The organism is Streptomyces sp. NPDC047043 (assembly GCF_040644055.1).
Classification (GTDB): Bacteria; Actinomycetota; Actinomycetes; order Streptomycetales; family Streptomycetaceae; genus Streptomyces.
Map to the genome: position 1 here is coordinate 1 of NZ_JBEYVO010000055.1, position 47,269 is coordinate 47,269.

A 47,269-nucleotide genomic window follows, 5' to 3' on the forward strand; every position below is an offset into this window, starting at 1 on the left:
CCCGGGGGGGCGCCTCTAACCCCCCCCTTCGGGGTCCCGGGGTTGTTGTGGGGCCGGGGGGGGGCCCCAACCAAACACCGTCGCACGCCCCCCGCCACTTTCCAGATCGGATCGTGTGGAGGTATCACTCCTGCGCCCCGCGGTGTCAGCCCGTCAGGCTGATACCGCGGACGCGACCCGGACGCCCGAACTCGACGAGGACGGAGACGGAGCGGAGGAAGACTGACCCCGGCCCGCTGTGCCGACCGCCCCCACTGTGACTTCGATCGTCAGGTGGCCAGAGGTCCATGCGTCCTCACTGGTCAAGAAGCTGTGACGATGTAGTTGGCCAATCGAGAGTTGGTTGACGGCGCTGATGCGCCGGTGGCCGGTGTCTCTGGGCCGTCCGGAGGGTGCACTGCTGGGGCGCGGCCCGTCTACTTGTCGACCAGACTCATGTGCATCTCGTTGTAGCGGTCGCCGCGGACGCCGATGCGGGCCGCCAGCGCGTCCAGGTCCGCCCGTTCGTCGGCAGACAGGGCGAGCTGTGTGGCGGCGGCGTTCTCCTCCACCCGTGCGATGCGGCGTGTGCCGGGGATCGGCACGATCGACGGGTGCTGGGCGAGCAGCCAGGCCAGGGCCACCTGTCCGGGGGTGGCGTTCTTCGCGTGGGCCAGGGCGGCTGCGTGGTCGATCAGTGCCTGGTTGGCGGCGAGGTTGTCCTGGTCGAACCGTGGAATGGTGGTGCGGATGTCGCCGTCGGTGAACACGGTCGTGGTGTCGACGGTGCCGGTGAGGAAGCCCTTGCCGAGCGGGCTGAAGGGGACGAATCCGATGCCGAGTTCGGCGAGCGTGGGCAGGACTTCGGGTTCGGGGTCGCGGGTCCACAGAGAGTATTCGCTTTGTACCGCCGTCACGGGGTGGACGGCGTGCGCACGGCGGATCGTCGCGGCACCCGCCTCCGACAGGCCGAAGTGCCGCACCTTGCCGGCCTGTACCAGCTCTGCGACGGCGCCCGCGACGTCCTCGATCGGCACGTCGGGGTCGACCCGGTGCTGGTAGAAGAGGTCGATCGTGTCCGTGCGCAGCCGGCGCAGCGAGGCGTCGGCCACCCGCTTGATCTGCTCCGGCCGGCTGTCGAGACCGACGGACTTGCCGTCTTCGATGCGCCAGCCGAACTTGGTCGCGATGACGGCCTGGTCGCGCACAGGGGCGAGTGCTTCGCCCACGAGCTCTTCGTTGGCGTAGGGGCCGTAGACCTCGGCGGTGTCGAAGAAGGTGACGCCGCGGTCGACGGCGCCACGGATCACGGCGATCATGTCCTGCCGATCGCCGGGATTGGGGCCGTAGCTCTGGGACATGCCCATGCAGCCCAGGCCGATCGCCGAGACCTCAAGGCCCTGGCCGAGGATACGGGTGTGCATTGTGTGTCTCCTTGCGGTGAGCGAGGTCAGAAGGCCGGGGGCAGGGTTCAGTGGCTGCTGGTGCGGTCCGAGTCTGCGGTTGCGGAGGCGTCTTCGATGACGGCCCAGGCGGCCAGCAGCTGCAGTGCATCGTGGGCCGGGGAGTCGGGTCCGGTGCTGCAGGCGGTCAGGGTCAGGCCGGGCTGTGCGGGCAGCTCCATGGCGTCGAAGTCGAGGGTGATCTCGCCGACGACCGGGTGACGGAAGCCTTTGCGGCCGGTGTGGTGCAGGCGCACGCAGTGCTTGGCCCACGCGGTGCGGAACTCCACGCTGCGGGTGCCGAGTTCGCCGATCAGCCCGGTCAGGTCACTGTCGCCGGGAGCCCGCCCGGCCTCGGTGCGCAGCAGGGAGACGGTCGTGTTCACGGACCGCTCCCAGTCGGCGAAAAAGTCCGGGCCGGGCGGGGCCAGGAACTGGAAGCGGGCGATGTTGACCGGGCGCGGTGCGCCCTCAATGAACAGCGGAGAGTACAGGGCACGGCCGAGTCGGTTGACGGCGAGGATGTCGAGGCGACCGTTGCGGATGAAGGCCGGGGAGTCGGTCACGGAGTCAAGGACGCGCAGGACACTGTCCGGCAGCGGGCCGCGGGTGCGCCTGGTGCGGCGTCGAGTGACGGCGTGGGCGAGGTCGTAGAGGTGGGCGCGTTCGGCCTCGTCGAGCTGCAGGGCACCCGCGATGGCGTCGAGGACTTCCTCGGAGGCTCCGGCGAGGTGGCCGCGTTCGAGGCGGACGTAGTAGTCGACGCTGACGCCGGCGAGCATCGCGACTTCCTCGCGGCGCAGCCCGGGCACGCGCCGGTTGCCGCCGTAGGCGGGCAGCCCGGCCTGCTGCGGGGTGACCTTGGCGCGGCGAGAGGCCAGGAATTCGCGGATGTCGCTCTCGGTGCTCACGCCCTCCAGGCTATGGGGGCTGGCGCAGGCGAGGGGGGCTCTGTCAGTACCTGGCACGGCCGTGCCTTCCGCCCGCGCGGGACTGCGGTTGCCTCGGTGGTGGCCGCTGCTGCGGCTCCCGGGCGGACCACCTCGGACGAGAGCTTCAGGGTGCCAGGACGGGCACCTGATTCCAGGACGGCAGGGCCCGGCCACACACCGTCTATGAGCGAAGGAGTCGGCCTATGGCGAAGCGGTCCGCACCCTAGGAGCTGGTCGGCGTCGCGCCCAAGCTCGTCGAGGTCACCAACGGTGTCCTCTTCGGCGACGTCGGGGAGCGGTCCGGCCTCGCCCCGCGGGATCGCAGCCTGGTCACCGTGAGCGTGCTCGCCGCGCTGTACCGCGGCAAGCAGTGCAGGCTCACGCCAGAGCCTGGTGGCCGTGGGCCTCCAGCCAGTCGATCAGCAGCTTCCGCTCCCTGACCGCTGCGGCCTGCTGTGGCCCACCGCGGGACGGCCGCGTGAACGCCTCCAGGGCGCGGTTGGCCGCCCAGAGCCTGAGCTGGCTGACCGTGACCCGGTCCAGCTCCCCTCTCTGACGCCAGCGGGCCAGGGCAGGCTCGGCGTCCGGCCGGCATTGCGCGAAGAACTGATCGACAAGACCTTTGGCCACGCAGTCGAGGGTCGTCATGCTGCCCTCCCGTGCCGGTATCACCCCAGGGTGCTCTCCGGCCGCCTCAGGGGGTAGGGCCGACCGACCCCCCGCGGGACGGCACCTCGGTGCGTGCAACCGCCGCGATCTGGCCATTTCCTGGCTGAGTCCTGCTGCTTCACATGATCTCCGGCCGCTGAGCTGGTTGGATCACCCGGTGCCTCACACGGAGGCACGTGCCACCCCGTTGCCCCGGATGAGCGACGCGGTCCGGCGTGCTCGCATGGCTCTGGCAGGAGCGCACGAGGAAGTTGTCAGCATGACCACGCCAGCGTCGCCCTCCTGGGCGATCGACGTTGTCGACACGCTCGGCACCGTCTTGGTGCGGGTGGCCGGTGAACTCGACATACGCACCGCGCCCGAACTCGCCGCGGTGCTGGCGCCCCTGCGCTCCCGCCCCTGTGAACTCGACTTCGCCCAGGTCTCGTTCGCCGACTCCAGCGGCCTCAACCTGCTCCTGCGCCACCGCCTCCAAGCCCAGGCGGCACACGGCAGCCTGCGACTCGTCGCCGCCTCACCCCCGGTACGACGCCTGCTCGATGTCGCCGGCGTGACCCAGCTGCTGCTCGAGGCTCCAGGCCTGCCGGACATCCCGCACGAGGGCTGAGGCCCGACGAGGCGATCACGCCGTCGCGGCGACCGCGAGCGCGAAAACGATCAGCGCGGACGCGGCGACCAGTATCGAGGCCCGAAACAGGGAGCTGCCTGCGCGGCCTGGCCCCGCAGTATGCCTCCGATCTTGGACGGATTGGAAACATCTGCAGCCGTCGTGCCGCACAACCGGAGAGTCCAGCCAGTACGCGCCCAGCAGCTGAGGCATCGGGCCGGGGGTCGGCTTATCCGCCATGCATGACCCAACGACAGCAGCAGCTGCCGGACACGGCCACGAACACCGCCTTCACGAAACCGCTCCCGGCCCTCCAGCCGGCGAGACCTCACTCGGCAGCCGAGGATCGCGTCTGCCGGCACCGCCGACCGGCCAGGATTGGTCATTTTCAAGGCCAGGGTCACCGGCCGTGACGTCCACACCGTCGACGGTACGCCGTGCAGCAGGCCCGGGTCATCGGCGTGCCTTCGGGCGATGTCAGCCCACGGAGACCGCCGTCCCGGCGTATGCCAGCGCCGCCACGGCCAGTACGACGGCGGGCAGCGCCCGCACCGGCGGGTCGCCGTGCCGCAGGTGGACCACCGCCGCGGCGGCCATCAGCAGCGCCAGCCCGATCGCGGCCGCCGCTCCGAGCGGACCCGCAGCCAGTCCGAGCAGCAGCCCGGCGGCCCCGGCGACCTCCAGGGCGCCGATGACGCGGTATTGGCCGGGTGACATGCCGAGGTGAGCCGCCGCCTGGCGCATGACCGGCGCCGCGGCGATCTTCGCCAGGCCCAGGGGCAAAAGGACGACGGACAGGGCGACGGCGAGGGTGATCTGCGCGGCTCTCATGCCGACCGGTTCCGGCGTTCGGCGCCCAACCGGGCGAAGTGGTCGATGAGGCCGGGCTCGTCCACCGCGGCCGGGTTGACGACCTGCTCGATGGGGGCGCCCTGGAGGAGGCGCTTGACCGGGACCTCGAGCTTCTTGCCGGTGCGGGTGTGCGGGATGCCCGGCACCTCGATGATCTCGTCGGGTACGTGGCGTGGTGAGGCGCCGGTGCGGACGGCCTCGCGGATGCGGTCGCGCAGGGCGTCGTCCAGGGTCGTACCGGCGGCGGGGACCACGAACAGCGGCATCCAGTAGCCGCCGTCCGGTTCCTCCGCGCCGATGACCAGGGCCTCGGCGATCTCCGGGAGGCGTTCGACGACATCGTGGATGTCTGCGCTGCCCAGCCGTACGCCGTTGCGGTTCAGCGTGGAGTCGGAGCGGCCGTGCACGATCACCGAGCCGTGGCCCGTGAGCGTGATCCAGTCCCCGTGCCGCCACACTCCGGGGTAGGAGGAGAAGTAGGCGTCGTGATAGCGGCTGCCGTCGGGGTCGTTCCAGAAGTACAGCGGCATCGACGGCATGGGGCGGGTGACGACCAGCTCGCCGACCTGGTCCACCACCGGCATGCCCTCGGCGTCGTACGCAGCCAGCGCCACGCCCAGGTGCGGGGCCGACAACTCCCCTGCCCAGACGGGGGTGTTGGGCGCGCTGCCCGCGAAGCCGGAGACCACGTCCGTGCCGCCGCTGATGGAGGCCAGCAGCACGCGGTCGCCGACGTGGTCGCGAACCCACGGATAGGCGGAGGCCGGCAGGGCGGAGCCGGTACAGCCGACCACCCTGATCGACGACAGGTCGTGCGCGGAGGGGTCGATGCCGAACTTGGCCATGCCCAGCAGGTACTGGGGGCTGGTGCCGAAGACGGTCACCCGGTGACGGGCGGCCAGCTCCCACAGCACGTCGAGCTTGGCGAAGGGGGCCGGGCTGCCGTCGTACGTACACGTCGTGGCACCGGTCAGCAGCGTGGAGACGACCAGGTTCCACATCATCCAGTGGGTGGTGGTGTACCACAGGAGCCGGTCGCCGGGGCCGAGGTCGGAGTGCAGGGCGAGGGTCTTGAGGTGTTCCAGCAGGACACCGCCGTGGCCGTGCACGATGCCCTTGGGCAGGCCGGTGGTACCGGAGGAGAACACGACCCACAGAGGGTGGTCGAACGGCACCGCGGTGAAGGCGAGTTCCTCGGTGCGGGTAGCCGCGTCCTCCCACGGAACCACCAGGGACGGGTAGTTGCCCTCGGGCCAGGGCAGGCCGACATGGTCGACCAGCAGCGTCGCCTTCAATGTCGGCAGGGCCCCGGCCAGTTCGAGGACGGCCTTGCGACGGTCGTGGGTGGCGCCGTTGAACAGGTAGCCGTCGGCCGCGATCAGCACGGTGGGTTCGAGCTGGCCGAACCGGTCGGCGGCGGCCTTCGGCGCGTAGTCCTGACCGCACACCGACCACACGGCGCCCAGGCTCGCCGCGGCGAGGAACGCGACGATGGCGTGCGGGGTGTTGGGCAGGTAGCCGACGACCCGGTCACCCTGGCCGACACCCAGGTCGCGCAGGGTCGCGGCGACGGACGCGACCAGCAGGCGCAACCGCTCGCCGGTCAGCTGGTAGCCCGAGCCGTTCTCGTCCAGTGCGATGATCGCGGGCCGGTCGTCGGCGAGGTTGCGCAGGGCGTGGTGGGCGTAGTTGAGGGTGGCGCCGGTGAACCAGCGGGCGCCGGGCATCCGTTCCTCGGCCAGCACCTGCTCGTACGGGGTGTCCGCGTCGAGGTCGAAGTACTCCCACACCGCACCCCAGAAGCCCTCCAGGTCGGTGACCGACCACTGGTGCAGGGCGGCGTAGTCGGTGCCGTCCATCCCGGCGTGGCGGGCGAAGTCCATGATGTGGCTGTCGGTGACGGCCCGTGGATCGGGCGTGGTGAAGGGGTCCGGGTACGGCCTGGTCATTGTGGGGCGCTCCTCAGCAGGCTCTGCTCGGCGGTCCGGGGGGAAGGTTGGGGGCTGCGCGTGGTGTGCAGGAGGCGTGCCCAGGCCGCGGTATCGGTGAAGTCGCGGCCGCCGACCGGGACGACGTCCTGGACGACGCGGTCGGGGCGCAGCAGGACGGAGTCCGCCCGGCCGGCGCGCAGCCAGGCGGACAGAGTGCCGTCGTCGCCGACGTCGGCCACGGAGACCGTCTGGATGCCGAGGCCTTGGGCGAGCGCGATGAGCGAAGGCGAGGGATCGGCCGTGGTCAGGATCGTGAAGGAGTCGCCGAGCAGTTCGTCGAGACGGGTAGGCCGGCCGTCGACGTGCACCCAGGGCTGCGGACACATCGTGCCCGCCAGGCTTCGGCGGATGCCGCGCCGCACGAGCGGTCCCGCGGTCAGGGGCGGGCTGAGGTCGCGGCCGGCCCGTTCGGTCAGGCCAGGTATGCGGCATGCCGCGGACAGCACCCTGCGGCGGATCGCGGCGGCGCCGTCCTGGCCGCCGGTCATGGCCCATCCCATGATGACCGCGAGCCGGACCACATGCCGGGCGTGCGGCCTGCGTTCACGCTCGTAGGTGTCCAACAGCCGTTCGTCCGCGCCCTGTCGGAGTACGCGGGCGAGTTTCCAGGTGAGGTTGTGGGCGTCTCGCAGCCCCGAGCACAGTCCCTGTCCGACGAACGGTGGGGTGAGGTGCGCGGCGTCGCCGAGGAGGAAGACCCGTCCGCTGCGCCAGCGGTCGGCGACGCGTGCCCGGAAGGTGTACTGCGTCTCGCGGACGACCTCGAAGTCCCCGTCGTACGAGGGCGGCAGCCACGGGGCAACCAGCTCGCGGACCGTCTCCTGCCCGTCCCGGAGCCGGAACTCCCAGCGGTAGCGGCTCTCGTTCACCCGCATGAAGGTCCCCGGCCGCTCCGGGTCGCAGACCTGGTCGACGCCCTCCCAGCAACGGACGGGACCTGTCGTCTCGGCGTCGATGACCGTCCAGCGTTCCTCGAAGTGCAAGTCCTCCCAGACGCCGCCGATCGCCTCGCGGGTGAGGCTGCCCGCGCCGTCGCAGCCGAGGACCGCCTCGGCCCACAGCTCGTGATCGCCGGTGTCGTCGCGGTAGGTCACCCGGACGGGGCCGGCGGTGTCCGGGCCGACGCCGGTGACCTCCACGCCACCGCGCAGTTCGCATTCCGTGCGCTTGGCCAGGGCGTCGCGCAGCACCCGTTCCAGCTCGGGCTGGTCGAACATGCTGGACTGCGGATAGCCGTGGTGGCCGTGCTGGGAGCGCCGGAACTCGGCCATCACCCGGTGCCGGGCGTCCAGCAGCCGCAGCCCGTTGGCCGGGCGGGAGATCGCGGTGAACTCCTCGCCGACGCCCGCGGCCTGAAGGATCCGATGGATCTCGTCGTCGTTGGCTACGGCGCGCGGGAGGGGATAGATGTCCCGGTGGCGTTCAAGGACAACACTGCGGATCCCGCGCCGGGCCAGGAGGAGGGCGGCGGTCACGCCCACCGGCCCGGCCCCGACGATCACGACGGGCACACGTGCGGCTTCGTCGACGGTCATGTGCGGCTCACCTCGGGTGTCAGTTCGCGGCCGCGACGGGCGTGCGCTGCTCGCCGAGGTCGATGTGGCCGTCCGGGGTCGCGATCGTCGCCGTGATCACGTCGCCCGTGTGCAGGTAGTGCGGGTTCTTCGCCTGGCTCTTGAAGAAGGCCTTCCACTTCACCGCGGGCGGCAGCAGCGAGCCGATCTTCTCGACGGCCTTCGGCGGCGCCTTCAGGGCCGTGCCGCCGGGAGTACCGGTGAGCAGCAGGTCGCCGGCGTCCAGGGTCTGGAAGCGGGCCAGCAGGGTCAGCGCCTGCGCCGGACGCACGATCATGTCGGCCAGGGTGCGGTCCTGGCGCAGCTCGCCGTTGACGCTCAACCTCAGCCGCAGATCGAGGAGACGGGCGAAGTCCGCCGGCTCCAGGAGCGTGAGGTGGGGCCCGGTGGGCGTGAAGGTGGGGTACGACTTGCTCTCGTAGAACTGCGTCTTCGTCAGCTGTACCTCGCGGGCGCTGATGTCGTTGGTGATCACCAGCCCGGCGACGTACGACGGCAGGTCCCGCTCCTCGACCACGGTATTGATGGGCAGCGGTGCGCCCATGACGAGCCCGAGTTCGATCTCGTAGTCCAGGAACTTCACGTGCGCGGGGCGGACGACGGCTTCGCCGGGACCGCTGACCGAGCCCGACGCCTTACGGAAGAAAGCAGGCGGGATGTCGCCGGTGAAACCCGAATCGCGGGCGTGGCTCCGGTAGTTGACCATCTGGGCGACCACCCGGCAGGGCGTGGTGACCGGCGAGAGTGCAACCAGATCGGCGACCGGCGTGCCCGGCTCGCCGGAGACGGCGGCCTCCTGGACGGCGGCGCGGTCGGCCAGCAGCTCGGCGGTGGTCACGGCCTTGGTCTCGACAGGGACGGCTCGGTCGCCTCGGACGACCCACCAGCCGTCGGCGGTGCGCAGGACATTGGTGCTCATGTCAGTACCTTTGTGAAGGGAATCGCGTGCGGTGGTTCAGGAGTTGGCGGCCTTGAGCAGGCCGAACAGTCGCGCCGGGTCCATCTCGTTGTCGCCGCGCAGCGCCTCGATGACATCGCGGACCCGCTGCGGCGAGGGGCTCGCGCCGAGGAAGTCGCGGGTGGCGGGTGGGCCCCACTGGGCCAGACCGCTGGTCGACATCGGTGCCCAGCCCGGCTCCACGTCGCAGGAGAACAGGTCGCCGTCGGCGAAGTGCTCCAGCATGAAGTGGTCGGGATCGCGCCAGTAGTCGAAGAGCTGGCTGCCCTGGATGTGCCGGCCGATGCCCCAACTGCGCTTGTAGCCGCGCTCCTTGAGGTACTCGCCGCCGGCCGCGATCGAGTCCAGGTCGGTGACCTGGTAGGCGGAGTGGACGTAGCCGTTGCCCGGGCCCAGGTGCATGGCCAGCGTGTGATGGTCGACGGCCAGGCCGCCCTGGTCGCAGCGGACGAACGCCATCGTCGGGCCGCGCCCGCGCTGTCCGTCCAGGAACAGGAAGTCGGACACGATCATGCCGAGGGTGTCCAGGTACCAGTCCAGCGCCCGGCCGAACACCCGTGTCTCCAGCACCACATGCCCAAGACGCTGGATGCGGGAGGGCTCGCGCGGCGGCCGCTGGGTGGCGTTCGTACGAGGGTGATCGGTGCCGAAGTTCAGCAGCAGCGACTGCTGTTCCGGCAGCGCCTGGAGCTGTTCGCCGCAGTGCACCACCCGCACCGGGAAGCCCGAGGGGTCGAGCAGGTCGACCGCCTGGCCGCCGCCGGGAACGTCGGCTTCCCGTACGGACGATCCGGTGGTGCGGGCCAGCCGGTCCAGGTCGGTCCGCTCGGCGGCACGGAACGCCGGGCCGATGAAGCGGGAGGTGCGCCCCTTGCGGATCACCATGCAGGGTGATCCGGCGAAGGTGCCGCGCAGCCACAGTTCCCGCTCGGTGCGCGCTGCGATGCCGAACCCGAAGTCCCGGGCGAAGACCTCGGCGCGGTCCAGGTCGGGCTTCTCGAACTCCAGCCAGGCCAGGTCGGCCACCTTGATCACGGGATTCCGGGAGCGACCAGGGTGTTCGCCGCGCAGGGCGCCCTGCTCGCTGTGGAGGTCCTGGTGGGCCGTGATGACGTCGGCCCCGTTGACGCGGATTTCAGACATGGTGCCCTCCGAGCAACATTGCCGTAATGAGGAAATCATCAACTGTGACAGTTCTGTCGTCAAGATGTTCGCGGCAGGAAATGATGAATTCATCAGGACTGCGATCGTTATCGTCCCGAGGGTTAGACTCTGCGCATGTCTACGTCAGCCCTGCCCAGCAACCGGTTCGAGCGGCGTCGCGCGGAGACCCGCAGGGCTCTTGTGCGAGCGGCCCGGCAGATACTCGCCGAGAGCGGCGACACCAGCGCGAGCATCCAGGCGATCGCCGAGCGCGCCGACGTGGGCTTCGGCTCCTTCTACAACCACTTCGACTCCAAGGCGGAGTTGTTCGAGACGGCAGTGGTGGACGCCCTGGAGGAGTTCGGCCAGGCCTTCGACGAGCGTCTGACGGGGATCGACGACCCGGCGGAGCTGGTCGCGGCCGGCTTCCGGCTCAGCGCCCGCATGGCCGACTCGCACCCGGAGCTGATGCAGGTTCTGCGCCGCCGCGGCCTCGGCCACATCCACTCGGACAACGGCCTGGCCCGCCGGGCGCTGCGTGATGTCCAGGTCGGCATCGCCTCCGGCCGATTCACCACCCTCGACCCCGTGGTCGCCCTGTCCGCACTGGGCGGAACCCTGCTGTCTCTGGTGGAGCTGCGATTCGCCCGCCCCGAGGTGGACGGCGACGAGGCCGCCGTGAACCTCGCCGAGATGGTCCTGCGCATGCTGGGCCTGTCGATGGACGACGCCCACGAGGTCGCACGGCGCCCCCTGCCCGACCTCGACTGACTTCAAGCGGACGACGAGTCCGGGCGGAAGGTGACCGATCGGCCCGTGAAGCGGGCATCGATCCCGTCCTCGGTCGTGGTGACCGACCGCAGGTGGAGCCCCTCGGGAACGTTCTGCAGCGGGATGGGCTCGTCCAGAGCCCTGTTGAGTAGTGATTTCAGCGGGGGAAGCAGTTCACCCTGCTCTGCCCGTACGCCGGTGAAGGCGATGCGGTTGCCGCTCGCCGCCGAGACGGCCGCGCTCACGGTCACGTCACCGACCAGCGGCAGACTTGCGGTCGCGTTGACCCGGCCCAACTCGTCGCCTTGCGACACTTCCACGCCGAGCGCGCTCGACACGTCCGCGTACGACAGGTGGGCGGTCGCCTGAACGCTGCGGGCGTGCGCCTCGTCGGCGCCCCCCGAGGCCTTCAGTCCGTCCATCCCGACCGTCAGCTTCGTCACCGGCAGGGGCCGGGTCGTGCCGTTCGCGGGGATGTCGTGGGCGGTGAGGTCGACGTGGTCAAGGCGGCCCTCGGCGAGCTGGGTCAGTACGGGAAAGCCGCTGACGTGCACTGATGGGCGATCGGCGGTTCCCATTCCATCCTGGAAAGCCTTGGCCGTGCGGCTCTCCGCGCGAGCTGCGGCGATCCGGTCGACTGTGACGGCGCCGATCAGCAAGGCCGCCAGGGACGCGGCGACGATGATCAGGCGTCGCCTGGCCCGGGCCGGGGGGCTCACGTACACGGAGCCGTCGCCGTAGTAGGGCTCGCCGACGTACTCCTCGTCGCGGTGGGACTGGTACATGGTTCTCCGTACGTTGTTGGGCGGCCCGGGAGGGCCGGGTGTGGCTTGGGGAAGTGCGCCTACGCGGCGTCGCCCTCGGGCCGGACGAGTCCGTGGACACACGTGGCGGCGCTGTCCGCGTCCACGCCCATCGCGATCAGGGCGGCGGTCGCGGTGCCGGTGCCGTCGTCGCTCCAGGCCCCGCTGTTCACGCAGTCCAGAAGCCCTAGCAGGTGTCCCTCCAGTGCCCGGGTCAGCACCGCCGACGGAATGCCGGTCTGGAAAACGCCCTGCCGCTGGCCCCGGGAGATGATCGCCTCCGCCGTGTCGCGTGCGGGGGCGAGGACTTCGGTGACCCGTTCGGGGCCGAGGTCCTGGGGGGCGAGGCGGAGCAGGATGCGGTAGCGGTCGCCGACGGGCCAGACGGCGAGGACGAAGCGGGCCAGCTCCGTGGCGGCATCCGTCACGGGTGCGCGCGGGACCGCGAGTGCCTGCCGCAACGCTTGCGCGGCGTCCTCCACCAGTCCCTCCATGAGCGCGGCCCGGCCGTTGAAGTGGCCGTAGACCGTGCGTCGTACGACGCCTGCCGCCTCGGCGATGTCACTGAGGCTGCTGTCGGGGTCGCGGCCGAGCTGCTGTCGGGCCGCTTCGAGGATGCGGGCCCGTGTGAGCAGGGTTCGGCTGCGTTCCGGGGTGGCTGTGACGGGTGCGTGGGTCATGTCGGACCTCCGGTAGACGAGGGAGGGCGACTCGATAGTTGCACAACGACGGGCAATAAACTAGTCTGCACATCGACGGGCAATTAACTGCCCCTGGTGCCGGCCCCCTCGTGGTCTCGCTCGCACCGCTCCCTTTGATCCACCCACCGAAGCCACCGCTTCACCTCCTGCCGAGGAGCCTGACGATGCCGCTCTTTGCGAAGACACCCGTCGAGAAGATGACCGAGCCCTATCCACGCCGCTGGTGGGCGCTGCTGGTGCTCTGTCTGAGCCTGCTGATCGTGGTCATGGCGAACACGTCGCTGATCGTGGCCGCCCCAGACATGACCAAGGACCTGGGGCTGAGCAGCAGTGACCTCCAGTGGGTCATCGACGGCTACACCGTCCCCTATGCCGCGCTGATGCTTGTGCTCGGTGCGATAGGCGACAAGTACAGCCGTCGGGGCGCCCTCGTCCTGGGCCTGCTGATCTTCATCGGCGGTTCGGTGATGGGCGGCCTGGTGGACGAGACGAACCTCGTCATCGTCGCCCGCGCGATCATGGGCGTCGGTGCCGCCGTCGTCATGCCCGCCACCCTCTCCCTGCTGGTCGCGATCTTCCCGAGGGCCGAGCGAGCCAAGGCGATCACCGCCTGGTCCGCGACCTCCGGTCTCGCCATCGCCGCCGGCCCGCTGGCCGCCGGCTGGCTGCTGGAGAACCACGCCTGGGGCTCGACCTTCCTGATGAACGTGCCCATCGCCGTCCTCGGCGTCGTCGGCGCGCTGCTGCTGGTGCCGCCGTCGAAGGCGGAGGGCATGGGCCGGATCGACTACGTCGGCGGTCTACTGTCGATCGTGTCGGTCGGCTGCTTGGTCTACGCGACCATCGAGGGCCCGCACTTCGGTTGGGGCGCCGGCCCGACCACCGCGGCCGTGGTAGCCGGTGTGGGCCTGCTGGCCTTCGTCGCCTGGGAGTTGAAGCACCCGAACCCGATGCTGAACGTGCGCAAGTTCACCGAGCGGCCCTTCAGCGGCTCGATGCTCGCGGTGCTGTTCTTCTTCTTCGGAACCTTCGGCTCGATCTACTACTCCACCCAGTTCCTGCAGTTCGTCCTCGGCTACGACGCCCTGGAGACCGGCATCCGCCTGCTGCCGCTGGCCGGCGCGGTCTTCGTCGGCGCCGCGGTCACCGGAAAGCTCGCCCCGAAGCTGGGCGTGAAGCTGGTGGTCGGCACCGGCATGGTCATCGGCACGGCAGGCGTCTTCCTGCTCACGCAGATCGAGTCGGGCTCGACGTACACCGACTTCCTGGCACCCCTGCTGCTGCTCGGCTTCGCCATCGGCCTGAGCCTGTCCCCTGCCACCGACACCATCATGGGCTCCTTCCCGGAGGACGAGCTGGGCGTCGGCGGCGGCGCCAACGACACCGCGCTGGAACTGGGCTGCGCCCTGGGCATCGCCATCCTCGGCTCGCTGCTGGCCACGTCCTACAAGGACAAGCTGACCGACATGGTCGGCGGCCACCTCCCGGCCGCGGCCATGGACACCGCCAAGGACTCCGTCGGCGGCGGCATCGCGGTCGCCGAGCAGGTCGCCAAGAACCCCCAGGGCGGCGCCGAGCAGGCCCAGACCCTGCTGGGAGCGGTGCACGAGTCCTTCGCCCACGCCATCGCCCACACCAGTCTCATCGGCGGCATCATCATGGCCGCCGGAACCCTGATCGTCATCGCCGTCCTGCCTGGCCGCAAGCACACCACCAAGCACGGTGCGGAAGAGGTGGCGCAGACGACCGAGGAACAGACCGAGACCGTGGGCGCCTGAGCCCCGTACATCGGAGGCCGGAACCCCGATTCCGGCCTCCTCCGCCCCCAGGACGGGCCGTGCCTTGAGCGGCGCACGGCCCCGGGACGGTGCCGGGAGGGGACGCCCGGCACCGTCCTCTTTTGCTGTCCACACCCGGGACGTTGACACACCCACGAGCGCCGCAGAAGGCTCCGGATGGTGAGCTCCAGAAGGACGCGCGGGGGCGTCCCCTGCCGGATCCCGAGCTGCGGCACAAGGTGCGGGCACTCCTGGGGCGGGACGTGGGCGAGTTCGTCGAACGGGAGATCGCGCCTGAGTCCCCGGACTTGTTGCGCGACCAGATCAGCGTCGAGATCGGCTACGCGTTGCCCCAGGACCCCTTCCTGTCCGGCGGGCGCGGCAGGGGTTTCGGGCCGCGCTCCACGGTGGCACGGCGTGTGGGAACCGGCTCATCCGGCAGACGGACCACGGGCCTACCGTTCCTAATCAGTGAGCAGGAGTGTGTCTTGGACTCACTGCCAGTCACTGCGCGCATCCCGAACGGTTTTGGATGTGCTGGTTGCCCGCGTTCTTTGATTGCTCCCAGTCCGGGCGGGTGGCTCGTGACCACGGTCCGTGACGGGGCGGCGGGTTTCCTCACGCCCTTGGTCATCCGATATGGCCTGGAGGGTCCGATGCCCGTGCACATCGCTCTGGTGTGCACGGGGCGGTGGCGTCCGTCGCCGGATCGGGTGTCCGAGGGCGCGTCGTCCAATCGCGATGCTCGCGGCATCGTGACGGGTGGTGGTGCGGCGGGGCGCGGTCATGGGCTTGTGCCAGTGCTGCGCGCCCCACTGGGAAGTGTAGGCCGGATCGACGGCGACGATGGCGATGCCAAATACGGCGGCCATCGACACGAGCCGTGCCTTGAGTCTGCCGGTAGGGATGCCGGAGATGAGTTGCCTAAACCGCTTGTTGCGACCGTGCTTCTCGCGGGTTTTCTCGATGGCAAAGTCGAGGTCTTCGATCGCGATCGCGGCGACGCCGCACTGCCTGGCCCAGTGCAGCAACTGGCTGATGGCGTGCCGGATCTGCGCATCACGATGATGGGCGGTGCCGGTGAGATCGTAGGGGAACCGCTTGGGTTGGCCGGTCGGGTTGCCGTGCACGTCCAACTGCCATGCGGCGAAGTGGTCGGCGTTGGTGTCCACGCCGACCACGCCGCCTGCCCGTGCCGCCTCCAGCGGGATCGTCCGCACGACAGGCCGGGTCCATGACGCGTCCAGGTACCAGCGGCCACGGGCCACGTTCAGATGGATGCGGTAGGCCACCGCACGGTTCGTCTCCACGCGGTCGGCCCATTCTTCGCCACGATGGGCGAAAGCGACCTTCGCGGCGAGGACGTACCGGCCGTGCTTGGCATTGGCGTGTTCCGCCAGCGGTGCGGGCAGCTTGACGCTGACCTCGCCGTCGGGGGTGACGCGGATCGTTTCGTTTCCGTATCGCTTCCCCGACTCACCGTCAGCCGCGAGGAACCAGCGCGCCGCCTCCCAGCGTTCCCGCCACCGGGGCTCGGTGAGCTTGGCGTCCTGCAGGTTGTGCCTAGTGTTCAGCAGCTGCCGGCCGCCGCGTACCACGTGCACGACACCGGCCTCATGATCGGCCCGCACGCCGGCGTGTCGGTCCCTAAGCATCACCAGGCGTCGGGACTTGACGAACCACTCGTGCTTGGAGCGGTAGCCGCCGGGGGCGCGCTTGCTGCCCTTCTCCCCGATCGGCAGGGACAGACGGTGCCGCAGCGTGCGGATGCCTGCATCGAGACAGTCCAGGTGTGCGGTCTGACCGCGCCGGGACAGCGCCCACTGATCGTGGGTGGCCTTCGTGATGCTGCCGGCCCAGCGGGACGACGACTGGACGGTCACCTCGCGCTTGCGGGCGGCCCACGTGTCGGTGGAGTGTTCCAGTCCGTCAGCACAGCGGGCCGCCAGATCACGGGATGCCAGCGACCCAAGGTGCTCGCCGAGCAGCCGCAGGAGCCTGTCATCCTCGGCGGTAAGGCCCTTGAGGCGGTCGCGTATCGACACACCCGACGGACCGAGCGCGACAAACGGCGAGCGGATCGCGCGCAGCGGCTTTTTGGACTCACCCATCGGCAGCCGCCGCTGCCAGGGCCTTCCTCGCCCGGTTCTTCGCCGACCGGCGACCATACAGGCGGGCACAGAACGAGGTCAGTATCTCGATCATGTCCCGCACGAGGTCGTCTTCGACTTCGCCGTCATCCAGCACCACCAAGCTGCGCCCGGTCGCGGACAGCGCGGCTTCGATCAGCTCCACGTTCATCCGGCCGAGCCGGTCCTTGTGCTCCACCACCACGGTTGTCACGTCCGGGTCGGCGAGCAGCCGCCTGGCCTTTGTTCGACCGCCGTTCATGCCCGAGGCGATCTCGGACTCGATCCGCACCACACGGTGGCCGCCGGCGGCAGCCCATTGGGCGAGCCGGGCAACCTGACGTTCAAGATCAGACTTCTGATCGTGCGACGACACGCGGGCATAGAGGCCCACACCACCCGTCACGGCCGGTAAGGACCTCGCCTCAATGTTCACCAGAATCGTGCGCGGTCCAACCCGCTCGGCCGGGACCGGCAACGTCCCCTCACGGAACCAGCGATAGGCGGTATGCGGGTGCACACCGTTCGCTTTCGCCCACTCCTTGAGGTTCATACAGTGACCCTAACACCCACTCAGAGGCCCTCATACACACTAAAGTTGACTCAAACACGAGCAGTTCGTAACCCCTTCTGAGCGGCAGAGAACTCCAGACGGTGGCCACCGCGGAGGAACTCACGGAAGCTCCCCGACCGAGGCAGCCCTTGGCTGTCCGTACCGGCGGTGACGTGGTGGGACTCGGGGGCAACTGGCGTCTGCTGCCCGTGGAGTTCGGGGACGCCGTGACCGCTCTGACGTGCTGCGACCGATCGGCAACGGCGGGCGCGCGCTGTGCGAATGGATGCGGACCCGGGCGAGCGAAGGACGGCCCGTACTCGCGCGTGGCCATGAACTCGCCTGTGCCTGTCGAGCTGATCAAGGACCCTGAGTTCAACGCACATCTGGACGACCTCGACCACGGCAAAGCGGCTCTCGCCGTCACGACCTCAAGGATCCTGCCGCATGTGTTCCAAGGCATGCAGGCCGGCCCCGACGAGATGCGCCGTGCAGCCAAGTCCTCCGCGTACGAGGCACGCATCATCGAAGACCTTGTCCAGCCGCTCGGGGACCGGCAGCCACTGGTCGTGGCAGCCCTGGAATCGGTGGGCTGGCTCTCCGCCCTCCGCTGGGAACTGGTCGACACCTGCGCGTATGCCGGCAACGGCGGATTCACCCTGATCGGGCAGCGCCTCCAAGGAAGCCATCCTGACTGGGAGCCCTTCAAACGCTCATTCCCCGGCACCCTCGACCCGGACCGCATCTACGTGGAAGGCCTGTCTTCCTCGCAGCCGCTGCCGTTGTGGCCCGTCGCGCGGGTCGAGGTCTGCGAGGACTGCGACGCAGGCGAGATCTTCCTGTTCCACAAGTTCGACAAGGCGAGCGGGGACATCACGCTGCGCTGCGGCAGAGACCACAAGGTCCCCCGGGACGAAACCTGAAGGTTGTCACCCTGGCCCCGGTCGCCGCTGAGGCCCGGTGTCAGCGACGTCTCACTGGCCGTCGGTCGTCGAGGCCGGTGTCGTCGCCGTGTCGTCGGCCGGTGTCCCGTTGTCCGACGACGTGTCCTGAGCCTCCTCGGTGACGACGACCACCGTGTAGCCCGCCTCGACCTCGCTCCCCGCGCTCGGGGTGCTCGACGTGACCACGGACTCGGAGGCCTGGGGGTACCCGGAGGCGACGGTCACCTGGAGGCCGAGTCCGCCCAGCTCGTTCTGGACCTCGGCAAGGGTCTTACCGACGATGTCCGTCGGGATCTGCACGGTCTGCACCGACTTGGCGAGCTGGACGTCGACCGAGGTACCGGGCTTGACCTCCTCTCCCGCGGTGGCGCTCTGTTGGATGACGGTTCCGGCTTCGGCGCTGCTCTCCACCTCGGTCGTGTCGCCCAGTTCGAGGTCGTGCTCGGCGAGCAGCTTGCGGGCCTCGCTCAGGGTGCTGCCGGTGAGGTCGGGAACCGTGGCCTGCTCCGCCTCCTTGGCCACCGTGAGGGTGATCTCGGTCCCCTTCTCGACGCTCTTTCCGCCGGCCGGGTCCTGCTCCAGGACGGTTCCGGCGTCCTCGGTGGAGAACTCGTGCCGGACCTTCACCTTGAAGCCCTTGTCCTTCAATATCCGGGACGCGTCGTCCTCGTCCTTATCCGTGACGTCCGGCACCTCGGCCTTCGGAGCACCGGTGGAGACCGTGACCGACACCGCGTCCCCCTTGTCGAGCCGACCGTCGAGCGGGGTCTGCTCGCAGACGTGGCCCTTGGGCTGGTCCGCGCAGGGTTTCTTCTCGGTGACGGTGAGGGTGAGCCCGACGTTGTCCGTCGTACGACGGGCCTCCTCCACGGTCTGCCCGACGAGATCGGGTACGTCCGCCTTGCCGTCGTCGGCCGTGCCGCGCCCGAGGATGAACCAACCGAGCACGAGCGCCACGACGACGACCGCGACGCCCACGGCGATCAGCACGGCACGTCCTCTGCGACGGCCGCTGTGCTCCTCATCTCCACCGTCGACATCCTCGTCGCCACCGTCGGGCGCCTCATCCGGGACGGCCCGCGTCCCAAGGCATGCCTCGATGTCGGCGAGCATCGCCTCTGCGGACTGGTAACGGTACGCACGGTCCTTCGTCAGTGCCCGCAGGACGATCGCGTCAACCTGCGGGCCGACCTCCGAGTTGTAGAGGCTCGGCGGTCGCGGTTCCTCCTGGACGTGCTGATACATCACCGCCATCGGCGAATCACCGGTGAACGGCGTGCGCAGGGTGAGGAGTTCGTGCAGCAGACAGCCCACCGAGTAGAGGTCGGAGCGGGCGTCGACGTCCTGTCCCATCGCCTGTTCCGGGGAGAGGTACTGCGCGGTGCCGATCACGATGGAGGTCTGTGTCATGCCGACGTCCCGCGCGTCACGGGCGATGCCGAAGTCCATGACCTTGACCTGACCGGACCAGGTCACCATGACGTTGGCGGGCTTGATGTCGCGGTGCACAATGCCGTGCTGGTGGGAATGGGCGAGCGCCGCCAGGATGCCGGCCGTCACCTCCAGGGCACGTCCGACGGTCAGCGGCGGTCCGGAGTACAGGGCCTCGCGCAGCGTCACGCCGTCGACGTACTCCATCACGAGGTACGGCAACTGCGCCCCGTATGCCAGGTGTTCGCCCGTGTCGTAGACAGCGGCGATGGCCGGGTGATTGAGCGAGGCGGTGGACTGGGCCTCTCGCCGGAACCGCTCCTGGAGTGCTGGATCATGGGCCAGGTCGGTGCGCAGCGTCTTCACTGCGACGCTGCGGTCGAGCCGGAGATCGTGCGCGAGATGCACCTCGGCCATCCCTCCGGAGCCGAGCAGCAGCCGCAGTTCGTACCTGTCGCCGAGGACAGCCACCGGCGCGGGGTGGGAGAAGGCCAGATCGTCTGGTCCGCCGAAGTTCATGCGCAAGATAATTGCACATCTAAGGGTAACTAAAGAACCGGGGGCGGACACTCAAAGACCCCGGCGCTTCGCACCGGGGCACGTCGAACTGTGTGGGGGCGAACTCACGCCTCGGCGGCGGCCACCTCATCGACGACGATCCGCGCCCGCTTCTCCGCCACACCGGCCGCGATGAGCGTGGTGATGGCCACCCGGGTGCCGTTGTCCTCCAGCGCCCCGGTGTTGACCTCTTCCAGCAGGGAGACCGTCATCGCCTCCAGACCGGCACTCAGCACCGGGGCCGGCAGGTGGGAGTGGAAGACGCCCTCCCGCTGCCCTCGCTCCACGATGGCCGTGACCCTGACCCGGGCGGGCTCCAGGATCCCGGCGACACGCTCCATGCCGAGGTCCCGTCGGGCCAGCGCCAGGAGCATCCGGTAGCGATCGCCCACGGGCCACAGCGACAACGAGAAGTGGGCGAGCGCCCGATCGGCCGGTTCCGTCGTGCCCGCTCCGATCGCAACGGCGGCCTGGAGCGCCTCTGCGGCCTCCTCGGCCAGCGCGTCCAGCAGTGCCGCCCGCCCGGGGAAGTGCCCGAACAGAGTGCGTCGTACGACACCGGCGGCGCGCGCCAGCTCCTCCAGGGTGATGTCGGGATTCCGCCCCAGCTCCTGACGCGCGGTGGCCAGGATGCGGGCCCTGTTGGACCGTGCGTTGCGTCGCTGTGGCACACGGCCGACGGGCTGGGACACGGCGGAACCTCGAAGAAGCCAGGGAGGAGAATGGACTTCTCCATTCTGGCACGCGGGTCCCGACCGACCCGCGGCCGCATCCGGGGTCGGTCGGGACCTGGTCAGGCGGGCAGCTCCTTGATGTCGGACGGCTCCTGCGGCTCGATGCCGTTGAAGCGGTGCCGGAAGTCACTGGAGGCGGGGTACGCGGCGCGGCGCGAACGCATGATGGACCCCAGCGGACGGTGGGCCTCCAGGGCGTGCCAGGGGCTGAAGGACAGGACGTCGTCGGCATAGCGCCGGCGGGCGTCGCTGTAGGCGTTCTGGGCGGGCAGGTGCAGCACGGCTACGGTCTGGTGCGGTGACAGCTCCTCGGGCCACAGGACCGAGGCGTCCTCCACCGGCATCCGGTCGATGTCCGTGCACAGCTGGGCGCGGAGGTCGTACTCGGCGCTGTTGTGCGCGAAGAAGTCGATGACGAGGTCGCGCAGGGCCGACTCGCCGGCCTTCTTGTCGACGTGGCTGCCGGTGAGGGCCTTGACGTTCGCCGAGCGGGGCGCGGCGGACATCTTCGCGACGTGGTCGCCGTAGCGCAGCGCGGCCATGGAGTGGAAGGTCTCGCCGAGGATGTGGTCGTTCGCGGCGGCAAGGGTTTCGACGGCGGGAGGGAGCGGGCGTCCGACCCGGGTGAGGGCCTTGGCGGCCACGCGGGCGGCCGCGCCGGTCAGCTGGAGCTGCTGGTCGCTCTGGCGGGGCTGTTTCTCCAGCAGGTCCTGGAGTTTGGCGTACTCGGCGATGTTGCCGAAGGGCAGGGTGGGGTGGTTGACGAGGAGGAAGTCCTGGGTGGTGAAGCCGTCGTCGAGGACGCGGGACCCTGGGGCGCCGATGACCTTTATCGCGAGGCCGCGCTGGACGGGCACCTGGTCGGAGCGCAGGTCGCCGGGGGCGGAAGAGAAGCGGACGATCACTGGGTAGGTGGCCGGTTCGGCGAAGAGGCCCTGGGCGAGGTGAGTGGGGAGGTCGGGCTGGATGCGTAGCTCGCCGGCGAGGACGCCGTGGCTCTTGGCGTGGGCGTCGCGCAGGCCGTGGCGGTGTTTGTCGGCGACCTGCTGGTTGGCCTTGCCCATGGCCGCGACGACGTGGCGGACGAGTTCGTCCTCGTTCGGAAAGGGCTGTTCGAGGTCGGGGCTGTAGCGGACGTACGAGGTCATGGGTGCCTCCGCGTGAGGTGGGGGTCAGTTGCTGCCGAGCCAGCGGATGGCGGACAGGCTGGGCATGAAGAAGTACTCGCCGCCGAGCAGGGTGTTGAAGGACTGGATGTTCTGCACCCGGCGGGGCGGGGTGCCCGGCACGGTGAAGTAGGCGCCCTTGTCCTGGAGCGAGATCATCGGGTCCTTCTCCTTGCCCAGGCCCATGAAGTTGCCGGAGCCGACCCATTCGCTCTGCAGGAACTCGACGTTGTCGATGGCCCGCGCGCCGAGGGCGATGAAGTCCAGGCCGCGCGGTGTGCCGTCGTCCTTGAGGCGGTCCGGGGGCAGCGGGGTGCCGTAGGAGGTGCCGCGCCGGATGATCCGGCGGATGTTGACGTCGCTGAGGACCGTGAGCTTGGTGTCGCGCGGGTTCATCCGGCGGATGTGGGAGCCGAGCGGGGTGCGCAGTCCGCGCGGGTCGGCGGAGTAGTCGAAGTCGTTGATCCGGTTCGGATCCTCGCCGATCGCGGGCGTGTCGCGTTCGGGGGTCAGGGCGAGGGGTGCGCCGCTGCGCCAGCGGCCGACGAGCTTGGCGGCCAGCAGTTCCCGTTCGGCCTCGGTGGAGGCGTTGTCGTGCAGCCACCTGTTGAAGGCGGCGACGTGGGAGTGGTACTTGCGGAAGACGACGTACGTGCCGTTGCGGCCCAGGACGTCCGGAGCCGGTACGGGCAGCCGTACACCGGTCTCGCTCGGGTAGCCGAGGACGAACTCACCGGCCTTGATGGGCCGTCCGTCACCCGGCAGAGGTTCGGCGCCGCTGCCCTCGACCACCGGCTGGCTGAAGCCGTCCCGGTAGCCGAAGACGTTGAACCCGTCGGCCGCGAAGTCCTGGTGCGACAGCAGCCGCACACCCGGGACCTCGCCCAGTTCCTTCTCGTAGGCGGCGACTTCGGCCCGCCAGTCGTCCTCGTTCGCGGCGTAGACCGTGACGGCCACGTGCACGCGCGGGGTGCCGAAGGGGAACTCCCAGCGGTCCGGCGCGTTCACGCCGGTGTCGCGCAGCCGCTCGGCGCGGGCGGCCATGCCGGCGCGGAAGTTGGCCGGGAAGGAGGCCAGTGAGGTGTCCGGCAGACCCAGCGCGACCAGTCCCTGGTAGCTGAGGGCGAGGGCCAGCCAGGACGGCCGCGGTTCGTCCCAGCGTGCCGCCGAGGTCACCCGCGGGGCAATCCGGCGCAGCAGCTCCCTGCCCGCGGCCGGTTCGGTGATCTCCAGGATCGCGTGGGTGCCGAAGTAGGGCTCCGGCCGGGCCCGCAGCAGGGACGCCTGGATGTCGTCGAGGTCCAGGGTGGGCGGGCGGCGCAGCCGCCGGAACAGCGGGGAAGGCATGGTGCGCCTGCCTTCAGTTGAGGTCCGACAGGAAACGCTGCACGGCGGCCTCCTGCCGCTTGAGGCGGTGGCCTTCCGCGACGGTGAGGTTGGGGTGGGCGACGAACCACGCCTCGGCCGGGATCTGGTACTTGACGATGAAGTCCTTCACGTCCGGCGAGGTGATGCCGGGCCAGCCCTCGACGTTGCTGAACAGGTAGTCCATGAACTCGGGGATCTTGGTGGCGAAGTCGTCGATGTAGGGGTCCCACTCGCCGTCGAAGGCGGTCGCGAACAGCAGTTTCGTGTCGTTGTCGAGGAACACGAACCGCATGTTGTGCAGGGTGCCGACCTGACCGGCGCCCGCCAGGTTCCCGCCGACCAGGCCGAAGAACTTCCGCAGCCGCGCGGCGCCGTTCGGCTTCAGCGGCAGGATCGTCGTCAGCTCGGACACCTCGCCGCTCTTGGCGCCGATCCGGCCGGCGGTGGTGACGGCGTGTTCGGCCATCTCCTCCTTGTCGGCGAGGATCTCGGCGGCCTTGAGCTTGAGAGCGATCTTGGCGTCCGAGAGCGCAGCGTCCACCTTCTCGCGGACGGTCTCGGGGAACTGCTGGAACTTCGCGTGCAGGGCGTTTTCGCTCATGGCACCTCTCCTTGGCGTCGGGTGGCAATACTTCAGATATCGCCACAAATAGGCCTTCGGGAGATGGTGCGCAAGCGAGAAGAGATCCACTTTCTGACCATCTCCGCATAACTGATTACATCATCAGTTCACCGCTCCGGCTTGTCAACGCGCCACTCGCATGACGCACGCCACTATGAGACAGATTGACTCACAACACATCTGTGGGTCACCCTGTCTCACAGATGGTGCACCCCGACGCACCCATCACTCGAAGGAGCTCCCGATGGCGGATCACTTCTCCGGACCGCGCATCCTCTTCGACCCCGCGTCCGACATCGCCGACGTCTTCGCGTTCCCCAGTCCGGACCGACCCGGATGCCTGGTGCTCGTCCTCGACGTCTTCCCGGCCGCCGCACCCACGGCGCTGTTCTCCGACGCGATCACCCACCGCTTCCGGGTCCGGCCGCTTGCCCGCGCGGCCGAGCGGGCCGGGTTCACCGTCGGCGAGACCGAGTACGGCCTGGACTTCACCTTCGCCGCGCCCGGCCAGATCCCCGGCAGTGACGAGCCGGTCCAGATAGGCACCTGCACGACGCCGAGCGGCGAGCAGTTCCTCTTCCAGGTCGGCGACGAGAAGCCCACCGAAGCCGAAGGGCTGAGGATCTTCACCGGACCGCGACTCGACCCGTTCTTCATCGACCTCGCGGGCGTTCTGGCCGCCGACGCCACCCAGAAGCTGGCCTTCAGGCCCGGCGCGGACAACGTCCTCGACGGGATGAACGTGCTGAGCATCGTCGTCGAGGTCGACCCCGAGGTGGTGTTCGGTCTGGACTGCGGTCCGCTGCTCGGCGTAGTGGGCGAGACCGTGACCTCCGGCGGCCGCCCGGTCCGGCTGGAGCGCATGGGGCGGCCCGAGATCAAAAACGTCGTCCTGGCGAGCAAGAGCTACGACCCCGTCAACAGCGACCTGGAGATCCGCGACCTCTACAACGAGGAGGACGCCTTCGGCGTACGACCGGACTATGCCGGGGCCTACCGGGCACGGTTCGACGCCAATCTCGCCTTCTTCGACCGCCTCGACGGCGAGCTCGTCTGGCCGCCAGACGAACGGGGCGCCCACCCGCTGACGGAACTCCTCCTGGCCGACTTCCTCGTCGTCGACGTCTCAAAGCCGTTCTCCGAGGACAGTTGCCTGGAGATCGAGACCGCTCTGCTCGCCGGGCGACCCCACACGACGTGCGGCGGCCGGGCCCCCAACGACGACATCGTGGACACCCTCTACACCCTCCTGGTCAACGGCGTCGACGGCCCGCGCATCAGCGACGGCGTCGACCATGCGACCCGGCCGGCCACGCACGAGTTCCCGTACCTTGTGGCGCCCAACCCGAACCCGCCGGACCTCATGACGGTGATGACCGCCCTGCTCGCCCCGCCGGAGCCGGAGGGGGAAGCGGCATGACGGACCTGCCCGAACGCACCTTTGTGCGCACCGACCGGGAACCGGTCACGACCGACGGCACCCTGGCCCTGGTGAACTTGTCGGCCCAGATCGACGGCGTGGCGGCGCCCGTACGTCGGGCGGGCTCCACCGCGCCGGTCGCCGTCGCACAACAGGCGGTCCTGGTCGACCTCCTGACTCTGCGCGGACACCTCTTGGGCCGCGTCGCCGACTACGAGCGGGCCGCGCAGCTCTCCGAACAGATGGTGTGGAACGCACCCGACGACAGTGCCGCCCTGCTGGCCCGGGCCCGGACCCGGGCGACCCTGCACCGGTTTGCCGAGGCCATGGCCGACCTTGACTCGGCGGGTCGGGCCGGCGCGGCGCAGGCCACCCTGGACGCGGAACGGGCGGCGATCCTGCAGGCGGTCGGTTGTCATGCCGAAGCCCAGGTCCTGCTGCGGAGCGCGGCCCCCCACCAGTCCGACTTCACGATGCTGTCTGCGCTGGCCGTCTTCCAGGCGGAGCGGGACGAGACCGCCGAGGCGGAGCACGCGTTCGACGGGGCACGTGCTGCTCACCGGGGCGTCTCGCCCTTCCCGCTCGCCCAACTGGACTTCCGGCGCGGGCTGATGTGGCTACGCAAAGGCGATCTGCCCGCGGCTCGGTTCTGGTTGGACACGGCCCGGCGCCGGGTGCCGGCCTACGCCCCGGCGACCGGCCATCTCGCCGAGGTCGACCTCCTCCTGGGCGACCCCGAGACCTCTGTCGCCCGCCTGCGCCCGCTGGTGGAGACGAGCGACGATCCCGAGTACGCCGCACACCTCGCACTCGCCCTGCGAGTGGCCGGCCGCCACCAGGAGGCGCAGCCGTGGCGGGATCAAGCGGCAGAACGCTACGAGGAACTGGTGACGCGTCACCCGGAGGCGTATGCCGATCATGCCGCCGACTTCTGGCTCATGGTCGGAGGCGATGTCGACCGGGGGCTCCAACTGGCCCTCCAGACCCTGGTGATCCGCCAGACGAGCCGTTCTTGTGCCCTGGTCCGGCGTGCCCGCGAGGCAAGCGACCGGCCGATGGACGACATCACCAGGCCGCGACACCCAGCGGCTAGCATGTGAGGCAAGTTGTCTCACATGAAGGGTGCCGTATGCCGGAGGAGCGAGCCGATCCACGTCAGGTACGCAGTCGAGAGGCCATGGTGGCCGCGGCCACCACGCTGCTCACCGAGGGCGGCCTGGAGGCCGTCACGCACCAAGCGGTGGCCGCCCGCGCCGGGGTCGGCCGGGCCACGGTCTACCGACACTGGCCCGAGCTGCTCGGTCTCCGTCTTGCAGCACTGGAGGCCGGCATGCCGCCCCTGTCACCGGCGCCCGCGGACGTACGGGCGGCGTCCGGTGCCGAGCCGCGCGCCGAGCTGGTCCACTATCTGCGCCAGCTCGGCGAGCGGCTCGACGACGCCCAGGCCGGGGCCGTTCTCGCTGCGGTGCTGGGCGCGGCGCAGTACGACGACGGGATGCAGCACCTCCGTCAGACCCTCCTGACGCAGATCGTCGACGCCCTGCGCCCCGCCGTCACCACGGCCGTCGTCCGGGGCCGCCTGCGCGACGACGTCACGGCCGAGACGTTCGCCATGACCACTGTCGGCCCGCTTGTCTACCAGCGTTTTCTCGTGGGTGCCCAGCTCGGTCACGACACGGTGGACGCGGTGGTGGATGCAGCCCTGCGGGCGTGGGCGCCGTAGATATCCCGGTGCGACCGAAACCCCCGGTGGAAAGGCCGGGGCCGTTTCACCCGCTGCCCTCCGGTCGGCTGACCTGTACAGCACTCAGCCGGCTCCACTACGTTGACGATCAGAATCGGGCTCGTCGACGCGTTGGTGGCTGGGAGGCGCGTCTCCTCGACGTGTCTGACGGAGACATCAATGTCGTACCGCTCCCTGCTGCGCGTGGCAGGCGTCGGCTTCTTCCCCCTGGGCTTCCTCGCCCGCCTGCCTTATGCGGCCTCAGCACTCTCCACCCTCATCTTGCTCCAGGCGGCGACTCACAGTTACGCCTTCGCCGGACTGGCCGGTGCGGCCCAGAGCATCACCACCGCCATGAGCGGCCCACCGCTCGGCGGTCTGGCCGATCGCTACGGTCACCGGTCCGTCGGAGCCGCCGCAGCGATCGCCAACTTCGCCGCCTGGGCCACGTTGCTGGTGGCAAGTCACGGCACGCGGGAAGGCATGCTCGTGGCGGCGGCACTCGTGGGCCTGAGCCAGCCCCAGGTTGCCCCTCTCGTCCGCGTGTACTGGTCTCGTCTGATGCGCTCGCGCAACGAACATCAACTGCTGTCCGCGGCTTTGTCCTACGAAGCCTCTGCCGACGAGATCAGTTTCGTTGCCGGACCCGCGCTCGTCGGGCTGCTCACATCGGTCAGCCCCTTCGCGCCCGCAGTGGCGATCATGATTTTGACCGCGGCCTGCACTTTCCCCTTCGCCCTGCGCCAGGCCGACCGCACTTCGCGGCAGCCTTCGTCTGTGCGAAGCGGGAAGCCGCACCTGCCGCGTCGTCCACTAGCGGTCATGGTCCTGGCGATGGTCGCGATGGGAGCGATTTTCGGTGCGGTCCAGACCGCAGTCACCGTGTACGCCGATGAGATCGGTGACCCCGCTGCCTCGGGGCTTCTGTATGCCGAGTTCGGCATCGGAAGCGCCCTGTCCGGTTTCGCTTGCGCCTGGCTTCCGCAGCGATTCTCCCCGCGCCTGCGCTATGTCTCGTTCGCCGCCGCACTCTTCGCGGGCATGCTGGTGCTCTTCCTCGGCGCCCGGACGGCCTCCTTCCCGGTCGCCATGGCGCTGGCGAGCTTCACCGTCGCCCCCTACATGATCAGTCTGTACGCGTTGACCGAACGGCTCGCCCCTGCTGAGCGGACGGCGGTCGCCATAACCTTGCTGTGCGCCGGCGGCCCCCTCGGGACCGCCGGCGCACAGGCCGTGTCCGGCGGCCTCGCCGGCACTCACGGCGTCCACGGTGCCCTCCTGGTGGCTCTCACCGTGGCAGCGGGCGCATTCCTGCTCGCGCTCGTGGCCTTCCTGGCCGACCGGGGACGCAACGTCTGGATCGTCGACCGTGCCCCCGATTCTCAGGCCTTGTCAGCCCCTTCAGCCCGGCCGGTGCAGGAACTGGAGGGGTCGTGAGGGGGTAGTGGGGCTCGTAGGGCTCGGATTGCGGTTCTTCGTCCTCGGCAGAGAGCTCGCTCATGGCTGCTCCTGCGACGGTTCGGGGCGCTCAGCTCACGGTGGCCTCGTGCTTCTTCTCTCCTGCCGCAGTGAGCTGGTCCCCCTGCTCTGCCGCGCGGGCGGGCAGTTTCGCCCCTTCGATGTCGACGTCGGGGGTGATGCGGTCGAGCCAGCCGGGCAGCCCCCAAGAGCGTCGGCCGAGCAGGGCCATGGCCGCCGGGACCAGGGTCATGCGGACCACGAACGCGTCGACGAAGACACCGAAGGCCAGGGCGAAGCCGATGGACTTGATGATCGGGTCGTGGTTGAAGACGAAGCCTCCGAACACCGCGACCATGATCAGTGCGGCGGCGCTGACGACCCGCCCGCTGCGGGCGAAGCCCTGCGTGATGGCCGCGGCGGCGTCGCCGGTGTGTTCGTAGTGCTCGCGCATCCTGCTGACGAGGAACACCTCGTAGTCCATGGCGAGCCCGAACAGCACCCCGATGAGGAGGACCGGCAGGAAGCTGGTGACGGGCCCGGCAGAGGGGATGTCGAGGAGCCCGTTGAGGTTGCCGCTCTGGAAGACCCAGACCGTGGCGCCGAGGGACGCGGCGACGGACAGCAGGAAGCCGAGGGCTGCCTTCACCGGAACCAGCAGGGATCGGAAGGCGATGGTCAGCAGGATGAGGGCCAGGATCACGATGATGGCGATGAACAGCGGCAGCGCGTCGGACAGTTTGCCCGCCACGTCGATCGCCGCGGCTGTCTGTCCTGCGATGTAGAGGGTGCCGCCGGCCTTCTCGACGGTCGTCGCGTTGTCCCGCAGCCGGTGCACCAGGTCGGTGGTGGCCTGGGCGTCGGGGCCGGTCTTGGGTACGACGGTGATGACGGCGAGGGTCGCGTCGGCGTTGGTGACCGGCGCGCCGGCGACGGCCACCCCGCGGTTGTCGGCCAGGGTCTTCCGCAGCTGCGTCACGGTCGCCGTGCGGTCCGCGGACGGGACGCCGTCGAGGTCGACGACGGCTGTCAGGGTGGCGTTGAAGCCGGGCCCGAAGCCCTCGGTGAGGAGGTTGTAGCTCTTGTGCTGGGTGCTGTCGACCGGCTGCGAGGCGTTGCTCGGCAGGCCGAGGCGCAGGTCGCGTGCGGGGACGGCGAGCGCGAGCAGGCCGACCACTCCGGCCAGGAGGACGAGCAGGGGCTTGCGGGTGACTGCACGTGCCCAGGCCAGGCCCCAGGCGCCGGGGCCGCGTTCGCTCGTACGGGTACGGCGGCTGCGTGGGCGCAGCCGCTCGCCGAAGAAGCCGAGGGCGGCGGGTACGAGGCTGACGGCGACCAGGACCGCCAGCGCCACGGTGGCCGCGGCGGCCAGGCCCATCACGGTCAGGAACGGGATGCCGGTGACCGCGAGCGCGGCCAGCGCGATGATGACGGTCGCGCCGGCGAAGACGACCGCGCCTCCGGCGGTGGCCACGGAACGCGCGATGGAGTCCTCGACGTCCTGTTCGGGGTCGGCGAGTTGCTCGCGGTGGCGGGAGATGATGAACAGGGCGTAGTCGATGCCCACGGCCAGCCCGATCATCAGGGCGAGGACGGTGGCGGTGGACGTCATCTCGACGTACCGGGTCATGAACTCGACGCCCAGGACACCGATCGCCACCCCCACCAGGGCGGTGAGCAGCGGCAGTCCGGCCGCTATGAGAGAGCCGAGCGCCAGGGCGAGGACGACGAGGGCGATCACCACGCCCACCACCTCGGCCGGGCCGCCGACCTCGGTCTTGGCCTCCATCGCCGAGCCCCCGAACTCGACCTCGAGACCGGCGTTCCGGGCCTGGTTCATCGCCTCCGACAGTGCGTCCTTGGACTTCTCCGACACGTCGCTGGCCTGCTCGCGGAAGCGGACGTCCGCGTAACCGATGCGCAGGGACTGGGAGACCGTCTTGGCCTTGAGCGGGTCGGAGACATCCACGACACCGGACACCGCGGCGGCCTTCTTCAGGCTCGCCTCTACGGCCGCCGAGGTCTTCGACTCGGTCAGCGTGCTGCCCTCGGGAGCCGCGAGGACGACCCGGACCACCCCTCCCGCCGCCTCGGGGAACTTCTCCTCCAGCAGGTCCTGCGCCTTCTGCGACTCGATGCCCGGCACCGAGAATTCGGTGGTCGCCTTGCCGTGCAGCGTGATCCCGAGGCCGCCGACGACGGCGAGCAGGAGCAGCCAGACCGCGACGACCCTGCCGCGACGGCGTACCGCCCACCGCGCCCATGTGTACAGGCGTGAGGCCATGCCCGTCTCCCTCTCTTCCACAGTTTTTCGAAGCTCGACTCTCTACACCGTAAGGCATTTTTGCAGTAGACTGTAAATTAACCATGGATGGTAAAGTGACACTCATGATGAGTGAAGGTCTGCGAGAGCGTTCCAAGGCGCGACGCAGGGAAGCGATCCTCCGCTCGGCGTACGAACTGTTCGCGGAGCGCGGTTTCGAGGCGACGACGATCGCCGACATCGCGGCGGCGGCGGAGGTCTCGCCGCGCACGGTCACGCTCTACTTCCCGTCGAAGCTGGAGCTGGCGACCTCTCATTTCGACGCGGTCGCGGACCGACTGGCCACGGCGTTGCGCGAGCGGGAGAGCGGCTGGACGACCCTGGACGCGCTGGAGCACTGGCTCCGGGACGAGGTCGCCCAGCACAGCGATCTGGACCATCTGCACGACCGCATGCTCGACCTCAACCCGCAGTTGAGGGCCGTCACCAACGCCCGCCTCACCGAGGTCATCCAGGAGGGCGCTCGCATCCTCGCCGAGGAACGGGGCGAGGCCCCCGACGACTTCGGCCCCCGCATGGCTGCCGCGGCGGCGGCAGCGGTCATCAGCGAGGTCTGCCATCACGCGCAGGAAGCCCACGTCGACAAGGCAATGGCCTTTCTGCGCGCGGGTGTCCGCACGCTCGACACCGCCTAGTCCACCCGACACCTTGTCGAACAAGGTCTACTGCGAAGGGGCCGACGTATGCCGCTTCCGAAGCCGAACCCCACCAGCACCGCGATCGTGACCGGCGCCTCGTCCGGCATCGGCGCGGACATTGCTCGCGAACTGGCAAGGCGCGGCCACGGCGTCACCCTGGTGGCCCGGCGCGAAGACCGACTGCGCGACCTGGCCACCGAGCTCACCGGCACCGTCCGGGTCGAGGTCATCGCCTGCGACGTGGCCGACGCCGAGCAGCGCGCGCGGCTCTTCGACACGGTGGCCGAGCGAGGCCTCACGGCGGACATCCTGGTCAACAACGCCGGCATCGGCACCATCGACGCGGTGGCCAACTCCCCGGTCGAGGCCGAGATCGCCCAGGTACGGGTGAACGTCGAGGCGGTCATCGACCTCACCACCCGCGCGGTGCAGCAGATGGTGCCGCGCAGACGCGGCGCGATCCTCAACGTCGGATCCGTCAGCGGCTTCATTCCGCAGCCCGGCCAGTCCGGTTACGCGGGGACGAAGGCGTTCGTGCAGCGTTACAGCGAGGGTCTGCGCGCGGAGCTGGCGGGCACGGGAGTCACGGTCGCGGTGCTGTGCCCCGGTCCGGTGCACACCGAGTTCGTCCAGTCCGCCGGCCTGGACAGCGACGGCTATCCGCCGTTCCTGTACATGCCGTCCCGCGACGTGGCGAGGATCGGAGTCGACGCACTCGAAGGCGACCGTGGCGTGGTCGTCGCCGGACTGGCCATGCGGATCGTCAGCAGCCTGATGCGGCTCACTCCCCGACGCCTCCTGCTGCCCGCACTCGTGCGGCAGAACCCGGGTCTGAAGCGGGCTCGCGCCTGACCCTTTCAAGTTGTGGCCCTCGCTTCATCTGCTGGTTGCGTGGTCCGACCGGCGCGTGAAGCGGGCGGCGGAGGCCGCTCACCTCTCTCCACAGAGTTGCTCACTAGACTCCCCACCCATGTCCCGGTGGCCTGCGGACGAATGCCGCTTCGCTGGAGTCTGTCCTGCCTGCGAGATGATCCCGGGATGGCAGAGCTGACGTTGATGGTGGGCCTTCCCGGTTCGGGGAAGACCACCCGGGCACGGGGGTTGGCGGAGGAGTGCAGGGCGCTGCGGCTGACCCCGGACGAGTGGATGATCCCGCTCTTCGGCGACAACTACGCAGACGGGAAGCGGAACGTCCTGGAGGGGCGGATGCTGGCCACCGCCCTGGACGCACTCGGGCGGGGCATCCCGGTTGTGCTGGACTACGGATGCTGGTCGCGGGACGAGCGGTCTGCGATTCGCTGGCTGGCGGAACGCGTCGGGGGAACGTATCGACTGGTGTACATGCCCGTCGACCGCGCCCTCCAGCTTGCCCGTGTCCACCACCGCCAGCAGACCGCCGCACACAGCACCTTCCCCATGTCCGAGCAGGACCTGGACACCTGGCGGGAGCAGTTCCAGGAGCCCGGCAAGGATGAACTGGCCGCCCGTCCCCTACCCGACCCGCCGTCTGAGTTCCGCGACTGGGCCGCATGGGCGGCCTGGCGCTGGCCGTCCTTCCCCCACGACTTGAGGCTATGACGGCACGTCACGTGCGGGTGAGGACAGCCGTCCCAGCCGATGCCCTTCTCGCTGCGGACACGGGCGAGTTCCCGACGCTGCCCGCCCAGGACGCCGAGACGGCGTGCGTTCTGGTTGCGCCCATACAACCGGCCCGAGAACCACGCCCGTAATTGTTTGCGGTCAAAGCACTATCTATGGCGTGAGCAGACGACGGTTCAGGGCCACCACCACCTTGGTGTACTGGCGCGGCATCAGCCGTACGAGCAGGTCGGTGATCTTCGCGTCGGTGCCGACGAGAATCCGCGGACTCTTGGCTTCGACACCGTCGACGATGATCCTGGCCGCCTTGGTCGGGTCCAGCTTGAGCACCTTGTCGTTGATGACCTCCGCGCGGGCGCGGTCTGCCGCGGTGGGCTCCAGGCCTTCGCTCTCGGCGGCGGCGATCGCATTGACTGCGATGTTGGTCTTGACGCCGCCCGGATGGACGCACGTGACGGTGACCGGGTGGTTGGCGAACGCCATCTCGATCCGCAGCGTCTCGGTGAACCCGCGAATGGCGAATTTCGAGGTCACGTACGGGCCGTGATCCGGTTGGGCCATATATCCGTTGAGGCTGGACACGTTGATGACGTGGCCGTCGCCTGAGGCGATCAGGTGGGGCAGGAACGCCTTGGTTCCGTGGATGACGCCCCAGAGGTTGATCCCGAGAACCAGCTCGTAGTCGCGCAACTCGCTGTCGAGGAAGGCGCGCCCGGCACCGATGCCGGCGTTGTTGTAGATCTGATGGACGACACCGAAGTGCTCGGCAACCGTGTGCGCGTAGGTCTCGAACGCAGCGGCGTCGCTCACGTCCAGCAGCTGTTGATGTACGCGTGCACCGAGTGCCGCGACCTGGTCGGCCGTCTCCCGCAGGCCGATGGGATCGACGTCCGACACGGCGATGCTTGCTTCGCGGCGCGCGAGCTCCAACGCGAGCGCGCGGCCGATGCCCGACCCGGCGCCCGTGATGACCGCGACCTTGCGTCTGACTGAACTCATTGCGGTATGTGCCCCCATGCTCGGTGACTGTGATGACACTCTGGCCGTCCGCGGATACTGCGTTCTAAGCAGTAACCAGCGCCGAACCGACGCGGATGACCGGCACACTCCGCTCCACGGAGTAGGCGTGGACGGCTGCCAGCACCGTGCGTTGGTCGGCCACGATTCCGGCGACCTGTTCGGACTTGATCAGGTCGTCCATGGCGGCACGGCTGTCGGCTCCGACGACGACGCTCGCGTGATAGCGCCGGAAAGCCGGGTTGTCGTGGCAGACGCCGGGTGTGGGGTGCACGATCCGCGACCACGGCAGGAAGGTGTACGTCCGCAGATCGTGCGCACCGGCTTCCTGGAGCGCCGGACCGATGCGGTCGTGGACGAATCGCCGGAAGCTGCGGCCACTCACTCCTCGACGGCGACGCAGCAGCAGCACCGTGCGATGGCCGACGGCGTCGTCGTGCCCGTCGGTCCACCAGCGGCCTCCGCCCGGGCCGGTGACCTGTCCGAGGACCCGTTCGAAGACGTTCTGCTCGTCCAGGTAGACCTCCCGCATGTGCAGCGGCATGCCCAGGGCTGCGGCCGTGCTCCCGAACCGGACCTCGGCCACACCGTCGCAGCGCCAGCTCGGCGGAATCATCGTGCCCACCGTGGGGGACGACGGCCAGTAGCCGTGGTCGGTGGGCGAGAAGTGCCGCTGCACGTATTCGGCCATGTTGGGCAGCCGCCCGGCGATCTGCGCGTGCGGACCGGCCCAGTAGCCGAGGGCTGCCTCCCGCGGCAGATCCGCGCGCAACCAGACGGGGGACATGTAGGAGGTGGTCTTCACAGGTCGGCTCATGTCTACTCCTGTACGGATCCTGTACGGACTGGCGAGCGGCAAGTCCCGGGCCCGACCGGGCACTTGCCGCTCGCCGGGCGCACGCTCAGCGGCGAGCGCCCCGGATACGGTCGACGATGCGCAGCGGGTCGGTGGGCGCGGTGTCTCCGCGCCAGGCGACGTGCTGGTCGGGTCGTACGAGGACCAGGTCCCGTTCGTAAAGGGTGCGGGCGTGCGGGTCTCGCACGTCGACGACCTCCAGGGGGACGCCGCGTGCGGCGGCGGCGTCGGTGAGCGCGGTGACGTCATGGTCGGCGAAGCGCAGCAGGGTGAAGCCGGCCGAGTGGAAGAGGTCGAACAGTGCGCTGCCGTCGGCCAGCAGTACGCTGGGCGGCCGCGCGCCCGGCCAGGTACTGGGCACGTACTCGTCCCTCGTCTGGCGGGGTGCCCTGGCACCGGGCGCGGTGTCGGGGCAGACGACAGTTGAGGTGTCGTAGCGGTAGCCGAGTTCGATGCCGAGGGCCTCGTTCTCCAGGTTGCCCAGGTCGAGGATCTCGCGGCCGACGCGCTGCCGGGTGCGGGCGCCGAGCCAGCGTTCGCTGTGCAGTTCGGCCCGGTTGGCGGTCATGATGGCGGCCCGTACGAGGGCGTGCCGGGCGGCGGCCTTCCGGTTGCGCAGGGCCACGGCCCGCCGCTCGTGCGCGTAGGCCCGCAGCAGCTCGGGGGCGCCCCAGCCGTTCAGGACCGCGGCGAGCACCCAGCCGAGGCCGATGGCGTCCCCGACGCCGGTGTTCATGCCGTAGCCTCCGGTCGGCGTCACCTGGTGGACGGCGTCGCCCGCGAGCCAGACCCGGCCGCGGCCGAAGGAGTCGGCGACGGTCAGGCGTGGTGTCCAGGCGTTGGCGACCAGCACATCTGCCTCGAAGCGGCAGCCGAGGCATTCGAAGAGGAACTCGCGGGGGTCGATGCGGTCGGCGTCGGTGCCCATGCCCAGCGGGGCGTGGAGGGTGAAGGTGTCGCCGTCGTTCTGTGAGATCAGCGTCCAGCCGTCCGGGGACTGCAGGTGCCAGACGGTGCCGAACCGGCCCAGGACCGCCGGGTCCTTCGTGGTGAAGTGCACCAGGTAGAAGCGGCCGTCCGCCGGGCGTTCGCCCCGCTCCCGGAAGGCGCGGGCGAGGGCCGCCACCGTGCGGGGCAGGCCGATCTCCTTGACGACCAGCTTGCGCAGGTCGATCTCGTCCAGACCGATGCCGAGCTGTCTGCGGGTGCGGCTGCCGGCGCCGTCGCAGCCGGCGAGGTAGCGGGCGCGGATCGTGCGGCGGCTCGTGCCGTCGGCGGAGACCAGATGGGCGATGACGCCGTCGGCGTCCTCCTCGAAGCTCTCCAGTCCCCACCCGTACTGCACGGTCACGTGCTTCGCGCGGTCCTCCAGAAGATCCCGCAGCGCCGGTTCGAGGATCACCTGGGAAACCCGCATCCAGGGCTCCAGGGGCCCTGTGCCGTCATTGCGCTCGCGGTTCTTCTCCCGCATGGCGTCGACGCTGGGGTATTCGAACGACGCCAGTTCCCAGCCGGCCGCGTTCGTCGCCCATGTCACCTTGGTACAGCGGTCGGCCGGGATGGCGACCTTGCGCAGATCGTCAGCGACGCCGAGACGGCGGTACAGCTCCATGCTGCGGCCGTTGGTGACGTCCATCTTCGGATGCCGGGTGGTGGAGGCGTTCCGCTCCACCAGCAGGGTCGGCACCCCGTGCTGCTCCAGCTCCAGGGCCAGGGTCAGGCCGACCGGGCCCGCCCCGACCACCAGCACCGAAGTCTGCTCGGTCGCCGACGGTGTCGGCACGCTCATCGCGTGGCTCATCTCGTGGCTCATTTCTGGAAGAGGGCGATCAGGTAGGCCACCACGAGGACGGCCGAGAGGATCGCCGGTGCCGCCGCGGGCAGCCGGTCTCCGGCGCGCAGATGCGCCAAGGCCGCGCCGGCGAGCAGGAGGAGGAACCCGGCTGCGGCGGCGATGCCCAGGCCAGTGAAGGCGCACCCGGCGAAGAGGCCGAAAACACCGGCGAGTTCGAGCGCGCCGATGACGCGGTAGCCGCCGACGGTGAACCCCACATGGGCGGCGCGCTCGGTCATCTGAGCCGTTCCAAGGAGCTTTCCGGCACCCAACAGCGTGAACCAGAGAGCCAGAAGGCAGGTGAGGATGACGAGGGCGGTCATGTCAGTCGCCCTTCAGCGTCACGATGCGGCAGGGCACGGCGAAGTCGCCGAGCCTGCGCTCCACTTCGGCCTCGGCCGACCGCGCCCGCAGAGTCACGGTGACCGTGACCGTCCCGGAGTCGGCATCGGCACGCACCTCTTCGACGTCGTCGAGGTCGACGAGGGCTTCGGCCAGCACACGGCGGGTGGCGTCGGCACGCAGTGGGAGCTTGTAGGGCTTGCCGACCGCGGTGATGGGCAGGGCGTCGAGGACGCGTACGGCCTTGGGGGCGGCGGCCTTTTCGCTGACGTGCTCGGCGGCCCACGCGAGGAGGTCGGCCTCGCCGACCATGTCGTTCCCGACCGTCACATACGCCACCGGTACCTCGCCCGCCCGCTGGTCGGGCTGGCCGACGGCTTGGGCTCCGGTTACTGCGGGATGCGAGAGCAGGGCGTCCTCGATGACCCGCGGGTCTATGTTGTGGCCGCCGCGGATGATGAGATCCTTCGCGCGGCCGGTGAGGTAGAGGAAGCCGTCCTCGTCCAGGTGACCGAGGTCGCCAGTGTCCAGCCAGCCGTCGACGATCTTGCCCTGTCCGCTGACGCGGTAGCCGTTCTCGTCGCGTCTCTCGACATAGCCGGGGAAGACGGTGGGCCCGCTGATGAGGATGGCGCCCGTCTCTCCGGCGGGCAGCTCCGCGCCGGTCTCGGCGTCGACGATCCGGATGCGCTGGTACGGCATCCGCTGCCCGACCGATCCGGGCCGGCGGAGCTCCAGGAAGCTGCGGACGCTGGCGCAGGTCGCCTCGGTCAGCCCGTATCCCTCCAGCAGGGAGATTCCGGTCGCTGTCTCGAAGCTCGTCCGCACGCCCTCGGGCAGTGCAGAGGCCCCGACCACCGCACCACGCATCGAGCTGATGTCCGCCCCGTCGACGGGGACGGTGGCCAGGACGGCGTACACGGTGGGTACGGCGCTCATGGTGGCGATCCGGTAGTGCTCGACGATGCGCCAGAACTCGGCGTAGAGCGTGATGTCCCGGTAGCCCAACGGCCCCGCCCATACGACCCGTTGGCCCCGGAACACCGGGGCGAGCAGGGTGACGACGAGTGCGTTGACGTGGAAGAGCGGCAGTGCGGCGAACACCACCGAGTTCTCGTCGAGCAGCGAGTTGGCCGCGATCGTCCAGGCGTCGGCGATCTCGTTGGCATGGGTGTGGGCGGCGAGTTTCGGTGCCCCGGTCGTGCCGCCGGTGTGGAAGAAGGAGGCCAGGTCCGCGGCGGTGGGCGGCTCGCCGAGGAACCGGTCGCGCGGGCAGTCGGCCGCGACGTCGGCAAGGTAACTCACGCTGGCGTTCCCCGCCTTCGGCAGTTCCGCCGCCATCGCCTCGGCGGCAGTCGGGCGCAGCATCAGGACGTGATCCACCAGCCCCGTCTCGGCCAGCGCCGCGCTCGTCGCAAAGGCCTCCGCGTCCAGTTCCGGGGACGCGGTGACGACCACGCGGGCACCGGAGCGGCGGATCAGCTCGGCCACGTGGTCGCGGGCCAGCGCCGGGTTGACGGGGGTAACGATGCCGGCGAGCTGGGCAGCCACCAGGGCGGTGAGCAACTCGTCGCAGTTCGTCGAGAGCAGCGCGACGGTGTCGTGGCGGCGTATGCCGAGCCGGTGCAGGGCGTTGGCCGTCTGGTGCACGTCGGCGAGCAGCTCCGCGTAGGTGCGGTTCTTGGGCGTGCGCCAGGACGCGGCGTCGGGCAGGACAGTGAGCGCGGTCCGATCGGGCCACTGTTCGGTCGCGCGGCGCAGCAGGTCGTACGTCGTTCCGGGCAGGCCGCGTGCGGCGAGCGGTACGGCCTCGATGGCGGCCAGGTCACCGGGCTGGTCGTAGCGCGGCCACGTCACGGCGGTGTCAGTGCTGGTGGTCACGCGTACCTCACCTTGTTCTGCTGGATGCCGAGGTCGATGGCCCCGTCGGGGGTGCGGATGGACAGCTCCACCACGTCGCCGTCGCGGAGGTACTTGGCGTTCTTCGCCTGGGCGTTGAAGAACGCCTTCCACTTGGCCGCGGGAGGCAGGAGGGAGCCGATGATCTCCACCACCTTCGGCGGGGCCTTGAGGGCCGTCCCACCGGGCGTGCCGGTGAGGATCAGGTCACCGGGCGCGAGGGCCTGGAAGCGGGACAGCTCCTGGAGCGCCTGGAGCGGGTTGTAGATCATTTCGGCGAGGTCACTGTTCTGGCGGATCTCGCCGTTGACCTTGAGGACGAGTCTGAGCTGGGCGAGCCGGTCCAGTTCGTCGGCGTCGAGCAGGAGGAGGGAGGGGCCGACCGGTGTGAAGGTCGGGTAGGACTTGGCCTCGTAGAACTGCGTCTTGGGCAGCTGGACGTCGCGAGCGGAGATGTCGTTGGTGATGACCAGGCCGGCGACGTGGTCCTTCCAGTTGGCGGCGGTCACGGTGGCGCCGACCCTCAAAGGGCGCCCGATGACCAGGCCGAGCTCGATCTCGTAGTCGAGAAAGCGGACATGGGCGGGCTTCACGATCTCTTCGAAAGGACCGCTGATCGACCCCGAGGTCTTGCGGAAGAACGTCAGCGGGACAGTCGCGGGGTCCATGCCCGAATCGCGCACGTGGGAGACGAAGTTGGTCATCTGCGCGACCACCCGGCAAGGCGCGGTGACCGGGGAGACCAGCGGGAGCGTGCTGATGCTGCGTGCCTGCGCGGAGGACCCTTCCGAGCGGGCCGCGCTGACCGCCGCCACGTCTGCCAGCAGCTCGGCCGTCGTGGTCGCGGCGGTGTCGACGGGGACGGCTTCGCGCTCGTCGAGCGCGACCCACCAGGAGTCGGAGGTACGGAGGACGTTGATACTCACGATGAAGCCACTTTCAGGATGCCGCGCAGGCGGTGGAGGTCGAACTCGTTGTCGTCGGATCGAAGAGCGGTGAGGATCGAGCGCAGCTCGGCCAGCGACTCCCGTCCGGGCGCGATGCCCAGGAAGTCCTTGGTGGCCGGCGGCCCCCACTGGGCGAGGCCGGAGGCGGTCATGGGCGCCCAGCCGGGTTCGAGGGTGTTGTCGAACATGTCGCCGTCGGTGAAGTGCTCGACGAGGAAGCCGTCGGGGTCGCGCCAGTAGTCGAAGATCTGGCTGCCCTGGATGTGCCGGCCGATCCCCCAGGAGCGGAAGTAGCCCTGGTCGAGAAGGTGTTGGCCGCCGGCGGCGAGTGCGTCGAGGTCGGTCACCTCGTACGCCGAGTGCACATACCGGTTGGAGGGTCCCAGCGTCAGGGCCAGGGTGTGGTGGTCGGTGAGCGTGCCGCCGCGGTCACAGCGGATGAAGCTCATCGTCGGACCGCGCTCGCGCTGACCCTCGTAGTAGAGGAAGTCGCTGACGATCAGGCCGAGGTGCTTCAGGTACCAGTTCAGGGTCCGCAGGTACGTCGTCGACTGCAGGACCACATGCCCCAGGCGCCGCACACCGGCCGGCTCACGTGGCGGCCGCTGGGTGCCGTTGACCCGGTCGATGCCACCGCCGAAGTTGAACCGCTGCGGCCCCTGCCCCGACAGGGCGGGCAGCTCGCCCGTGTCGGCGACGACCCGCACCCGCAGCCCGCCGGGGTCGGTCAGCTCGACCACCGATCCGCCCAGCGTCTCGGGCAGCGGAAGCACCCGGGCGCCGAGCGCGTCCGCCAGTCGCAGCAGATCGCGGGTGTCTGCGGCACGGAAAGCCGGACCGAGAAACCGTGACCGGCGGCCCCTGCGGATGATCACGCACGGGGCGCCGGCCTGTGTGCCCCGCAGATGCAGTTCGCTCCCGTCGCGGTACGCCGGGATGAAGCCGAACGCCCGGCCGAAGACTTCGGAACGTTCCAGGTCGGGCTTGGAGAACTCCAGCCACGCGATGTCGTGGACCTTGATCAATGGGTTCGCCGCGCGCCCCGGATGCTCTCCAGGCAGCGCGCCCTGCTCGGAGTGCAGGTCGTTGTGGGTGCCGGGGTGAACAGCCATGGTCACCACCTCCTGAAGAAATCGTCACTTCCGAGGATGATGTCAGTCAATAGAACTGACGAAACATTCAGAAAACGAGTTGGACGTGTCCGCGGCGCTGGGCAAAAAAGGAGTTGATGATATCTTCAACTCTGAATCGGCGTGCGTTGCGATGGAGGATGCGATGGCCGACAGGACCCCGTCCCGGCGAGTCGACCAACGGCGGGCACGGACCCGGCAGGCGCTGGTGTGCTCGGCGCAGCGGCTGCTGGCCGAGGGGCGCACCGACGTCGCGGTCCTCGAAATCACGGAACTCGCCGACGTGGGGGTGGGCTCGTTCTACAACCACTTCACCACCAAGGAGGACCTCTTCCGCACCGCGGTCGAGGAGGCCATGGAGTGGTTCGGTGGTCTCATGGACCGGCTCACCGCCGACATGGACGACCCGGCGATCGCGTACGCCCAGAGCTTCCGCATGACCGGCCGCCTGCATCGCCGCTACCCGCAGCTCAGCAGGGTTTTGCTGCAGCACGGGCTGGACGTGGTCCACTCCGACCGCGGTCTGGGACCCCGGGCGCGCCGGGACATCCAGAACGCGGTCGAGGCCGGACGGTTCGAGGTGGAGGACCTGGACCTCGCGCTGGCGATGACGGTCAGCGCCCAACTGGCCCTGGGTACGCTGCTGCACGCCCAGCCCGACCGCGACGACGCGCGGTCCTCGGACGTGATCGTGCGCGGGCTGCTGCGGCACTTCGGCATGACCGCCGACGAGGCCGCGCGGATCTGTTCGCTCGAACTGCCCGACCTCGACCTGGTCGACGCCCTCGTTGTCACCTGAGCGCCCTCGGCCGGTCCGCGAGCCGCACGGCTCTCGTGAAGCCCTCGTCCCGCCCGAGCGCCCGGTCGGACAGCGGGCCCCACAGTCCGCGAAGGAGCAGCAGCGTCTTCCAACGTCCCGGTAGGACCAGGGTCTTGCGCGGTACGGCGATCACATCCGCCAGGCCCCGGCCTGCCATGGCGGGACTCAGCGGGGTCTTCAGGAAACCGGGAATCGACGCGCCGTAGCTCTGGCCGGCCTCGTCGGCCCAGACGGCCGCGTTCATGGCGGTGTCGATGTAGGCGAAGTAGGCGATCGTCACGTCGACCTGCTGAGGGGTCAATTCGCTCCGCAGCGAGCGCCCGAGGGACTCGACGGCCGCCTTCGAGGTGGCGTAAGGGGACTGCAGGGCACCGTTGTTGAAGGCGAGGACCGACGAGACCACGACGTACTGGCCGCGCGCGGCGACGACTTGGTCAAGGGATGCCCTGACCGTATTGGCGGAGCCGTGCAGATTGACGTCGATGATTCGCTGGAAGTCGGCCGGTGTGGTGGCCCGGAAGGTCCTCATGCCAGTCCCGATACCGGCATTGACGACCACTGTGTCGTAGCCGCCGAAGGCCTCGGTCACCTGGGCGAACGCCCGCTCCAGGGACGGGGCGTCGCACACGTCCGCGGTCAGGCCGAGCGCGGTTGTCCCGTCGCCCAGCTCGGCCGCGGCCCGGGTCACGGCCTGGGCGTCGATGTCGAGCAGTGCCACGCGTGCACCGCGGCAAACCACCTCGCGCGCCGTTGCGAGCCCGATGCCCTGGGCGCCGCCGGTGATGACGACCGTGCGGCCGACAAGGCCGGCGGCCTCCTTCCGTCTGGTGCGCATGCTCACTCTCCGGTCCTGACGCGGTGCTCTTCGATCATGACGTCGCGGTCACGGCGGATCTCGTCGCTGTAGCAGTCCACGGGCAGGCCGCTGAACCGGGCGATGCAGCCGTTGCAGTAGCCGCAGACAGGCCGGTCGGCGACGTCGCCGAGGACGTTCCGGTACAGATAGGGGTCGGCGATCATGGCGCGGGCCGCCGAGACGGCGTCAGTTCTCCCGCTCGCGATAGCCGCTTCCATGCCCGTCCTGGTGTGGAATCCGCCGACGCAGATGACGGGGACGTCGAGGGCGCGGGTGAACTGTTCGGCCTGAGGCAGGTTGAAGCCCTCCAGCGGCGGGCGCAGTCGCTCGGCGACGTGTTCGACCAACGGCGCGACGGCGAGGGTGGCCGCACGGCGCCGACCCGAGAGGTGCCGCCCCGCCCCCAGGGTGAGGCTGGTCCGGATGAATCCCCGGTATTTGCCCTGGATCATGCCGGGCCAGGACTCGTAGTGACCCCGGGAGACCTCGACGGCGTCGACGCCCTCGTCCTGCAGCCGTACGGCGACCCGGACGAGCTCTTCGGTCGTCGCGCCTCTACGGAAGGGGAGGTCGTCGGTGCCGTTGATCTTGACGAGGATCGGATAGTCGTCGCCGAGCCGTGCGCGCAGCCCCTTCAGTACCTCGACGAGCAGCCGGGCACGGTTGTCGAGGCTGCCGCCGTAGGCGTCGGTGCGGCGGTTGGTGTGCGGCGTGAGGAACTGGCTGAGCAGATAGCCGTGGGCGGCATGGATCTGCACCCCGTCGAATCCCGCTTCCCGGGCGCGTTCGCCGGCTGCCACGAACGACTCCACCACCCCGGGCATCTCGTCCAGCCGCAGCGGGGACGGCTTCGTCCCGTACAGCGGCTCGCGTACGTCGGAGGCGGAGACGATCCGGTCGGCGGCCGGCGCCGCCTCGGCGATCTGCCGGCCGCCGTGGTTGAGCTGGGCAACGATCCGGACTCCGTTCCGACGGGCCAGACCGGTCCACTCCCGCAGGCCGGGGATCTTGTCGTCGGCGTCGATGCCCGCCTGGCGCCCGGCCGACTTGCCCTGCGGGGAGACGTACAGGTTGCCCGTGACGATCAGCGGCGTACCGGCCTCGGCCATCGGTTCGTAGAAGGCGAGCAGCTCGTCGGTGACGAACCCGTCGGCGCTGGCGCGGGTCTCGCTGGTGGCGGACTTGAACAGCCGTCCGGCGACCGTCATCGCCCCGATATTCAGGGGTGTCGCGAGTCGTTTTCGGTGGGGCGATTGGGTCATGTCCGCAGCTCCCTGAGTCGTCGGCATTGACGTACGGCGTGATCCGCCGGCCCGGGAGGGGGCAGCGGCGGGGCCGGGTCACAGCATTCGACACTGCGTCGATTAAGTCAACGCCTTGTCGATAACGCGCTTGGTAGGCTCCCGCCATGGACTCCGCAATCGAGCCGTCGCCTGCACCGTCGACGAGGGGACGCAGGGCACGCGGCTTCAGCGGGGACGACCGGGAACGGGCGATCCTCGCCACCGCGGAACGGCTCCTGGGTGAGCGGTCGCTGTCCGAGATCTCCGTGGACCAACTGGCCAAGGGCGCGGGCATCTCCCGGCCGACCTTCTACTTCTACTTCACGTCCAAGGAACAGGTCCTGCTGGCGCTGTTCGACCGGGTCGTCGAAGAGGCCCGGTCCAACCGCGGTGACGCACTCCAACGGCTCGCAGAGGACGAGGAGCAGGGGTGGCGCGACGCCATCGGCCCGTTCTGCGCGACCTTCGCCGACCACCGTGCGATCACCTCCGCCGCGGCGGCCGCGCAGTACACCAGCGCCGCCGTCAGGGAACTGTGGTCGCAGGTCATGGAGCGGTTTGTGGTGGAGGTGACGGAGGCGATCGAGTCCGAGCGCCGACGGGGGGCGGCCCCCGACGGCATCCCGGCCCGCGACCTAGCCACCGTGCTGAACTCCATGGTGGAGCGGTCCCTGTTCAGCACCTTCACGAGCACGCCCCCGGCCGTGCCCGAGGAGCGCCTGCTGGACACACTCGTCTCGGTCTTCATGGGCGCGATCTACGGGTGCGCCCAAGCGTCAACTTGACCCGGCCGTAAGGACCGGGCTTGGAGGTAGTGCCCAACTGGCTGTTGGGTGGGCTCCTCCGTCCAGACACCCCTATGGGGTGGCAGGGACGCGTGACTCACGCCCCGCAGTCCCCACGTCCTCGCCCTGGGCTTGATCCGCTTTGACAGACATCCGAGATCAGGGGTTCTACCCCGGGAGGATGTCCATCATGGAGAGCATGGGGAAGAAGAAGCCTCGGCCTCGCCGTTCGTTCACGCCAGAGTTCAAGGCCGAGATCGTCGAGCTGTGCCGGCGTGGTGACCGCTCGGTGGGCCAGGTTGCCAAGGACTTCGACCTGACCGAGACCGCGGTGCGGCTGTGGGTCAGCCAGGCCGAGACCGACGCAGGCGAGGGCGATGGCCTGACCAGCAGTGAACGTGAGGAACTGGCCGCGTTGCGGCGGGAGAACCGCCGGCTGCGGGAGGACGTGGAGGTCCTCAAGCGGGCCACGGCTTTCTTCGCGAAGGAGACCCGGTGACGGTGCACCCGTTCATCGAGGCGGAGAAGCGAGACGGTCACAGCGTCAAGCGGGCGTGTGAACTGCTGCAGGTCTCCCGAGCCGCCTTCTATGCCCGCCGCACCGGAAAGCCGGGTCCGCGGGCGGGTCCGTGACGCCGAGCCGACCGGGCGGATCACCGAGGCCCACGCAAAGTCCCGCGGCACCTACGGCGCTCCACGCATCCACGCCGTGCTCAAGCGCGAGGGTGCTGTCTGTGGACGCCGTCGCGTTGCCAGACTGATACGGGCGGCGGGCCTGGAAGGCCGGCACCGCAGACGCCGGCACCTGACAACAGTCCCCGACCCGCGGGCCGCGTCCCGGCCCGATCTCCTCGTCCGCGACTTCGCACCCGACCCGGACGGCCTCGACACCCGCTGGTGCGGCGACATCACCTACGTGCCGACCGAAGAGGGCTGGCTCTGTCTGGCCACCGTCATCGACATCGCCTCCCGCCGGGTGATCGGCTGGGCGACGGCCGACCACCTGCGGACCGAACTGGTCGCCGACGCCCTCACGGCGGCCTGCCGACAGCGTCGTCCCGCCCGCCCGGTGATCTTTCACTCGGATCGCGGCTGCCAGTACACAAGCCGTGAACTCGCGTCCCTGGCAGCCGAGTTGAACGTCCGTCTGTCCGTCGGCCGTACCGGGCAGTGCTGGGACAACGCGCTCGCCGAGTCGTTCTTCGCCACCATCAAACGGGAGTTGCTCGACACGAGGACCTGGTCCAGCCGGGCCGCCGCCCGCACCGCGATCTTCGAATTCATCGAGGGCTGGTACAACTTGCACCGGCTGCACAGCAGCCTCGGCTACCGCAGTCCCGCCGAATACGAGACCGCACTCGCAGCCTGACCACCACACGGATGGTGTCTGTCAAAGCGGAACAAGCTCACCATCCGCTCCACCCGCCCCGGCGGACACGTGGGATACGTGGGCGTGGCCCACGGGGTGGAACTGCCGGGCGAGGAACTGTTCTTCTCCGAAGTACACCTGCACGGCGGCCCCGCTCCCGTGCGCCGGTTCCTGGCCGAGCTGATCCAGCTCATCTGGGACCGCAAGATCGACCCGGGCAAGGTCTTCGACCTCACCCTCCCGCTCGATCAGGCCGCAGAGGGATTCAAGGCGATGGACGAGCGCCGCGCCATCAAGGCCCTGCTCAAGCCCTGACCCCCCACTCCCCCTTCCAGCCGCCCTCGCCCGGGACCTCGAACATCCCGGGCAGGTCGCCGAACCTCAATTGATTCCACGGGAGAACACCATGAACCCCACCTACGACTTCTCCGGGCAGGTGGCCCTCATCACCGGCGCCGCCTCCGGCATGGGCCTGGCCGCCGCCCACACCTTCGCCGACTCCGGAGCCGCCGTGGTACTGGCCGACCGCGACCCCGATGCCGTCCACAAAGCAGCCGAAGAGATCACCGGCCGCGGGCAGCGGGCGATCGGTGTCCTCTGCGACGTCACCGACGAACAGCACGTGGAAGCGGCCGTACGGCGCACGGTGACGGAGTACGGCCGCCTGGACATGGCGTTCAACAACGCCGGCATCCAGGCTCCGCCCACCGACGCGGCCGACGAGACGGCCGACAACTTCGACCAGGTCAACGCCGTCAACCTGCGCGGCGTCTGGGCGGCGATGAAGCACGAACTGCGACAGATGCGACAGCAGGGCAGCGGCGCCATCGTCAACTGCTCATCCCTGGGCGGGCTCGTCGGACTGCCCGAGCGCGCCGCCTACCACGCCTCCAAGCACGGCGTCATCGGCCTGACCCGCAGCGCCGCGGTCGAGTACGCGCCGCGGGGCATCCGCATCAACGCCGTGTGCCCCGGCGTCATCGACACCCCGATGGTCGCCGACATGGTCGAGAACCAGGCTGAGGCCATGGCCGGGATCCTCAAGGAACAGCCCATCGGCCGGCTGGGGCGAGCGGACGAGGTCGCAGCCGCCGTCCTGTGGCTGTGCAGCCCCGGCGCCAGCTTCGTCACCGCAACAGCTCTCCCCGTCGATGGTGGCTTCACCGCCCACTAGGAGTTGTCTTCAAATGTCACGCCCACATCAGCAGCGATGCGAGGGTGACGGCTGCTTGGTAGGACTCGGCGGTCTTGTCGTAGCGGGTCGC

44 protein-coding genes and 3 pseudogenes are annotated in these 47,269 nt (G+C 69.6%); 19 read left to right on the plus strand and 28 right to left on the minus strand.

Annotated features, from left to right (window positions below; all coding sequences use genetic code 11):
• Nucleotides 1-416 precede the first annotated feature (416 nt).
• Both ABZ880_RS51040 and ABZ880_RS51045 read right to left on the minus strand, forming a co-directional pair.
• The gene (locus ABZ880_RS51040; RefSeq protein ID WP_361278079.1) at nt 417-1,403 is read right to left on the minus strand and encodes an aldo/keto reductase; all 987 of its coding nucleotides are present in this window, start codon (nt 1,401-1,403) and stop codon (nt 417-419) included.
• A 47-nt stretch (nt 1,404-1,450) separates the two neighbouring features.
• Complete coding sequence (locus tag ABZ880_RS51045) at nt 1,451-2,332, minus strand: helix-turn-helix transcriptional regulator (protein ID WP_361278081.1); 882 nt, start codon at nt 2,330-2,332, stop codon at nt 1,451-1,453.
• 251 nt (nt 2,333-2,583) lie between these two features.
• On the opposite strand from ABZ880_RS51045, the pseudogene ABZ880_RS51050 reads away from it, so the two are divergent.
• Nucleotides 2,584-2,724, plus strand: a pseudogene (locus ABZ880_RS51050) (carboxymuconolactone decarboxylase family protein); the annotation flags it as partial.
• A gap of 7 nt (nt 2,725-2,731) precedes the next feature.
• Here the strand turns inward: ABZ880_RS51050 and ABZ880_RS51055 are convergent.
• Nucleotides 2,732-3,001 (minus strand): hypothetical protein, encoded by a 270-nt coding sequence (locus tag ABZ880_RS51055; protein WP_361278083.1) that lies wholly within the window; start codon nt 2,999-3,001, stop codon nt 2,732-2,734.
• Between the two features lie 280 nt (nt 3,002-3,281).
• Between ABZ880_RS51055 and ABZ880_RS51060 the strand changes: the two genes are divergently transcribed.
• Entirely contained in the window at nt 3,282-3,629 is a 348-nt protein-coding gene (locus ABZ880_RS51060) for an STAS domain-containing protein (protein ID WP_361278085.1), read from the plus strand.
• Between the two features lie 477 nt (nt 3,630-4,106).
• On the opposite strand, the gene ABZ880_RS51065 is transcribed toward ABZ880_RS51060, so the two are convergent.
• The 5 genes from ABZ880_RS51065 to ABZ880_RS51085 are packed head-to-tail and all read right to left on the minus strand — an operon-like array spanning nt 4,107 to nt 10,147.
• Nucleotides 4,107-4,460 carry a DoxX family protein gene (locus ABZ880_RS51065; RefSeq protein WP_361278087.1) on the minus strand — a complete coding sequence of 118 codons (354 nt, stop codon included), beginning with the start codon at nt 4,458-4,460 and terminating at the stop codon, nt 4,107-4,109.
• Nucleotides 4,457-6,430, minus strand: coding sequence for an acetoacetate--CoA ligase (locus tag ABZ880_RS51070; protein WP_361278089.1), 1,974 nt, complete (start codon nt 6,428-6,430; stop codon nt 4,457-4,459). The genes ABZ880_RS51065 and ABZ880_RS51070 overlap by 4 nt, the downstream gene beginning before the upstream one ends.
• Nucleotides 6,427-8,007 carry a bifunctional 3-(3-hydroxy-phenyl)propionate/3-hydroxycinnamic acid hydroxylase gene (locus ABZ880_RS51075; RefSeq protein WP_361278091.1) on the minus strand — a complete coding sequence of 527 codons (1,581 nt, stop codon included), beginning with the start codon at nt 8,005-8,007 and terminating at the stop codon, nt 6,427-6,429. The genes ABZ880_RS51070 and ABZ880_RS51075 overlap by 4 nt, the downstream gene beginning before the upstream one ends.
• Nucleotides 8,008-8,026: 19 nt before the next feature.
• A complete protein-coding gene (locus ABZ880_RS51080; RefSeq protein ID WP_361278093.1) occupies nt 8,027-8,965 on the minus strand; it encodes a fumarylacetoacetate hydrolase family protein in 939 nt (312 codons plus the stop codon).
• A gap of 36 nt (nt 8,966-9,001) precedes the next feature.
• Entirely contained in the window at nt 9,002-10,147 is a 1,146-nt protein-coding gene (locus ABZ880_RS51085; RefSeq protein ID WP_361278095.1) for a VOC family protein, read from the minus strand.
• Between the two features lie 135 nt (nt 10,148-10,282).
• On the opposite strand from ABZ880_RS51085, the gene ABZ880_RS51090 reads away from it, so the two are divergent.
• Nucleotides 10,283-10,918: a TetR/AcrR family transcriptional regulator gene (locus ABZ880_RS51090; protein WP_361278097.1), complete on the plus strand. Its 636-nt coding sequence runs from the start codon at nt 10,283-10,285 to the stop codon at nt 10,916-10,918.
• A gap of 2 nt (nt 10,919-10,920) precedes the next feature.
• Here ABZ880_RS51090 and ABZ880_RS51095 read toward each other — a convergent pair whose 3' ends face one another.
• Together ABZ880_RS51095 and ABZ880_RS51100 are read right to left on the minus strand one after the other, a co-directional pair.
• Nucleotides 10,921-11,703, minus strand: coding sequence for a DUF2993 domain-containing protein (locus ABZ880_RS51095; protein WP_361278099.1), 783 nt, complete (start codon nt 11,701-11,703; stop codon nt 10,921-10,923).
• Between the two features lie 59 nt (nt 11,704-11,762).
• Nucleotides 11,763-12,401, minus strand: a complete 639-nt coding sequence (locus ABZ880_RS51100; protein ID WP_361278101.1) for a TetR/AcrR family transcriptional regulator — start codon at nt 12,399-12,401, stop codon at nt 11,763-11,765.
• 185 nt (nt 12,402-12,586) lie between these two features.
• Between ABZ880_RS51100 and ABZ880_RS51105 the strand changes: the two genes are divergently transcribed.
• Complete coding sequence (locus tag ABZ880_RS51105; RefSeq protein ID WP_361278103.1) at nt 12,587-14,200, plus strand: MFS transporter; 1,614 nt, start codon at nt 12,587-12,589, stop codon at nt 14,198-14,200.
• 494 nt (nt 14,201-14,694) lie between these two features.
• Here the strand turns inward: ABZ880_RS51105 and ABZ880_RS51110 are convergent, their stop codons facing one another.
• Together ABZ880_RS51110 and ABZ880_RS51115 are read right to left on the minus strand one after the other, a co-directional pair.
• Nucleotides 14,695-16,311 (minus strand): IS200/IS605 family accessory protein TnpB-related protein, encoded by a 1,617-nt coding sequence (locus tag ABZ880_RS51110; RefSeq protein WP_361278105.1) that lies wholly within the window; start codon nt 16,309-16,311, stop codon nt 14,695-14,697.
• Nucleotides 16,304-16,882 (minus strand): IS607 family transposase, encoded by a 579-nt coding sequence (locus ABZ880_RS51115; RefSeq protein ID WP_361278107.1) that lies wholly within the window; start codon nt 16,880-16,882, stop codon nt 16,304-16,306. Before ABZ880_RS51115 ends, ABZ880_RS51110 begins: the two co-directional genes overlap by 8 nt.
• A 227-nt stretch (nt 16,883-17,109) precedes the next feature.
• On the opposite strand from ABZ880_RS51115, the gene ABZ880_RS51120 reads away from it, so the two are divergent.
• Nucleotides 17,110-17,805, plus strand: coding sequence for a hypothetical protein (locus tag ABZ880_RS51120; protein WP_361278109.1), 696 nt, complete (start codon nt 17,110-17,112; stop codon nt 17,803-17,805).
• A 51-nt stretch (nt 17,806-17,856) separates the two neighbouring features.
• Here ABZ880_RS51120 and ABZ880_RS51125 read toward each other — a convergent pair whose 3' ends face one another.
• From ABZ880_RS51125 to ABZ880_RS51145, 5 genes are all read right to left on the minus strand, one after another.
• Entirely contained in the window at nt 17,857-19,776 is a 1,920-nt protein-coding gene (locus ABZ880_RS51125; RefSeq protein ID WP_361278111.1) for a PASTA domain-containing protein, read from the minus strand.
• A 104-nt stretch (nt 19,777-19,880) separates the two neighbouring features.
• On the minus strand, nt 19,881-20,507 hold the full coding sequence (locus tag ABZ880_RS51130; RefSeq protein WP_361278113.1) for a TetR family transcriptional regulator: 627 nt from the start codon (nt 20,505-20,507) through the stop codon (nt 19,881-19,883).
• A 101-nt stretch (nt 20,508-20,608) separates the two neighbouring features.
• The gene (locus ABZ880_RS51135) at nt 20,609-21,697 is read right to left on the minus strand and encodes a catalase family protein (RefSeq protein ID WP_361278115.1); all 1,089 of its coding nucleotides are present in this window, start codon (nt 21,695-21,697) and stop codon (nt 20,609-20,611) included.
• Nucleotides 21,698-21,721: 24 nt separating this feature from the next.
• Nucleotides 21,722-23,062 carry a peroxidase gene (locus tag ABZ880_RS51140; protein ID WP_361278117.1) on the minus strand — a complete coding sequence of 447 codons (1,341 nt, stop codon included), beginning with the start codon at nt 23,060-23,062 and terminating at the stop codon, nt 21,722-21,724.
• Nucleotides 23,063-23,075: 13 nt separating this feature from the next.
• Entirely contained in the window at nt 23,076-23,684 is a 609-nt protein-coding gene (locus tag ABZ880_RS51145; RefSeq protein ID WP_361278119.1) for a hypothetical protein, read from the minus strand.
• 265 nt (nt 23,685-23,949) lie between these two features.
• Here ABZ880_RS51145 and ABZ880_RS51150 point away from each other — a divergent pair, with 265 nt between their 5' ends.
• The 4 genes from ABZ880_RS51150 to ABZ880_RS51165 all read left to right on the plus strand — a co-directional run bounded on the left by ABZ880_RS51150 (nt 23,950) and on the right by ABZ880_RS51165 (nt 28,285).
• Complete coding sequence (locus tag ABZ880_RS51150; protein ID WP_361278121.1) at nt 23,950-25,125, plus strand: DUF4331 family protein; 1,176 nt, start codon at nt 23,950-23,952, stop codon at nt 25,123-25,125.
• Complete coding sequence (locus ABZ880_RS51155) at nt 25,122-26,225, plus strand: hypothetical protein (protein WP_361278123.1); 1,104 nt, start codon at nt 25,122-25,124, stop codon at nt 26,223-26,225. Before ABZ880_RS51150 ends, ABZ880_RS51155 begins: the two co-directional genes overlap by 4 nt.
• A 29-nt stretch (nt 26,226-26,254) precedes the next feature.
• Nucleotides 26,255-26,848, plus strand: coding sequence for a TetR/AcrR family transcriptional regulator (locus ABZ880_RS51160; protein ID WP_361278125.1), 594 nt, complete (start codon nt 26,255-26,257; stop codon nt 26,846-26,848).
• A gap of 180 nt (nt 26,849-27,028) precedes the next feature.
• A complete protein-coding gene (locus tag ABZ880_RS51165) occupies nt 27,029-28,285 on the plus strand; it encodes an MFS transporter (protein ID WP_361278127.1) in 1,257 nt (418 codons plus the stop codon).
• Between the two features lie 91 nt (nt 28,286-28,376).
• Here the strand turns inward: ABZ880_RS51165 and ABZ880_RS51170 are convergent, their stop codons facing one another.
• Nucleotides 28,377-30,590, minus strand: coding sequence for an MMPL family transporter (locus ABZ880_RS51170; RefSeq protein WP_361278129.1), 2,214 nt, complete (start codon nt 30,588-30,590; stop codon nt 28,377-28,379).
• A 104-nt stretch (nt 30,591-30,694) separates the two neighbouring features.
• On the opposite strand from ABZ880_RS51170, the gene ABZ880_RS51175 reads away from it, so the two are divergent.
• The 3 genes from ABZ880_RS51175 to ABZ880_RS51185 all read left to right on the plus strand — a co-directional run bounded on the left by ABZ880_RS51175 (nt 30,695) and on the right by ABZ880_RS51185 (nt 32,845).
• Entirely contained in the window at nt 30,695-31,264 is a 570-nt protein-coding gene (locus tag ABZ880_RS51175) for a TetR family transcriptional regulator (RefSeq protein WP_361278131.1), read from the plus strand.
• Between the two features lie 48 nt (nt 31,265-31,312).
• Nucleotides 31,313-32,119: an SDR family oxidoreductase gene (locus ABZ880_RS51180; protein ID WP_361278133.1), complete on the plus strand. Its 807-nt coding sequence runs from the start codon at nt 31,313-31,315 to the stop codon at nt 32,117-32,119.
• Between the two features lie 186 nt (nt 32,120-32,305).
• Nucleotides 32,306-32,845 carry an ATP-binding protein gene (locus ABZ880_RS51185; RefSeq protein WP_361278135.1) on the plus strand — a complete coding sequence of 180 codons (540 nt, stop codon included), beginning with the start codon at nt 32,306-32,308 and terminating at the stop codon, nt 32,843-32,845.
• Nucleotides 32,846-32,871: 26 nt separating this feature from the next.
• On the opposite strand, the pseudogene ABZ880_RS51190 reads toward ABZ880_RS51185, so the two are convergent.
• The 8 genes and pseudogenes from ABZ880_RS51190 to ABZ880_RS51225 form a co-directional block, all read right to left on the minus strand.
• Nucleotides 32,872-32,964: pseudogene (locus tag ABZ880_RS51190) on the minus strand (IS630 family transposase); the annotation flags it as partial.
• Between the two features lie 55 nt (nt 32,965-33,019).
• Nucleotides 33,020-33,883 carry an SDR family NAD(P)-dependent oxidoreductase gene (locus ABZ880_RS51195; protein ID WP_361278137.1) on the minus strand — a complete coding sequence of 288 codons (864 nt, stop codon included), beginning with the start codon at nt 33,881-33,883 and terminating at the stop codon, nt 33,020-33,022.
• A gap of 46 nt (nt 33,884-33,929) precedes the next feature.
• On the minus strand, nt 33,930-34,700 hold the full coding sequence (locus ABZ880_RS51200) for a hypothetical protein (RefSeq protein WP_361278139.1): 771 nt from the start codon (nt 34,698-34,700) through the stop codon (nt 33,930-33,932).
• Between the two features lie 85 nt (nt 34,701-34,785).
• Nucleotides 34,786-36,540: an FAD-dependent monooxygenase gene (locus tag ABZ880_RS51205; RefSeq protein ID WP_361278141.1), complete on the minus strand. Its 1,755-nt coding sequence runs from the start codon at nt 36,538-36,540 to the stop codon at nt 34,786-34,788.
• 8 nt (nt 36,541-36,548) lie between these two features.
• Nucleotides 36,549-36,896 carry a DoxX family protein gene (locus ABZ880_RS51210; protein ID WP_361278143.1) on the minus strand — a complete coding sequence of 116 codons (348 nt, stop codon included), beginning with the start codon at nt 36,894-36,896 and terminating at the stop codon, nt 36,549-36,551.
• Nucleotide 36,897: 1 nt separating this feature from the next.
• Nucleotides 36,898-38,796: an acyl-CoA synthetase gene (locus ABZ880_RS51215; RefSeq protein ID WP_361278145.1), complete on the minus strand. Its 1,899-nt coding sequence runs from the start codon at nt 38,794-38,796 to the stop codon at nt 36,898-36,900.
• Nucleotides 38,793-39,740 (minus strand): fumarylacetoacetate hydrolase family protein, encoded by a 948-nt coding sequence (locus ABZ880_RS51220; protein WP_361278147.1) that lies wholly within the window; start codon nt 39,738-39,740, stop codon nt 38,793-38,795. The genes ABZ880_RS51215 and ABZ880_RS51220 overlap by 4 nt, the downstream gene beginning before the upstream one ends.
• On the minus strand, nt 39,737-40,873 hold the full coding sequence (locus ABZ880_RS51225) for a VOC family protein (RefSeq protein WP_361278149.1): 1,137 nt from the start codon (nt 40,871-40,873) through the stop codon (nt 39,737-39,739). Before ABZ880_RS51225 ends, ABZ880_RS51220 begins: the two co-directional genes overlap by 4 nt.
• Before the next feature lie 163 nt (nt 40,874-41,036).
• On the opposite strand from ABZ880_RS51225, the gene ABZ880_RS51230 reads away from it, so the two are divergent.
• Complete coding sequence (locus ABZ880_RS51230; RefSeq protein WP_361278151.1) at nt 41,037-41,690, plus strand: TetR/AcrR family transcriptional regulator; 654 nt, start codon at nt 41,037-41,039, stop codon at nt 41,688-41,690.
• On the opposite strand, the gene ABZ880_RS51235 is transcribed toward ABZ880_RS51230, so the two are convergent.
• The gene (locus ABZ880_RS51235) at nt 41,683-42,546 is read right to left on the minus strand and encodes an SDR family NAD(P)-dependent oxidoreductase (protein ID WP_361278153.1); all 864 of its coding nucleotides are present in this window, start codon (nt 42,544-42,546) and stop codon (nt 41,683-41,685) included. The two genes, ABZ880_RS51230 and ABZ880_RS51235, sit on opposite strands and share 8 nt — an antisense overlap.
• A 2-nt stretch (nt 42,547-42,548) precedes the next feature.
• On the minus strand, nt 42,549-43,856 hold the full coding sequence (locus ABZ880_RS51240; RefSeq protein ID WP_361278155.1) for an NADH:flavin oxidoreductase: 1,308 nt from the start codon (nt 43,854-43,856) through the stop codon (nt 42,549-42,551).
• A 119-nt stretch (nt 43,857-43,975) separates the two neighbouring features.
• Between ABZ880_RS51240 and ABZ880_RS51245 the strand changes: the two genes are divergently transcribed.
• The 6 genes and pseudogenes from ABZ880_RS51245 to ABZ880_RS51270 all read left to right on the plus strand — a co-directional run bounded on the left by ABZ880_RS51245 (nt 43,976) and on the right by ABZ880_RS51270 (nt 47,178).
• On the plus strand, nt 43,976-44,635 hold the full coding sequence (locus tag ABZ880_RS51245; RefSeq protein WP_361278157.1) for a TetR/AcrR family transcriptional regulator: 660 nt from the start codon (nt 43,976-43,978) through the stop codon (nt 44,633-44,635).
• A 190-nt stretch (nt 44,636-44,825) separates the two neighbouring features.
• Nucleotides 44,826-45,134 carry a transposase gene (locus ABZ880_RS51250; protein WP_361278159.1) on the plus strand — a complete coding sequence of 103 codons (309 nt, stop codon included), beginning with the start codon at nt 44,826-44,828 and terminating at the stop codon, nt 45,132-45,134.
• Nucleotides 45,131-45,268 (plus strand): hypothetical protein, encoded by a 138-nt coding sequence (locus tag ABZ880_RS51255; RefSeq protein WP_361278161.1) that lies wholly within the window; start codon nt 45,131-45,133, stop codon nt 45,266-45,268. Before ABZ880_RS51250 ends, ABZ880_RS51255 begins: the two co-directional genes overlap by 4 nt.
• The gene (locus ABZ880_RS51260; protein WP_361278163.1) at nt 45,225-46,004 is read left to right on the plus strand and encodes an IS3 family transposase; all 780 of its coding nucleotides are present in this window, start codon (nt 45,225-45,227) and stop codon (nt 46,002-46,004) included. The genes ABZ880_RS51255 and ABZ880_RS51260 overlap by 44 nt, the downstream gene beginning before the upstream one ends.
• Nucleotides 46,005-46,046: 42 nt before the next feature.
• A pseudogene (locus ABZ880_RS51265) lies at nt 46,047-46,319 on the plus strand (IMP dehydrogenase); the annotation flags it as partial.
• A gap of 91 nt (nt 46,320-46,410) precedes the next feature.
• Nucleotides 46,411-47,178 (plus strand): glucose 1-dehydrogenase, encoded by a 768-nt coding sequence (locus ABZ880_RS51270; RefSeq protein ID WP_361278165.1) that lies wholly within the window; start codon nt 46,411-46,413, stop codon nt 47,176-47,178.
• Nucleotides 47,179-47,269: the final 91 nt, after the last annotated feature.

Excerpts from the sequence above, each read along its gene's own strand:
- ABZ880_RS51195 (WP_361278137.1), bottom strand. The coding sequence starts at position 33,883 with ATGGGGGCACATACCGCAATGAGTTCAGTCAGACGCAAGGTCGCGGTC.
- ABZ880_RS51095 (WP_361278099.1), bottom strand. The coding sequence starts at position 11,703 with ATGTACCAGTCCCACCGCGACGAGGAGTACGTCGGCGAGCCCTACTAC.
- ABZ880_RS51210 (WP_361278143.1), bottom strand. The coding sequence starts at position 36,896 with ATGACCGCCCTCGTCATCCTCACCTGCCTTCTGGCTCTCTGGTTCACG.
- ABZ880_RS51245 (WP_361278157.1), top strand. The coding sequence starts at position 43,976 with ATGGACTCCGCAATCGAGCCGTCGCCTGCACCGTCGACGAGGGGACGC.
- ABZ880_RS51105 (WP_361278103.1), top strand. The coding sequence starts at position 12,587 with ATGCCGCTCTTTGCGAAGACACCCGTCGAGAAGATGACCGAGCCCTAT.
- ABZ880_RS51175 (WP_361278131.1), top strand. The coding sequence starts at position 30,695 with ATGATGAGTGAAGGTCTGCGAGAGCGTTCCAAGGCGCGACGCAGGGAA.
- ABZ880_RS51085 (WP_361278095.1), bottom strand. The coding sequence starts at position 10,147 with ATGTCTGAAATCCGCGTCAACGGGGCCGACGTCATCACGGCCCACCAG.
- ABZ880_RS51205 (WP_361278141.1), bottom strand. The coding sequence starts at position 36,540 with ATGAGCCACGCGATGAGCGTGCCGACACCGTCGGCGACCGAGCAGACT.
- ABZ880_RS51155 (WP_361278123.1), top strand. The coding sequence starts at position 25,122 with ATGACGGACCTGCCCGAACGCACCTTTGTGCGCACCGACCGGGAACCG.
- ABZ880_RS51165 (WP_361278127.1), top strand. The coding sequence starts at position 27,029 with ATGTCGTACCGCTCCCTGCTGCGCGTGGCAGGCGTCGGCTTCTTCCCC.
- ABZ880_RS51185 (WP_361278135.1), top strand. The coding sequence starts at position 32,306 with ATGGCAGAGCTGACGTTGATGGTGGGCCTTCCCGGTTCGGGGAAGACC.
- ABZ880_RS51135 (WP_361278115.1), bottom strand. The coding sequence starts at position 21,697 with ATGACCTCGTACGTCCGCTACAGCCCCGACCTCGAACAGCCCTTTCCG.
- ABZ880_RS51075 (WP_361278091.1), bottom strand. The coding sequence starts at position 8,007 with ATGACCGTCGACGAAGCCGCACGTGTGCCCGTCGTGATCGTCGGGGCC.
- ABZ880_RS51100 (WP_361278101.1), bottom strand. The coding sequence starts at position 12,401 with ATGACCCACGCACCCGTCACAGCCACCCCGGAACGCAGCCGAACCCTG.
- ABZ880_RS51260 (WP_361278163.1), top strand. The coding sequence starts at position 45,225 with ATGCCCGCCGCACCGGAAAGCCGGGTCCGCGGGCGGGTCCGTGACGCC.
- ABZ880_RS51055 (WP_361278083.1), bottom strand. The coding sequence starts at position 3,001 with ATGACGACCCTCGACTGCGTGGCCAAAGGTCTTGTCGATCAGTTCTTC.
- ABZ880_RS51200 (WP_361278139.1), bottom strand. The coding sequence starts at position 34,700 with ATGAGCCGACCTGTGAAGACCACCTCCTACATGTCCCCCGTCTGGTTG.
- ABZ880_RS51225 (WP_361278149.1), bottom strand. The coding sequence starts at position 40,873 with ATGGCTGTTCACCCCGGCACCCACAACGACCTGCACTCCGAGCAGGGC.
- ABZ880_RS51235 (WP_361278153.1), bottom strand. The coding sequence starts at position 42,546 with ATGCGCACCAGACGGAAGGAGGCCGCCGGCCTTGTCGGCCGCACGGTC.
- ABZ880_RS51125 (WP_361278111.1), bottom strand. The coding sequence starts at position 19,776 with ATGAACTTCGGCGGACCAGACGATCTGGCCTTCTCCCACCCCGCGCCG.
- ABZ880_RS51270 (WP_361278165.1), top strand. The coding sequence starts at position 46,411 with ATGAACCCCACCTACGACTTCTCCGGGCAGGTGGCCCTCATCACCGGC.
- ABZ880_RS51060 (WP_361278085.1), top strand. The coding sequence starts at position 3,282 with ATGACCACGCCAGCGTCGCCCTCCTGGGCGATCGACGTTGTCGACACG.
- ABZ880_RS51170 (WP_361278129.1), bottom strand. The coding sequence starts at position 30,590 with ATGGCCTCACGCCTGTACACATGGGCGCGGTGGGCGGTACGCCGTCGC.
- ABZ880_RS51090 (WP_361278097.1), top strand. The coding sequence starts at position 10,283 with ATGTCTACGTCAGCCCTGCCCAGCAACCGGTTCGAGCGGCGTCGCGCG.
- ABZ880_RS51250 (WP_361278159.1), top strand. The coding sequence starts at position 44,826 with ATGGAGAGCATGGGGAAGAAGAAGCCTCGGCCTCGCCGTTCGTTCACG.
- ABZ880_RS51040 (WP_361278079.1), bottom strand. The coding sequence starts at position 1,403 with ATGCACACCCGTATCCTCGGCCAGGGCCTTGAGGTCTCGGCGATCGGC.
- ABZ880_RS51180 (WP_361278133.1), top strand. The coding sequence starts at position 31,313 with ATGCCGCTTCCGAAGCCGAACCCCACCAGCACCGCGATCGTGACCGGC.
- ABZ880_RS51145 (WP_361278119.1), bottom strand. The coding sequence starts at position 23,684 with ATGAGCGAAAACGCCCTGCACGCGAAGTTCCAGCAGTTCCCCGAGACC.
- ABZ880_RS51230 (WP_361278151.1), top strand. The coding sequence starts at position 41,037 with ATGGCCGACAGGACCCCGTCCCGGCGAGTCGACCAACGGCGGGCACGG.
- ABZ880_RS51160 (WP_361278125.1), top strand. The coding sequence starts at position 26,255 with ATGCCGGAGGAGCGAGCCGATCCACGTCAGGTACGCAGTCGAGAGGCC.
- ABZ880_RS51070 (WP_361278089.1), bottom strand. The coding sequence starts at position 6,430 with ATGACCAGGCCGTACCCGGACCCCTTCACCACGCCCGATCCACGGGCC.
- ABZ880_RS51240 (WP_361278155.1), bottom strand. The coding sequence starts at position 43,856 with ATGCCGACGACTCAGGGAGCTGCGGACATGACCCAATCGCCCCACCGA.
- ABZ880_RS51140 (WP_361278117.1), bottom strand. The coding sequence starts at position 23,062 with ATGCCTTCCCCGCTGTTCCGGCGGCTGCGCCGCCCGCCCACCCTGGAC.
- ABZ880_RS51150 (WP_361278121.1), top strand. The coding sequence starts at position 23,950 with ATGGCGGATCACTTCTCCGGACCGCGCATCCTCTTCGACCCCGCGTCC.
- ABZ880_RS51065 (WP_361278087.1), bottom strand. The coding sequence starts at position 4,460 with ATGAGAGCCGCGCAGATCACCCTCGCCGTCGCCCTGTCCGTCGTCCTT.
- ABZ880_RS51115 (WP_361278107.1), bottom strand. The coding sequence starts at position 16,882 with ATGAACCTCAAGGAGTGGGCGAAAGCGAACGGTGTGCACCCGCATACC.
- ABZ880_RS51110 (WP_361278105.1), bottom strand. The coding sequence starts at position 16,311 with ATGGGTGAGTCCAAAAAGCCGCTGCGCGCGATCCGCTCGCCGTTTGTC.
- ABZ880_RS51080 (WP_361278093.1), bottom strand. The coding sequence starts at position 8,965 with ATGAGCACCAATGTCCTGCGCACCGCCGACGGCTGGTGGGTCGTCCGA.